At 61.3% G+C, this 57,368-nt stretch carries 50 protein-coding genes and 1 tRNA gene (1 of these 51 running past the window's edge); 19 read left to right on the top strand and 32 right to left on the bottom strand.

Translation table 11 applies throughout. From position 1 onward, the window contains the following. From topA to PH586_RS15400, 5 genes are all read right to left on the bottom strand, one after another. Window positions 1–1,497, bottom strand: partial view of a type I DNA topoisomerase gene (topA, locus tag PH586_RS15420; RefSeq protein WP_271348652.1) — the 5' portion only. It extends 1,113 nt beyond the left edge of the window; only the first 1,497 of its 2,610 coding nucleotides appear in the window; the start codon lies at window positions 1,495–1,497; the stop codon falls past the left edge of the window. Between the two features lie 255 nt (window positions 1,498–1,752). Further along, a complete protein-coding gene (locus PH586_RS15415; RefSeq protein WP_271348651.1) occupies window positions 1,753–1,989 on the bottom strand; it encodes a DUF1653 domain-containing protein in 237 nt (78 codons plus the stop codon). A gap of 77 nt (window positions 1,990–2,066) precedes the next feature. After that, window positions 2,067–3,242, bottom strand: a complete 1,176-nt coding sequence (fadA, locus tag PH586_RS15410) for an acetyl-CoA C-acyltransferase FadA (protein WP_271348650.1) — start codon at window positions 3,240–3,242, stop codon at window positions 2,067–2,069. Window positions 3,243–3,272: 30 nt separating this feature from the next. After that, window positions 3,273–5,420, bottom strand: a complete 2,148-nt coding sequence (gene fadB / locus PH586_RS15405) for a fatty acid oxidation complex subunit alpha FadB (protein ID WP_271348649.1) — start codon at window positions 5,418–5,420, stop codon at window positions 3,273–3,275. 1,292 nt (window positions 5,421–6,712) lie between these two features. Further along, window positions 6,713–7,150, bottom strand: coding sequence for a hypothetical protein (locus tag PH586_RS15400; RefSeq protein ID WP_271348648.1), 438 nt, complete (start codon window positions 7,148–7,150; stop codon window positions 6,713–6,715). 86 nt (window positions 7,151–7,236) lie between these two features. Here PH586_RS15400 and PH586_RS15395 point away from each other — a divergent pair, with 86 nt between their 5' ends. Further along, entirely contained in the window at window positions 7,237–7,677 is a 441-nt protein-coding gene (locus PH586_RS15395; RefSeq protein WP_238043867.1) for a universal stress protein, read from the top strand. A gap of 43 nt (window positions 7,678–7,720) precedes the next feature. Here the strand turns inward: PH586_RS15395 and PH586_RS15390 are convergent, their stop codons facing one another. Then, a complete protein-coding gene (locus PH586_RS15390; protein ID WP_271348647.1) occupies window positions 7,721–8,407 on the bottom strand; it encodes a DUF6901 family protein in 687 nt (228 codons plus the stop codon). Between the two features lie 64 nt (window positions 8,408–8,471). After that, the gene (locus tag PH586_RS15385; RefSeq protein WP_271348646.1) at window positions 8,472–10,385 is read right to left on the bottom strand and encodes an ATP-binding cassette domain-containing protein; all 1,914 of its coding nucleotides are present in this window, start codon (window positions 10,383–10,385) and stop codon (window positions 8,472–8,474) included. A 318-nt stretch (window positions 10,386–10,703) separates the two neighbouring features. Between PH586_RS15385 and PH586_RS15380 the strand changes: the two genes are divergently transcribed. Further along, complete coding sequence (locus tag PH586_RS15380) at window positions 10,704–12,632, top strand: transglycosylase SLT domain-containing protein (protein ID WP_271348645.1); 1,929 nt, start codon at window positions 10,704–10,706, stop codon at window positions 12,630–12,632. Window positions 12,633–12,716: 84 nt separating this feature from the next. Here PH586_RS15380 and PH586_RS15375 read toward each other — a convergent pair whose 3' ends face one another. Next, the gene (locus PH586_RS15375) at window positions 12,717–13,520 is read right to left on the bottom strand and encodes an MOSC domain-containing protein (protein ID WP_271348644.1); all 804 of its coding nucleotides are present in this window, start codon (window positions 13,518–13,520) and stop codon (window positions 12,717–12,719) included. On the opposite strand from PH586_RS15375, the gene PH586_RS15370 reads away from it, so the two are divergent. Next, window positions 13,519–14,004 (top strand): DUF1499 domain-containing protein, encoded by a 486-nt coding sequence (locus PH586_RS15370; protein WP_271348643.1) that lies wholly within the window; start codon window positions 13,519–13,521, stop codon window positions 14,002–14,004. The two genes, PH586_RS15375 and PH586_RS15370, sit on opposite strands and share 2 nt — an antisense overlap. Window positions 14,005–14,076: 72 nt before the next feature. On the opposite strand, the gene PH586_RS15365 is transcribed toward PH586_RS15370, so the two are convergent. The 8 genes from PH586_RS15365 to PH586_RS15330 all read right to left on the bottom strand — a co-directional run bounded on the left by PH586_RS15365 (window position 14,077) and on the right by PH586_RS15330 (window position 23,588). Next, window positions 14,077–15,012: a chemotaxis protein CheV gene (locus tag PH586_RS15365; RefSeq protein ID WP_271348642.1), complete on the bottom strand. Its 936-nt coding sequence runs from the start codon at window positions 15,010–15,012 to the stop codon at window positions 14,077–14,079. A 127-nt stretch (window positions 15,013–15,139) separates the two neighbouring features. After that, complete coding sequence (gene yegS, locus PH586_RS15360; protein WP_271348641.1) at window positions 15,140–16,036, bottom strand: lipid kinase YegS; 897 nt, start codon at window positions 16,034–16,036, stop codon at window positions 15,140–15,142. A 202-nt stretch (window positions 16,037–16,238) separates the two neighbouring features. Next, window positions 16,239–17,573, bottom strand: a complete 1,335-nt coding sequence (locus tag PH586_RS15355; RefSeq protein ID WP_271348640.1) for an ATP-binding protein — start codon at window positions 17,571–17,573, stop codon at window positions 16,239–16,241. A gap of 27 nt (window positions 17,574–17,600) precedes the next feature. Beyond that, window positions 17,601–18,218, bottom strand: coding sequence for a chemotaxis protein CheC (locus PH586_RS15350; RefSeq protein WP_271348639.1), 618 nt, complete (start codon window positions 18,216–18,218; stop codon window positions 17,601–17,603). Next, entirely contained in the window at window positions 18,219–18,578 is a 360-nt protein-coding gene (locus tag PH586_RS15345; protein WP_271348638.1) for a response regulator, read from the bottom strand. It lies immediately after the preceding gene. A 155-nt stretch (window positions 18,579–18,733) separates the two neighbouring features. Further along, window positions 18,734–20,293, bottom strand: a complete 1,560-nt coding sequence (locus tag PH586_RS15340) for an FGGY-family carbohydrate kinase (RefSeq protein ID WP_271348637.1) — start codon at window positions 20,291–20,293, stop codon at window positions 18,734–18,736. 107 nt (window positions 20,294–20,400) lie between these two features. Then, the gene (locus PH586_RS15335; RefSeq protein WP_271348636.1) at window positions 20,401–21,996 is read right to left on the bottom strand and encodes a glycerol-3-phosphate dehydrogenase/oxidase; all 1,596 of its coding nucleotides are present in this window, start codon (window positions 21,994–21,996) and stop codon (window positions 20,401–20,403) included. Continuing rightward, window positions 21,993–23,588 (bottom strand): FAD-binding oxidoreductase, encoded by a 1,596-nt coding sequence (locus tag PH586_RS15330; RefSeq protein ID WP_271348635.1) that lies wholly within the window; start codon window positions 23,586–23,588, stop codon window positions 21,993–21,995. The genes PH586_RS15335 and PH586_RS15330 overlap by 4 nt, the downstream gene beginning before the upstream one ends. A gap of 125 nt (window positions 23,589–23,713) precedes the next feature. Here PH586_RS15330 and gliR point away from each other — a divergent pair, with 125 nt between their 5' ends. Continuing rightward, window positions 23,714–24,745: an AraC family transcriptional regulator GliR gene (gliR, locus tag PH586_RS15325; protein WP_271348634.1), complete on the top strand. Its 1,032-nt coding sequence runs from the start codon at window positions 23,714–23,716 to the stop codon at window positions 24,743–24,745. 57 nt (window positions 24,746–24,802) lie between these two features. Here gliR and PH586_RS15320 read toward each other — a convergent pair whose 3' ends face one another. Together PH586_RS15320 and moaB are read right to left on the bottom strand one after the other, a co-directional pair. After that, window positions 24,803–26,017: a molybdopterin molybdotransferase MoeA gene (locus PH586_RS15320; RefSeq protein ID WP_271348633.1), complete on the bottom strand. Its 1,215-nt coding sequence runs from the start codon at window positions 26,015–26,017 to the stop codon at window positions 24,803–24,805. Further along, window positions 26,014–26,553 (bottom strand): molybdenum cofactor biosynthesis protein B, encoded by a 540-nt coding sequence (gene moaB / locus PH586_RS15315; RefSeq protein ID WP_271348632.1) that lies wholly within the window; start codon window positions 26,551–26,553, stop codon window positions 26,014–26,016. The genes PH586_RS15320 and moaB overlap by 4 nt, the downstream gene beginning before the upstream one ends. A gap of 68 nt (window positions 26,554–26,621) precedes the next feature. On the opposite strand from moaB, the gene mobA reads away from it, so the two are divergent. The 3 genes from mobA (at window position 26,622) to PH586_RS15300 (ending at window position 27,737) form a co-directional block, all read left to right on the top strand. Then, window positions 26,622–27,206 (top strand): molybdenum cofactor guanylyltransferase MobA, encoded by a 585-nt coding sequence (gene mobA / locus PH586_RS15310; protein ID WP_271348631.1) that lies wholly within the window; start codon window positions 26,622–26,624, stop codon window positions 27,204–27,206. 79 nt (window positions 27,207–27,285) lie between these two features. Next, window positions 27,286–27,507, top strand: coding sequence for a YgdI/YgdR family lipoprotein (locus tag PH586_RS15305; RefSeq protein WP_271348630.1), 222 nt, complete (start codon window positions 27,286–27,288; stop codon window positions 27,505–27,507). Between the two features lie 153 nt (window positions 27,508–27,660). Further along, window positions 27,661–27,737: transfer RNA gene (locus tag PH586_RS15300), tRNA-Pro, on the top strand. Between the two features lie 160 nt (window positions 27,738–27,897). Here PH586_RS15300 and PH586_RS15295 read toward each other — a convergent pair. The 3 genes from PH586_RS15295 to PH586_RS15285 all read right to left on the bottom strand — a co-directional run bounded on the left by PH586_RS15295 (window position 27,898) and on the right by PH586_RS15285 (window position 30,469). Further along, window positions 27,898–28,782 carry a chemotaxis protein CheV gene (locus tag PH586_RS15295; protein WP_271348629.1) on the bottom strand — a complete coding sequence of 295 codons (885 nt, stop codon included), beginning with the start codon at window positions 28,780–28,782 and terminating at the stop codon, window positions 27,898–27,900. A gap of 222 nt (window positions 28,783–29,004) precedes the next feature. Further along, on the bottom strand, window positions 29,005–29,241 hold the full coding sequence (locus PH586_RS15290; RefSeq protein ID WP_271348628.1) for a glutaredoxin family protein: 237 nt from the start codon (window positions 29,239–29,241) through the stop codon (window positions 29,005–29,007). Between the two features lie 88 nt (window positions 29,242–29,329). Continuing rightward, window positions 29,330–30,469: a DUF5610 domain-containing protein gene (locus tag PH586_RS15285; protein WP_271348627.1), complete on the bottom strand. Its 1,140-nt coding sequence runs from the start codon at window positions 30,467–30,469 to the stop codon at window positions 29,330–29,332. 315 nt (window positions 30,470–30,784) lie between these two features. On the opposite strand from PH586_RS15285, the gene PH586_RS15280 reads away from it, so the two are divergent. After that, window positions 30,785–32,038: an OprD family porin gene (locus PH586_RS15280; protein ID WP_271348626.1), complete on the top strand. Its 1,254-nt coding sequence runs from the start codon at window positions 30,785–30,787 to the stop codon at window positions 32,036–32,038. 63 nt (window positions 32,039–32,101) lie between these two features. On the opposite strand, the gene PH586_RS15275 is transcribed toward PH586_RS15280, so the two are convergent. Further along, complete coding sequence (locus PH586_RS15275; RefSeq protein ID WP_271348625.1) at window positions 32,102–33,310, bottom strand: ammonium transporter; 1,209 nt, start codon at window positions 33,308–33,310, stop codon at window positions 32,102–32,104. A 393-nt stretch (window positions 33,311–33,703) separates the two neighbouring features. Between PH586_RS15275 and PH586_RS15270 the strand changes: the two genes are divergently transcribed. From PH586_RS15270 to PH586_RS15260, 3 genes are read left to right on the top strand one after another with little or no spacing between them, the layout of a single operon-like run. Further along, window positions 33,704–34,021, top strand: a complete 318-nt coding sequence (locus PH586_RS15270; protein WP_271348624.1) for a DUF883 family protein — start codon at window positions 33,704–33,706, stop codon at window positions 34,019–34,021. An 11-nt stretch (window positions 34,022–34,032) separates the two neighbouring features. After that, window positions 34,033–34,416 (top strand): phage holin family protein, encoded by a 384-nt coding sequence (locus tag PH586_RS15265; RefSeq protein ID WP_271348623.1) that lies wholly within the window; start codon window positions 34,033–34,035, stop codon window positions 34,414–34,416. Continuing rightward, entirely contained in the window at window positions 34,413–34,748 is a 336-nt protein-coding gene (locus PH586_RS15260) for a hypothetical protein (RefSeq protein WP_271348622.1), read from the top strand. Before PH586_RS15265 ends, PH586_RS15260 begins: the two co-directional genes overlap by 4 nt. 210 nt (window positions 34,749–34,958) lie before the next feature. On the opposite strand, the gene PH586_RS15255 is transcribed toward PH586_RS15260, so the two are convergent. Beyond that, window positions 34,959–35,336 (bottom strand): DoxX family protein, encoded by a 378-nt coding sequence (locus PH586_RS15255; protein WP_271348621.1) that lies wholly within the window; start codon window positions 35,334–35,336, stop codon window positions 34,959–34,961. A 323-nt stretch (window positions 35,337–35,659) separates the two neighbouring features. Between PH586_RS15255 and PH586_RS15250 the strand changes: the two genes are divergently transcribed. The 3 genes from PH586_RS15250 to PH586_RS15240 all read left to right on the top strand — a co-directional run bounded on the left by PH586_RS15250 (window position 35,660) and on the right by PH586_RS15240 (window position 40,002). Beyond that, window positions 35,660–36,991 (top strand): deoxyguanosinetriphosphate triphosphohydrolase, encoded by a 1,332-nt coding sequence (locus PH586_RS15250; RefSeq protein WP_271348620.1) that lies wholly within the window; start codon window positions 35,660–35,662, stop codon window positions 36,989–36,991. Window positions 36,992–36,994: 3 nt separating this feature from the next. Continuing rightward, window positions 36,995–38,059 carry an FUSC family protein gene (locus PH586_RS15245; protein WP_271348619.1) on the top strand — a complete coding sequence of 355 codons (1,065 nt, stop codon included), beginning with the start codon at window positions 36,995–36,997 and terminating at the stop codon, window positions 38,057–38,059. A 137-nt stretch (window positions 38,060–38,196) separates the two neighbouring features. Continuing rightward, window positions 38,197–40,002: a HAMP domain-containing protein gene (locus tag PH586_RS15240; RefSeq protein WP_271348618.1), complete on the top strand. Its 1,806-nt coding sequence runs from the start codon at window positions 38,197–38,199 to the stop codon at window positions 40,000–40,002. Between the two features lie 353 nt (window positions 40,003–40,355). Here PH586_RS15240 and PH586_RS15235 read toward each other — a convergent pair whose 3' ends face one another. After that, window positions 40,356–40,700, bottom strand: coding sequence for a YggL family protein (locus PH586_RS15235; RefSeq protein ID WP_238043812.1), 345 nt, complete (start codon window positions 40,698–40,700; stop codon window positions 40,356–40,358). 237 nt (window positions 40,701–40,937) lie between these two features. On the opposite strand from PH586_RS15235, the gene dacB reads away from it, so the two are divergent. Continuing rightward, window positions 40,938–42,377, top strand: a complete 1,440-nt coding sequence (gene dacB / locus PH586_RS15230; protein WP_271348839.1) for a D-alanyl-D-alanine carboxypeptidase/D-alanyl-D-alanine endopeptidase — start codon at window positions 40,938–40,940, stop codon at window positions 42,375–42,377. 27 nt (window positions 42,378–42,404) lie between these two features. Here dacB and PH586_RS15225 read toward each other — a convergent pair whose 3' ends face one another. From PH586_RS15225 to recQ, 7 genes are all read right to left on the bottom strand, one after another. Next, the gene (locus tag PH586_RS15225) at window positions 42,405–42,833 is read right to left on the bottom strand and encodes a hypothetical protein (RefSeq protein ID WP_271348617.1); all 429 of its coding nucleotides are present in this window, start codon (window positions 42,831–42,833) and stop codon (window positions 42,405–42,407) included. Window positions 42,834–42,940: 107 nt separating this feature from the next. Beyond that, window positions 42,941–44,104 carry an MFS transporter gene (locus tag PH586_RS15220; protein WP_271348838.1) on the bottom strand — a complete coding sequence of 388 codons (1,164 nt, stop codon included), beginning with the start codon at window positions 44,102–44,104 and terminating at the stop codon, window positions 42,941–42,943. Between the two features lie 271 nt (window positions 44,105–44,375). Beyond that, window positions 44,376–44,669 carry a SelT/SelW/SelH family protein gene (locus PH586_RS15215; RefSeq protein WP_271348616.1) on the bottom strand — a complete coding sequence of 98 codons (294 nt, stop codon included), beginning with the start codon at window positions 44,667–44,669 and terminating at the stop codon, window positions 44,376–44,378. 140 nt (window positions 44,670–44,809) lie between these two features. After that, window positions 44,810–46,864: a FimV/HubP family polar landmark protein gene (locus PH586_RS15210; protein ID WP_271348615.1), complete on the bottom strand. Its 2,055-nt coding sequence runs from the start codon at window positions 46,862–46,864 to the stop codon at window positions 44,810–44,812. Window positions 46,865–47,161: 297 nt separating this feature from the next. Further along, a complete protein-coding gene (locus PH586_RS15205) occupies window positions 47,162–48,565 on the bottom strand; it encodes a DHA2 family efflux MFS transporter permease subunit (protein WP_271348614.1) in 1,404 nt (467 codons plus the stop codon). Then, window positions 48,565–49,005 carry a MarR family transcriptional regulator gene (locus PH586_RS15200; protein WP_238043798.1) on the bottom strand — a complete coding sequence of 147 codons (441 nt, stop codon included), beginning with the start codon at window positions 49,003–49,005 and terminating at the stop codon, window positions 48,565–48,567. Before PH586_RS15200 ends, PH586_RS15205 begins: the two co-directional genes overlap by 1 nt. 168 nt (window positions 49,006–49,173) lie before the next feature. Then, complete coding sequence (recQ, locus tag PH586_RS15195; RefSeq protein ID WP_271348613.1) at window positions 49,174–51,300, bottom strand: DNA helicase RecQ; 2,127 nt, start codon at window positions 51,298–51,300, stop codon at window positions 49,174–49,176. Between the two features lie 155 nt (window positions 51,301–51,455). Between recQ and PH586_RS15190 the strand changes: the two genes are divergently transcribed. From PH586_RS15190 to lapD, 4 genes are all read left to right on the top strand, one after another. Beyond that, window positions 51,456–52,043 (top strand): YecA family protein, encoded by a 588-nt coding sequence (locus PH586_RS15190; RefSeq protein WP_271348612.1) that lies wholly within the window; start codon window positions 51,456–51,458, stop codon window positions 52,041–52,043. Between the two features lie 15 nt (window positions 52,044–52,058). After that, on the top strand, window positions 52,059–52,460 hold the full coding sequence (locus PH586_RS15185) for a YbaN family protein (RefSeq protein ID WP_271348611.1): 402 nt from the start codon (window positions 52,059–52,061) through the stop codon (window positions 52,458–52,460). A gap of 177 nt (window positions 52,461–52,637) precedes the next feature. After that, window positions 52,638–53,348 carry a cysteine protease LapG gene (gene lapG, locus PH586_RS15180; protein ID WP_271348610.1) on the top strand — a complete coding sequence of 237 codons (711 nt, stop codon included), beginning with the start codon at window positions 52,638–52,640 and terminating at the stop codon, window positions 53,346–53,348. A 9-nt stretch (window positions 53,349–53,357) separates the two neighbouring features. Further along, entirely contained in the window at window positions 53,358–55,304 is a 1,947-nt protein-coding gene (gene lapD, locus PH586_RS15175) for a cyclic di-GMP receptor LapD (protein WP_271348609.1), read from the top strand. 86 nt (window positions 55,305–55,390) lie between these two features. Here the strand turns inward: lapD and PH586_RS15170 are convergent. Then, the coding region (locus tag PH586_RS15170) for a type I secretion C-terminal target domain-containing protein (RefSeq protein ID WP_271348608.1) at window positions 55,391–57,368 on the bottom strand (1,978 nt) is incomplete at its 5' end.

The raw sequence follows: 57,368 nt of genomic DNA, 5'->3' as shown, positions 1-57,368 counted from the left end.
ACGACCAATACCGCGCTTCTCCATCTCCTTGACCAGGCTGGCTTCCGAATAACGTGCCGGCGGCTTGGTGAAATGCTGACTCGGGTCGAGTTTTACCAGTTTGATCGCATCGCCCGGGGCCATGTCCGGCAAGACACCGTCGTCGCCCGGCTTGCTCATTTGCGGCAATACCCGGGTGTAACCGTCGAACTTGAGAATGCGGCCCTTGGCGCGCAACTCAAACTGCGCGGCAGTGACGGTCACGGTGGTCGACAGGTACTCGGCAGGCGGCATCTGGCACGCCACGAACTGGCGCCAGATCAGCTCATAAAGGCGCTCGGCGTCTCGCTCCATTTTGACTAGCTGGGTTGGCTTGAGGTTGACATCAGACGGACGAATCGCCTCGTGCGCCTCCTGGGCCCCTTCCTTGCTGCTGTAGGCAATCGGGTTGGCCGGCAGGTATTTCTTGCCAAACTCGCCTTCGATGAAGTCACGCACCATGCTCACGGCATCAGCCGACAGGTTGGTCGAATCGGTACGCATATAGGTGATGTAACCGGCCTCATAGAGACGCTGGGCCATCATCATGGTCTTCTTCACCCCGAAGCCCAGGCGGTTGCTCGCCGCCTGCTGCAAGGTAGACGTGATAAACGGTGCCGAAGGTTTGCTGCTGGTCGGTTTGTCTTCACGCTTGGTAATGCTGTAACTGGACGCCTCGAGCGTGGCCAGGGCAGCCATCGCTTGGGCTTCGTTCAACGGTTTGAAGGCAGCACCGTTTTCGCGGGCCACCTCGAAGCGCACATTGCCACCCTTGGCCGTGCCGAGATCGGCGTGCACTTCCCAATATTCTTCAGGAACGAAGGCGCGGATCTCTTTCTCGCGCTCGACCACCAACTTTACTGCCACCGACTGCACCCGGCCCGCCGAAAGACCACGTGCAATCTTGGCCCACAGCAATGGTGAGACCATGTAGCCCACTACACGGTCGAGGAAGCGCCGCGCTTGCTGGGCATTGACCCGATTGATGTCCAACTCGCCCGGTTTGGAAAAGGCCTCTTGGATGGCCTTTTTGGTGATCTCGTTGAATACCACGCGCTTGTAGCGGCTTTCGTCGCCACCGATGGACTCGCGCAGGTGCCAGGCAATAGCTTCCCCCTCGCGATCCAAGTCGGTTGCGAGATAGATGGTGTCGGCATCCTTGGCCAACCGGCGCAGTTCTTCGACAACCTTTTCCTTGCCCGGGAGGATTTCGTACTTGGCCTTCCAGCCATGTTCGGGATCGACCCCCATGCGCGCCACCAACTGGCGCTTGGCCTTTTCCTTGGGCGTCAACGCCGGCACTTCACCAGCCGCCGCCTTGCCCCGTTTGACGGGTTCCTTGGCAGCACTTGCCGAGCCGCTGGTAGGCAGGTCACGGATGTGGCCGATGCTCGACTTCACCACGTACTGGTCGCCCAGATACTTGTTGATGGTCTTGGCCTTGGCCGGGGATTCCACGATGACCAGCGATTTGCCCATGGATTGGAAGTTTCCTGAAATTCGATAAATGAAAGGCGAGAGGCGCCATACAGACTGTTAAAAATAGTGCGCGCCAAGACTGGCGAGGTGAATTCAACCGAAGAAGCTGAGTTTACATGCTGTAAAGAAGCATTCTGCGGCGCATTTAACGCGGCACGATCCCGCACATGGTTTTTCACTAGCCGGCCAGCGCGGCACCGCTATATATAGTGGCGTTCAGGCCAAGGTCAAGCGTAGCAATAACGCGACCTGCATTCAGGGCCGGCCGAAAAGGCTTGATTCGGCCTCAATCAGAGCAAAACGTGGAACCCGTTCGCCGTCCACTTCGACGCTTTCGCAAAACATCTCCAGCGGGCGCACCCACAAGCCGTAATCGCCGTATAGCGCCTGATAGACCACTAGTTGCTGCTCGGTCTCGGAATGCCGGGCTAAGCCAAATACGCGGTACTCGGGTCCCTTGTAGTGGCGATAAAGGCCGGGCTGTATTTGCATCGCTAAATTCCTTGTATTTTTTTCCGCCGACAAACAAAAACCGGGGCACTAGGCCCCGGTTTTACGTCCACGTGCGCTTAAAGGCGTTCGAAGACGGTCGTGATGCCCTGACCCAGGCCGATGCACATGGTCGACACACCAAAAGTGCCACCGTTCTGCTTCATCACGTTCAACAGGGTACCGGAGATACGCGCACCGGAACAACCGAATGGGTGACCAAGCGCAATCGCACCACCGTGCAGGTTGACCTTCTCTTCCATCTTGTCGAGCACTTTCAAATCCTTCAGCACAGGCAGCGCCTGGGCCGCGAAGGCTTCGTTGAGTTCGAAGAAGTCGATGTCATTGATGGTCAGACCAGCCCGCTTGAGGGCCTTCTGGGTAGCCGGCACCGGACCGTAACCCATGATCGCCGGATCGACACCCGCGACCGCCATGGCACGTATCACGGCCATCGGCTGAATGCCGAGGTCCTGAGCGCGCTGGGCAGACATGACGATCATGCAGGAAGCGCCGTCGGTGATTTGCGAGGAAGTACCCGCAGTCACGGTGCCGCCTTTCGGATTGAACGCCGGCTTCAGGGCAGCCAGGCTTTCCAGGGTGGTCTCCGGACGAATGGTTTCGTCGTAGTCGAAGACTTTCAGGAAGCCGTTCTCGTCGTAGCCTTGCATCGGGATGATTTCATCCTTGAACTTGCCTTCGACGGTGGCCTTTTGCGCCAGGCGGTGCGAACGCTCACCGAAAGCGTCCTGCTGCTGACGACTGATGCCGTGCATCTTGCCAAGCATTTCCGCGGTCAGCCCCATCATGCCCGACGCCTTGGCGGCATACAGCGACAGGTGCGGGTTCGGATCGACGCCATGCATCATGCCGACGTGGCCCATGTGCTCGACACCACCGATGACGAACACGTCGCCGTTGCCGGTCTGGATCGCCTGCACGGCCGTGTGCAGGGCGCTCATGGAGGAACCACACAGACGGCTGACCGTCTGCGCAGCGCTGGTGTGCGGGATCTGGGTCATCAGCGAGGCCATGCGCGCGATGTTCCAGCCCTGCTCCAGGGTCTGGTTGACGCAGCCCCAGATCACGTCTTCCACTTCGGCCGGATCGACCTTGGTGTTGCGTGTCAGCAAGCCGCTGATCAGGTTGGCCGACAGGGTTTCAGCACGGGTGTTGCGATGCATACCGCCCTTGGAACGCCCCATCGGGGTACGACCAAAGTCGACGATCACTGCATCTCTAGGATTCAGGCTCATAAATTCACTCTCGCTCTAGTCTGTCCGCGATTAACCGAAAAACTTCTGGCCGTTGGCGGCCATTTCGCGAAGCTTGGCGGTCGGGGTGTACAGCGCGCCCAGATCGGCGTACTTGTCGGCCAGGGTCACGAATTCGGCGACACCGACACTGTCGATGTAACGCAATGCGCCACCACGGAACGGCGGGAAGCCAATGCCGTAGACCAGACCCATATCGGCCTCGGCAGCAGTCTCGACGATACCGTCTTCCAGGCAACGAACAGTTTCCAGGCACAGCGGGATCATCATGAAGTTGACGATGTCTTCATCGGACACTTCACGCTGCTCGGTGACGATGGACTTGAGCAACTCGTAAGCCACAGGGTCGATGACCTTCTTCGGCTTGCCGCGCTTGTCCATTTCGTACGAGTAGAATCCTTTGCCGTTCTTCTGGCCCAGGCGGTCCGCTTCATACATCACGTCGACCGCGGTACGCCCTTCGACTGCCATGCGATCCGGGAAGCCTTCGGCCATCACGTCACGACCGTGGTGACCGGTATCGATACCGACCACATCGGAGAGATAGGCCGGGCCCATGGGCCAGCCGAACTTCTCCATCACCTTGTCGATGCGCACGAAATCGACACCGAGCTCGAGCAGCTTGGAGAAGCCACCGAAGTACGGGAACAGCACACGGTTGACCAGGAAGCCCGGGCAATCGTTGACCACAACCGGGGTCTTGCCCATCTTCTTGGCGTAAGCCACGGTAGTGGCAACAGCCACCTCGCTGGACTTCTCGCCACGGATGACCTCAACCAGCGGCATCATGTGCACCGGATTGAAGAAGTGCATGCCGACGAAGTTTTCCGGACGCTTGAGGGCCTTGGCCAGCAGGCTGATGGAAATGGTCGAGGTGTTGGAGGCGAGAATCGCACCCTCCTTAACCACGCCTTCCACTTCGGCCAGGACCGCTTGCTTGACCTTGGGATTCTCGACCACGGCTTCGACGACGATGTCGACGTTAGCGAAATCGCCGTAGGACAGGGTCGGACGGATGGCGTTGAGGGCTTCGGCCATCTTCGCTGGGGTCAGGCGACCCTTGGCCACGCGATTGCCGAGTAACTTGGAGGCTTCGTTCAGACCCATCTGGATACCGTCTTCACGGATATCCTTCATCAGGATAGGCGTGCCCTTGACCGCCGACTGGTAGGCGATACCACCACCCATGATGCCGGCACCAAGAACGGCGGCCAGTTTGACGTCTTTGGCGATTTCGTCGTATTGCTTGGCTTTCTTCTTCAGTTCCTGATCATTCAGAAACAGTCCGATCAGACTCTCGGCGACCGAGGTCTTGGCCAGCTTGACGAAACCAGCCGCTTCGACCTCCAGCGCCTTGTCACGGCCGAAATTTGCGGCTTTCTGAATGGTCTTGATTGCTTCGACCGGGGCCGGATAGTTCGGACCGGCCTGGCCTGCGACGAAGCCCTTGGCAGTTTCGAAGCACATCATCTGTTCGATGGCATTCAGCTTGAGCTTATCGAGCTTCGGCTGACGCTTGGCCTTGTAGTCCAGTTCGCCGGAGATAGCGCGCTTGACCAGGTCCAGCGCAGCGGCCTGCAGCTTGTCGGCGACTACTACGGCATCGACCGCCCCCACTTTCAGGGCATCGTCTGCACGGTTCTCTTTGCCCGAGGCAATCCACTCGACCGCATTGTCGGTACCGATCAAGCGCGGCAGACGCACAGTGCCGCCGAAACCCGGGTACAGGCCCAGCTTGACTTCCGGCAGGCCCACTTTGGCGCTGTCGACCATGACCCGGTAATCTGCGGCCAGGCACATTTCAAAACCACCGCCCAAGGCGATGCCATTGATTGCGACCACAGTCGGCACGCTGAGGTCTTCAAAATCACTGAAGATCTTGTTGGCTTCGAGGTTGCCAGCCACCAGATCTGCATCCGGCAACTTGAAGTTGTCGACGAACTCGGTGATGTCGGCGCCGACGATAAATACGTCTTTGCCACTGGTGACAATCACGCCTTTGATCGAACCATCAGCCTTGATTGCATCAACCGACTGACGCAATTCGTTGAGGGTTTGACGGTTGAACTTGTTGACGGATTCACCCTTGAGGTCGAATTTCAATTCGACGATGCCGCTCTCAAGAGCCTTAACCGTGATGGCTTTACCTTCGTAAATCATCAACTGATCTCCACGGTATGGAAGCTAAACAGTACACATCGGAGCCAACCAGCTTGCTACCCCACGGCTCAGCCGTTTCAGAGTAACCCTATGAGCCTGGCACACCCGCCGATGCGATAGTCGGACTGAATTGGTGCTGCATTTTTAAGCAAACACTCAATTCATACGCCCGTTTGATTCGGGTGCGCCCACCTTCAAGGAAAAGCTGCAAATTGTCAATTGGTCGCTTGCGGCTGCAGCCATCCGCGACAGCCAGAATGAGAACCATCCTCGACAAACCGGAACACATTGCAGCTATAAGCTAGTGATTGGCGCCTAAAATCAGGTAACTTTAGATTATCAAGCGACATTCATGATCCGATACATCCCCGCCAAACTAGCTCCGTAGCCGAAACACTCGCCGCAATACGGACGATCAGAGCGCATGCACTAACACGCATAAATCGAAGCCCGCCGGGGCATCCTGCCCCCTATTCAGCTCCAGCCTGCCGATCACGTTACTTATCGCCCTGCTCGTCTTCATCCACCCAATGCAAGCCTCCACACCCGCGCCACCGAGTCCTGCAGCAGCCGGCCGAGACAGCATCAGCGATGCCGAGCCGCACGAAAAAACCTGCAACGACATGGAAGACGATGAACGCGCTACACGCATGGCCATGCCGCCCGAGACGCCTGGCGTCTCGGCACAACAAATGCGGAGCGGCCTTGGACGGGTTATCCCGCAGAGCGGGGCACCGCACACAGCATTACGCCGGGTGTCGGCCCGAGCAGACTCTGGACTGGCTCGAGACCCTGGAAAAATGGCTCAGCAGATCAGGCAACAGGCCACCGCGCAAAGCCAGTCAGCATTGGAGGCGCTCACCCAAACAGACCGGACAAAGACAGAAAGCATTGCGCTCTCAGCGTGAATAGCAACTGCAACGGCAACCCGGGCACTGCAAACCCAGGGGTTAACTGGCCTGCTGCAGGCAACCGACAATCAGTGGCCCCGCGCCAGTCGCCAGATGGCTAGATCGAGAAACAGAGACGCGTCAGCAGCAGATGACGCTATATTGATAAATCGCTGCGCACTTACAAAGAAATCAGCGCCGACCAGCACTTATTCCGACAGCATCGGGAGAAGGCTTTGAAGAGGCTCTACCCAATACGCGGACATGCAGTTCAGGGCCAGGGCGCACTCGGCGCATGCCCCATTCGACTTTCCGGCCTGCCTGGCCACATTTATAGCCCGATGCCTGCATCGGGTTTTCTTTGCTCACTGCCTGACAACCAGACGGCTCGGTGAGTGACGCTCAAGCACGCGCCAGCAAGAAACTGGCAATCTTCTGCAGCGCGCCAGGCGCCTCCCGCTCCCCCCAAGACAGCGCAATCATCTGTGCGGTTGCCTCGACCTTGTACACATCGACCGGAAGGCTGGCCAATTGTTCGGCCAACGGCGCATCCACACAAGGCTCGCGCCATCGATTCAGCCACTGACCGGGCTCGGCCTGCCAGTAGCACCAGCAATCCTCATGCCCACGAAGCCGCGCCCGGTGGTATTGCGGACACTGGCCTGGCGGCTCAACGGCCAACCAGTGCGGCCATTGCTCGCGCGACAACTGCATCGCCAACCCCAGGCGTCGTGCTTGCAAACGCACATCCATCCGCCCACGCTGTCGCCGCGACGGCATCAGCATGGCCAGTGGGCTAAGCACAAAAGCCAGAAGCAACAATATGATCCAAGTGGGCATAAATTTATCTCGCTGGTATAACCCTGTTACAAGCGCTCAATGCGGCCATACTTATCACCATCGGTCACCCTTAGAAGGAACCACCCATGCCTTACCAGCATATTCTGGTCGCTGTCGACCTAACCGAAGAATGCGACCCAGTCATGAAGCGCGCACAGAAGCTGGCCTCGAGCACGCACGCAAAATTATCCGTGGTCCATATTGTCGAACCCATGGCCATGGCGTTTGGCGGTGATGTGCCCATGGATTTGTCGATGCTGCAACAGCAGCAATTCGAGCAGGCCCGCGAACGCCTGGACAGTTTTGCCGGTAAATATCCCGATCTGGGCGCAGATCAACGTCATCTGGCCTACGGCCAGCCCCGCCAGGAAATACACCGCCTGGCCGAGGAGCAAGGCTGCGACCTGATCATAGTCGGCAGCCATGGCCGCCATGGCCTGGCTTTACTGCTCGGCTCCACTGCCAATGACGTGCTGCACGGCGCGCCCTGCGACGTGCTGGCTGTACGCCTGAAGAAACCCGAGTAGCGCGCACTGGGCGAATGAGGCGACATGCCTCATTCGCCCTGGATCATTCGAAATGGTCGCCCGCACTCATGACCAACGGACGGATTTTCTGCAACTGGGTTTCCAGTGAGTAGGTCATGCTCGAGGACATGGAAAAGAAGGTCAGAAAGGCCTTGAGGTTCGAGTCGCCGTCACAGGTGTCGTGAATCCGCTGCCAGAACGCCTGATTGACCAACTGCAACTGCTGGAACATGCGCACCAACCCTTTGAGTTCCCAGTCTGCAAGACGCCCTTCACGGAAATTGAAGTACTGCCGCGCCAGGTACAGCGAAACCGCGCGCAGGATGAACTCCTGATTATTGGCAAACGGCAAGTGATTCTGTGCCATCGGCTTGAGCTTACCCAGCACCGGGCAAGCGCTGGTCGCCATAATCACTCCGAGCAGCGCACGCAACCCCTCTTCCAGACCCACCTGCTTGGTGTACTCACGCTCCGGCGTGCGCACCCAGACCATGGCTTTCTTGAAGGCCGGCAGACCTTGAAAATCCTCGATCACCCGATGCAGATCGACCGCTGCCGGACAGTGACTGAAGTCGTTCCTGCTCAGCGGACAATTGCTGCACTGCTGGGAGTCCAGTCGCGTCCAGCTGGGTGCGGCCTGCGCCTGAGTGGCGTCATACACACGGTCCAATTCGATCCTGTAACTGAATTCGTGGTTATCGTCGAGAGTAATCCTGTACTCGATGGCCATGCGTGTCTCCGCCAGACGTTCTGAGGTTTAGCTTGGGAATAATCAGCTACTGCGGCAGTCGGGCTCAGCCTTCCAGCTCGGCCCAACGCTCCAGCAGTTTATCCAGTTCATGCTGCTGGCTTTGCAAACGAGCCAACACCTCGGCACTTTTTTCCGCAGATTGCTGGTAAAAAGCCGGGGCACTGATCTGCGCCTCCAATGCAGCTATCTGCACTTCCAGCGCATCGATCTGCCCGGGAAGCAACTCCAGCTCACGCTGCACCTTGTAACTGAGCTTCTTCTTGGCAACCGGAGCCGCCTCGGGTGCAGGGGCAGGCGATGCCTCGACTACTGCTGACGCCAATTCGGCCTTGCCGCCCTTGGTTTCGCCAACCCCGAGCAAGCGCGGCGAACCGCCCTGACGCAGCCAGTCCTGATAACCACCAACGTACTCGCGAACCTTGCCTTCGCCTTCGAAGACCAGGGTGCTGGTCACCACATTGTCGAGGAATGCCCGGTCGTGGCTGACCATCAGTACTGTGCCCTTGAACGTCAACAACACCTCTTCAAGCAACTCGAGGGTTTCCACGTCGAGGTCATTGGTCGGCTCGTCGAGTACCAGCAGGTTGGCTGGCTTACTGAACAGCTTGGCCAGTAACAGGCGTGCACGCTCGCCGCCCGACAACGCCTTGACTGGCGTGCGAGCACGCTGCGGACTGAACAGGAAGTCGCCCAGGTAGCTCAGCACGTGCCGGCTTTGCCCATCGATATCGATGAAGTCACGGCCTTCGGCGACGTTATCGATCACGGTTTTTTCCAGGTCAAGCTGATGACGCAGTTGGTCGAAGTAAGCCACGTCGATGCGCGTGCCCTCCTTGACACTGCCACTGCTCGGCTGCAAGCCGCCGAGCATCAACTTCAGCAACGTGGTTTTACCGGTACCGTTGGCGCCGAGCAGGCCGATACGGTCCTCACGCTGTAGCACCATGGAGAAATCGTTGATCAGGAACGGGCCACCTGGATGAGCAAAACTCACGTTCTCCAGCACCATTACCTGCTTGCCGGATTTATCGGCAGTATCGAGCTGGATATTGGCCTTGCCGGTACGCTCACGACGCTCGCTGCGCTCAACGCGCAAGGCCTTCAAAGCCCGTACGCGCCCTTCGTTACGGGTGCGACGCGCCTTGATGCCCTGACGAATCCACACCTCTTCCTGGGCCAGGCGCTTGTCGAAGAGCGCGTTGGCCGTTTCTTCGGCAGCCAGAGTGGCCTCTTTGTGCACCAGGAAACTGGCGTAGTCGCCGTCCCAGTCGATCAAGCCACCGCGATCCAGTTCGAGGATGCGCGTGGCCAGGTTCTGCAGGAAGGCCCGGTCATGGGTAATGAACAACACGGCGCCGTTGAAGCCCATCAACGCCTCTTCCAGCCAGGCGATGGCACCGATGTCCAAATGGTTGGTTGGCTCGTCAAGCAACAGCAGGTCCGGCTCGGAGACCAGCGCCTGGGCCAACAGCACCCGCCGACGCCAGCCACCGGAGAGCTCGGCCAGGGTCTTGTCGGCCGGTAACTGCAAACGACTCAAGGTGCTATCGACCAGTTGCTGCAGTCGCCATCCGTCACGGGCTTCGAGGTCATGCTGGACATGCATCAGCTTGTCCAGATCGGCATCGGTGACGATGTTCTGGCTCAGGTGGTGATATTGCGCAAGCAGTTCCCCAACACCGTCCAGGCCCTGGGCCACCACATCGAAGACTGTCCGTCCGTCGGCGACTGGCAACTCCTGCGGCAATTCGCCTATCTTCAGACCGGGCGCGCGCCAGACCGAGCCGTCGTCGGGCTTCTGGTCACCCTTGACCAGCTTCAACATGCTGGATTTACCGGTGCCATTGCGGCCGATGATGCACGCCCGCTCGCCGCGGGCAATTTGCCAAGACACCTTGTCCAGCAGCGGCATGGCGCCGTAGGCCAGGGAAACATCGGTGAACTTAAGCAGGGTCATGGTACGCCTCGACGATACAGCGACTGGCAAACAAGCAGGTAACAGCGTCGAAAGTGCAATAAACGAATGGTGATCTTCGCGTTGCAGCCCGACGCTGTGAATGTTTATCAGCGCAAAAACTTATTTGTCGGCGCCATCAGGCTGCCGACAAAAACTGGGCGCGTATTCTAACCGAGAAGCGCATCGAGGTTGCGGGCAATTTTCATTGCGACACCAGTCGGCAGCGCGCCTTTCGCCCGCCCCCGGCAAAAGGCTAAGCTAGCTGAATCAGACGTCGGTGTGACCGGCGCTCCTCTTATTTGCTTACCCGGATGTGTCATGCGCGGTCGCCTGTTTCGCCTGTTTTCCTGTTTAATCATCACCGCCGCGACAACCGCAATGGCTCAGGCCGCCAGCCTGGCCCAGCAGCGACAGTTCTATGACGAGGCCAAAGCCGCCTTGGCCAAAGGCGACAAAGCCCCTTATCAACGCTATGCCCAGGCCCTGCGTAATTATCCGCTGGAGCCTTACCTGGCTTATGACGAGCTGACCGCACGACTCAAATGGGCGAGCAACGACGAGATCGAGAAATTCCTGGCCGAACATGGCGACCTGCCACAGGCCAGCTGGATGAAATTGCGTTGGCTGCGCTGGCTGGCCGAGCGCGGCGAGTGGAAAACCTTCATCAACCACTATGATCCCGCGCTGAACTTCACCGAACTGGATTGCTTGTACGGCCAATACCAGCTGGGCCACGGCATGCTTGCAGAGGGTTTTGCCACTGCCGAAAAACTCTGGCTGGTCGGCAAGTCGCAACCCAATGCCTGCGACAGCCTGTTCGATCAATGGGCCGCCAAGGGCCAACTCACCGAAGAAAAACGCTGGAAACGCGCCAAGTTGGCTGCCGAAAGCCGTAACTACGGCTTGGCTACTTACCTGATCAAGGGGCTGCCAACCCTGGGCAACCACGGCAGCCTACTGCTTGAAGTGGCGCAGAAACCAAAAATCCTCAGCCAAACCGCTCGCTTCAGCCCCAACGATGCAGCTATGGCCGATGTGGTCGGCCTCGGCCTGCGCCGCCTGGCCCGGCAAGACCCGGAACAAGCCCTGACATTGCTGGAAGGCTATGCCCGGCGCATGAAGTTTTCCAGCGACGAACAAGTCGCCATCGCTCGTGAAATTGGCCTGACCCTGGCAAAACGCTTCGACCCGCGCGCGCTCAAGGTCATGGCGCAGTATGACCCGCAACTGCATGACAATACCGTCAGCGAATGGCGCGCGCGCTTACTGCTGCGCCTCGGCCGCTGGGATGAGGCACACCAGTTGACCCGGAAAATGCCCGAGGAACTGGGGCAGACCAACCGCTGGCGTTACTGGCGGGCGCGCAGCCTGCAACTGGCCCAGCCAAACAGCCCGGAGCCGAAAGCGCTCTACCAAAGCCTGGCCAAGGAGCGCGATTTCTATGGCTTCATGGCCGCCGACCAGGTCAAAGCGCCCTACCAGCTCAGCAACAAGCCGTTGCTGCTTTCAGCCAAGACCATACAAAAAGTGCGCAACGCCGCGGGTATTCGCCGCGCGATGGAGTTCCACGAACGTGGCCAGATCGTCGATGGCCGCCGCGAGTGGTATCACGTCAGTCGCCTGTTCAGCCGCGATGAGCTGGTTGCCCAAGCGCGCCTGGCCTACGACATGGAGTGGTACTTCCCAGCGATTCGCACCATCAGCCAGGCGCAGTACTGGGACGATCTGGAGGTGCGCTTCCCCATGGCCCACCGCACACCGCTGACCATTGAGTCGAAGAAACGTGGCCTGCATTCCAGCTGGGTATTTGCCATTACCCGCCAGGAAAGCGGCTTCATGGCCGACGCCAAGTCCCAGGTAGGCGCCATGGGCCTGATGCAGTTGATGCCGGCGACCGCCAAGGAGACCGCTCGCAAATTCGGCATACCCTTGAGCAATCCGAACAATGTGCTGCTGCCCGAGATGAACATCCAACTCGGCGCCGCCTACCTGAGCCAGGTCTATGGTCAATTCAACGGCAACCGCGTGCTTGCCTCTGCCGCCTACAACGCCGGCCCCGGCCGTGTACGCCAGTGGCTGCGCGGCACCAACCACCTGGCGTATGACGTCTGGATCGAGAACATCCCGTTCGACGAAACCCGTCAGTACGTGCAAAACGTGCTGTCTTATTCCGTGATCTACGGACAGAAGCTCAACGCCCCGCAACCACTGATTGCCTGGCACGAGCGATATTTCGACGATCAGTAGGCGGAGGCAGCAGGTGAATCCGGACGAGGTGCTCAGGCACCCCTTCACGTCTGGATTGGCAACTGCAGGCTTGAAGCGTGCGGCTTACTCCAACACCTCAACCGACATACCGAGTTGCAGTTCACCGACACCTTGATTGATCAGATTCTGACCGAAGTACACCTCGCCATCCCGGGCGCGATAGGTCTTCAGCGTGGTGAGCGGTTCCCGGTCGGCACTGCGCTCGCCGGTCAGCGGATCCAGGGTCGTGAGGATGCAGCGCGAGCAACCCTTGGCCACGCGAAACTCGATGCCAGCAATGCGGATCCGCCGCCAACTGTCCTCGGCATAGGCCGCGCCGCCCTCGACCACCAGATTCGGCCGAAAACGCAGGATCTCCAACGGTCGTCCGACCCGCGCCGACAGATCATCCAGTGAAGCCTGACCGATCAACAGCAATGGGAAGCCATCGGCGAAACCGACCTTCTCTTGCGTGCTGAGATTGCCCGCGATGAACCGGGCGCGCTCGGCAGGCACATGGACCAGCCGGCAGGGCTTGCCGATGAATCGACTCAACCACTCAGCCGCCTCATCGCCCGCATCTGGTACATACAGGCTGTCGCTCCAGATAAACACGCCACGCAGTGCGGCATCAGCACCTAGCAAAGGCACTTCCAGCACAGGAAAACCGGACGCGCTCAGGGTCAGACCTCCCGCGGCATTGTGCCGTGCCAGCAATTGACTCATCTGCGGCAATGCCCGCTGGGTAAGAAAGCGCCCGTTCTGTGCATCGACTACCATCCAGCGACGGTCACCGACCACGCCCAGGGCATCCAGCTGAATTTCAGTCAGTGGTTCGGCGATGGCGGACTTCAGTGGATAACGGTACAACCCGGAGAGACGTAACATGAGCCAGCTTCCCGTTCGGCAAAAAGTCCTTATACGAGTAACCCGGCCCACTCACAAGCCTGCGCTGGCTTTTGCCCTGCTGGTTATGCTGAGTGCCTGCAGTGGCAGCCCGCCCGACAATCTCGGGGTGCACGATGGGCGCCTGACGCCCTGCCCGGAGTCGCCCAACTGCGTCAGCAGCCAGGCCAGCGACGAAGAGCACCGGGTCGAGCCGTTGCCGCTCAAGGGCAGCCCGAGCCAGACCCAGGCACTGATGGTCAAGCTATTGGCCGACGAACCTCGCGCGCGCCTGATCGAGCAGGACGCGAATTACTTGCGTGCCGAATTCAGCAGCCAGGTACTGCGCTTCGTCGATGATGTGGAGTTCCTGATCGGCGAGCAGGCCGTCGATGTACGCTCGGCCTCACGCCTGGGCTACTCGGACCTGGGCGTCAACCGCAAGCGCATCGAGCGCCTGCGCCAACGTCTCGATGAGCAGCCGTAGGGGTTGCTGGCCGCTATCGGCGCAACGTAAAAAATGTCGCTTCGCTTCGAGCGGATCACCGCCCGAACCGTCCTACGCGCTTGGTTCGTCCAGCATCAGGCGTTCGCGGATCACGTCGACCAGTTTGTCCGGCTGGAACTTGGAAAGGAAGTTGTCGCAACCGACCTTCTTCACCATGGCCTCGTTGAAACTACCCGACAGCGAGGTATGCAGCACCACATAGAGATCCTTCAGGCGAGGATCCTGACGGATTTCGGTGGTCAGACGATAGCCGTCCATCTCGGGCATTTCCGCATCGGTGAAGATCATCAGCAGTTTGTCGGTCATCCGCTCACCGGCATCGGCCCATTTTTTCAGCATGTTCAAGCCTTTCAGGCCATCGGTGGCCACATGCATCTTCAAACCTAACTGCGATAGGGTCTCGCGCAACTGCGCCAGGGCCACGCTGGAGTCGTCTACCAGCAGCACCTCGCGCCCGCGCGCGCGCGCCAGCACAGGGTCGGCCAGGCGGTCGCCGGAAATCTTGGCGTTGTAGGGCACGATCTCGGCCAAGACCTTTTCCACGTCAATGATTTCCACCAACTGTTCTTCGACCTTGGTGATCGCCGTCAGGTAATGCTGACGCCCCGCACTACCCGGTGGGGGCATGATGGATTCCCAGTTGAGGTTGAGAATGCGGTCGACGCCGCCGACCAGAAAGGCCTGCACGGAACGGTTGTATTCGGTCACGATGATGGTGCTGTGCTCATCCGGCACAATCGGGCGCATGCCGATGGCTTGTGACAGGTCGATGACCGGCAGGGTCTGGCCACGCAGGTTGACCACGCCACAGACGAAACGATGGCGGTGAGGCATCAGCGTCAGCTTGGGCATCTGCAGGACTTCCTGCACCTTGAACACGTTGATCGCGAACAACTGCCGCCCGGCCAGGCGAAACATCAGGATTTCCAGGCGGTTCTCGCCCACCAGTTGGGTGCGTTGATCCACCGAGTCGAGAATGCCAGCCATTGCGCGCTCCAAAGTGTTTATCGAATCCAGTTACAACAGGGTATCGGCCAGGAGCGACAGTGCTGAAGCCGACCGGACGCCATCTTGCACGAGCCGGCGCAACGGTGCCAGCCAAGGGCCATCGACATCACGCACGCAGTAGCGGCGAATCCACCGGCAAATGCACCCGTAACGCATTACGCCGCGCGGAAAAACGCAGGTGCCGGCTTTCCAGCGGCTCGCCATCCAGATTCACATCAAGGCCTTCCGGCGCCTCGATCTCCACCCAGGGCAAGCGCGCGCCAAGCGCGATGCTTTGCAAGCCGTTGATCCCGCCGGAAAACAGGGTGCCCAAGGTGCCAACCATGTCCTCTGCGGCCGGGACGATGCAGAGGTCCAGCAAACCATCATTCACTCGCGCATCCGGGCAAAGCACATGCCCGCCGCCGGCCTGTTGCCCATTGCCTATGCCCATGGCGATGAACTCGCCCTCCCAGAGGAAATCCGGACCGGTGAAGCGACCAAAGGCCGAACGCACCTCGGCAAAGCGGGTCAAGCCGGTGAGAAAGTAGGCAGTGCCGCCGAGCAGGCGCTTGAGGTCTTCGGAGGTGTTGGCGGTGACATTTGAGCCAAAACCACCCGTAGCCATATTGAGGAAAAGCTGACCATCGACCTCGCCCAGGTCGATCGGCTGCGCTGGCGTATCCAGCAATGCCAGCGCCTCGAGAGGACTCAACGGCAGCCCGGCGGCATTGGCGAAGTCGTTGGCGGTTCCCAGCGGCAGCAGCACCAGGCTGGCCTCAGTGTGCGCCAGCGCCATCGCCTCGGCCACTTCGCGCAACATGCCGTCACCACCCCCGACGATCAAGTTCGGATAGCCGGCTTGCAGGGCCTCGTTGACCAATCGACGGGCGTCACCCGCCTCCCAGGTGACCCGCACGTCGAGCTGCCAGCCATCCTCTCGACGCGCTGCCACCGCGGCGCGCACCTCTTGGTTGCCGGCTTGCTTGCCATGCAGGATCAATAATGCTCTACGTTCACTCATAACCAGCGCCTTGGGGACTAATCAGATCGAGACTGAGAGCTGGGGCAAAACTCTCGCCGAATGCAGCCGCCTGCAAATGATCGCGGCGGCGCTCGATATGTTCACAACCTCTGAGTGGACAATGAAAAGCCTGCACAGGTGCGGCAGCACTCACTCGCATGAAGAGGCCCTGCGGTCTTTTGTCCAGCCAGAGCAGTATGCATCACTCACCCGCTTGCAGTTCGTCCGCGCTATCGCCCTGCAGCGGCTGGCAGCGTGGCAACCAGACGGTAAACACCGCGCCCTTGCCAGGCTCGCTCTCGACTTCCAGACGGCCATGGTGATTGGCCACGATACTGTAAGACACCGACAGCCCAAGGCCGGTACCTTGCCCGACCGGCTTGGTGGTAAAGAACGGGTCGAACAAGCGGGTCAGATGCTCCGGGGCAATACCACTGCCACTGTCGCGCACCCGCACGAACACCCAATCATCCAGAGTTCCGGTTTCCAGCCAGATAGTGCCCTGTCCTTCGATGGCATGGGCGGCATTGATGATCAGGTTCATGAATACCTGGTTGAGCTGCGAGCCGAGACACTGCACCGGCTGTAGTTCGCCATAGTTCTTGACCACCTCGGCCTTGAACTTGATCTCGTTCCAGATCACGTTGAGCGTACTGTCGAGGCCCTTGTGCAAATCGGCTTCCTGCCAGTCGCCCGAGTCGATATGGGAGAAATCGCGCAGATCTTGGACGATCTGCTTCACCCGCTCCAGGCCCTGGCGTGACTCACGCACCAGGTCGGCCATGTCACTGCGCAGAAAATCGAAATCCAGCGCCTGATTGGCCTGCTCCAGTTGTGCGCCCAAGGCCGCATCCTGGTGTTCAACAGCCGCCGCCTGATAGCTCTCGATCAGGCGGAACAGATCACTGACATAACGCTCCAGGCTGCTGAAGTTGGAATAGACGTAACCCACCGGGTTATTGATTTCGTGGGCAACGCCTGCGGCCAACTGGCCGATCGCCGCCATTTTTTCCGACTGCAGCAGTTGCGCCTGGGTGTCTTCGAGCTTGTGAATCAGTCGCGCCTGCTCGATTTGTTCCGCGCGCAGCAGTTGATTGAGCTGTTCCAGCTGCAGATGCTGAGCCGCGGTTTCAGTGGCATCGGAGATGGTCAGGCAGACATACTTGACGGTGCCCGGGGCCTCCACCATCGGCGAGAAGGTGCAGTTCTGGTACATCATTTCGGTCGAGCCGGTAATGGGCCGGCTGCCGGAGAAACTGAACAGGTGCGGGCGTTGCTGCCAGGAAGTGAATGCCAGGTTGTGCAAGGCGAACACCCCGTCGACCTTCTTCTGCACCCATAGCCGCGGCAACTCCGGAAACAGATCGAACAGCGACTGCCCCCGGGCCTCATCGCAGCCCTTGCCGCTGTGGATCGCCATGAAATCGTTCCAGAACGCTACCCGATACTGGCTATCGAGTAACACTACGCCGAGGTTGATGCTCTGCAGCACTTCCACCAACTCCGCGGGCAATACTTCTCCTGGAGCAGACGTCATCTCGCATCCTTATTCCGATGATCAGCCCTAGATATCACTCAACAACTGATCGATGACTTTGATAACGGTGGCCACCGTGTCTTCGGTGATGCACACCAGCAGATCACAATAGAAGCGGTGGGTCGCCACTTCGAAATGGATCTCCAGCACCAGCGCCTGATGGCCACGCAGCTCCTCGGCACCGAGCACCTCCTGCAGCGAACGTCCGCGCGACAGCAAGGAGGGCGGTCCGTAACTCACCTTGATATCGACCTGCTGCGCCAGACCATTGATACAGGCGCCGGTAAGGATATTGGTGACGTCCAGCATCAGCTCATCCTGAATGCTGTGTTTTTCCACCCCTTCATAGCCCATCAAGTCGGCCAGCTGATCGGCACCATTCTCACCAAAGCAGACCATCACCTCGCCGCGCAGGCGACCGAGAAAAGACTGACGGGTGATGATGGCCGGCTGACTGGCGATCGTCAGCTGACTGAGCAGACTGGTATTGGTCACGTCGACGGCATGGATGCTGGGGACTGACAGGGTGACGAAGGTTTCGGTCAAGCGGGCCAGGCGGTCAGCGCCCTGGCCCATGGCCACGTTCATCAGTTCCTGCAGGGCATCACGCTGGTCTTCACTCAGGTTCGCTAGCTGGCTGCTCATCTAGATCAGCCCTACTTCATACAGCGCCGCCTGCATGGCCTCGGGGGTAATGGGTTTCTTGACGAATGCCGCCGCGCCCAGGTCGCGCACGCGCTGCTGGGCTTGAGGCTGAATATCGGCGCTGATGACAATGACGATGGCGTTGGCATCCTCGCGCTTGAGTTGCTCCAGGGTACGAAAACCGTCCATCACCGGCATGGTCAGATCGAGAAAGATCACCTCGGCATGGCCCGCATGGAATGCCGCCAAGGCCTCCTCACCGTTAGCGGCCTGGGTCACGACAGCCTGTAAATCCGCCGGCAGGGCTTTGAGCACCAGTTTTCGTGACATGGCCGAATCATCGACTATCAGTATTTTCAAACGGCTGACCCTCTGCTTCTTATGATTTTTATGGCGTCGCGTAGCGCGCGTGACAGCGTGCGGCATGGCCACCCTATCACGCATGCTATTTGCACCTTAGTCGAGCCCCTGCCTTTTGCCATGCAGGCTCTCAAGCGTGCCAACTGGCCCGCGACTTATGCTGGATAGCCGGTGATCGCGCGAATGCGCCGATACAGCGGCTTGAGCTGCTTGTACATACGCAAGTAGACCCCGCGATACAGTTGCTGGTAGATGCGCTGCGCCGCCGGGTTGGGCTGGAATACCTGGCCGACCCGGGTCATGGCCGCGATAGCACTGGGGAAATCCGGGTGCAGGCCAAGGCCGACGGCGCAGTCGATGGCCGCACCGAGGCCGGAGGTTTCGTAGATATGTGGGCGCTCGGCCGGCAGGCCGAAGATATCGGCGGTCAACTGCATGGCCGCATCGCTCTGCGAGCCACCACCGGACACTCGCAGCCGGGTGATCCTGGTGCCCGAGCGCTTCTCGATCTTCTCCTTGCCCTGGCGCAGGGCATAGGCCAGGCCTTCGAGAATGGCCCGATAGAGATGCGCGCGGGTATGCACATCGCCAAACCCGATGATCGAACCCTTGGCCTCCAGCCCCGGTTCACGAATACCCGGCGACCAGTAGGGTTGCAGCATCAGGCCCATGCAGCCCGCCGGCACGGCGTTGACCAGCTCGTCGAACAGCGCTTCGGGCTCGACGCCCAGCGCCTTGGCGCGCTGCATTTCGCGCTGGCCGAACTGCTGTTTGAACCAGCTGACCATCCAGAAGCCGCGGTAGATCATCACCTCGGTGTTGAAATGATCGGGCAGCGCCGCCGGGTAAGGCGGGATCAGTGCAATGGTTTCCAGGTAGGTGCGCCGGGTGGTATTGATGGTTGCGGTGGTGCCATACGACAGGCAGGCGATATGCGGTTCCAGCACACCCGCGCCGAGCACTTCGCAGGCCTTGTCGGCACCGGCGGCGATCAACGGCAAGCCCTCGGGAATACCGGTGTGGCGGCTGGCGGCGGCGCTGATGCTGCCGAGCCGCTCGCCTGGCTTGCGCAGTTGCGGCAACTGCTCGCGGCGCACTGGCATGGCCTGCCACTTCCAGTCACGCGGCGCGGCCCATCGCAGACGCTTGTAGTCGAACGGCAGGTAGCCCACGCAGCAGGCCAGCGAATCGACGAAGCGACCGCACAGACGATGGCTGAGAAACCCGGAAAGCAGCAGGACCTTATCGGTTTGCGCCCAGATCTCCGGCTGGTTCTGCGCGACCCAGTTAACCTCGGCCTGGGCGCGAAAATGATCGACCGTCGGTTGCGCGCCGATCACTTTGAACAGCCAGCCCCAGGGCCCCTTGATCCTGCCGCGGACTTCGGCCTGACGCTGATCGAGCCAGAGGATCGCCGGGCGCAGCGGCTGGCCCCGCGCATCGACATGGATCAGCGTGCCACGCTGGGTGGTCAGCGCCACGCCCTTGATCAGACGGCGGTCGATATCCACCTGCGCCCACAGCCGCTGGCAGGCTTCGCCCAGACTGGCCCAGAAATACTCCGGATCCTGCTCGGCCCAACCGGGCTGGCTGGAGTAGTAGGCATCGAGTTCCACCTTGCCCTTGCCGAGCAGGTTGCCATGCAGGTCGAACAACAGCGCACGCACGCTCTGGGTGCCATTATCGATGGCCAGCAGGTAGCTTTTTTCGCTCAAGATAGAGTCCTTTTATGATGTGGGCCGGGCACTGGACATCTAGCTGGCCGACCAACCCTAGGGTGGGCCGGGCGGTGTTCCGCTTCAGCCCATCGAGGCATGCACCCCTAACCTCGATCTAAATCCTGCGGCAGGCTGTAACAACGCCGCCAGAGCGCCAGATAGTCACTCTGCTCCTGCGCCCAGCGCTCATCGTCCCAGCCCAGCCGCGCTTGACACAGCGCCCGGATGCGCGGCAACTCAGCCCGCGCACCACCCGCCAGCAGCAGGCCGATACGGGTACGCCGCAGCAGCAGATCGTCCAGGTGCAGCACCAGCTCGCCCTGCGCCGCCCAGGCCAGTTCCACCCAGAGCGTGTCGCTGCCGGCCACCCGCTCGCTGCCTACCTCATCGAGCAACGCCAATACCTCAGGCAACTCGCGACCATGGCGGCCGGCCAGACGCCGTCGCTGACTGGGGCTGAGTGCGGACATCGCGGGCAGCACGTCGGGACGAAACGTCTCACTACCCTGGTCATCCAGCGGCCGACCGAGCATCTCGGCGCAGGCCCGCAGCACTTCCAGGGCCAGCAGGCGGAAGGTGGTCAGCTTACCGCCGGCCAGGGTCACGCAACCCGGCTCGCTCCACAGTGCGTGTTCACGGGTCTCGTCCGAGGGTTTACGCCCGGCGGCGCCGTCGCTCACCACCGGCCGCACCCCGGCCCAGGTCGACAGCACATCGCTGGCAGTGATTGCCGCAGCGGGAAACTGCTGGGCGCAGGCGGCGAGCAGGTAATCCAGCTCATCGCTGCTGATCCGCGCTTCCTGATCCAGCGGTTCGGGGTGATCGAGATCGGTGGTGCCGACCACAGTCGCGCCTTCCCAGGGGAAAACGAACACCGGACGCCGATCCGCGCCATGCATGAAGCTGAAGGCATGCGCCACCGGCAGACGCCAGGCCGGCAGCAACAGGTGGCTGCCACGCAGCGGCCGCACCTGCTCGCCGGGTGTCGCCCGCAAGCGATCCGTCCAGGCGCCGGTGGCCTGGGCCACGACCCGGCTGCGAAACGTGAAATGCCGACCGCTTTCCCGATCCTCGCCGAGCAGGCCGACCACTCGACCGTTGTCGCGCAGCAACTCGACTACCTTGACCCCGTTGAGCGCCTCGCCACCGTCGCCGCGGGCCTCGCCCAGCACGCGCATGACCAGGCGAGCGTCATCGGTCAGCGCATCGAAGAAGCGCGTGCCGCCAAGCAGACCGTCCTGCTTGAGGCCCGGCGCCAGATAGCGCAACGCCTGCAGCGGGTAGTACTGATGGTTGCGCTTGCCAGCCAGGGCGTCGTACAGCGCCAGCAGCCCGCCGAACACTTTCGGCCCGGGAAACTGCCCCTGGTAATGCGCCATCATGAAACTCAGCGGCTCGACCAGGCCGGGAGCTTCCTGCAACAGGCGCTGGCGTTCGCGCACCGAGTCGCGGGTCAATTTGAGCTGGCCCTTGGCGATATAGCGCAGGCCGCCATGGACCATCTTCGACGAGCGACTGGAGGTGCCCCAGGCGAAATCGCGCTGTTCCAGCAGCAGGCACCTCCAGCCGCGTCGCGCCGCCTCGCGCAGAATGCCAGCGCCGCTGATGCCACCACCGATGACGATCAGGTCCCAGTCGCGCGCGGCCAGCTCGGGCAGTGCACGCTCGCGCCAGGCGGCGTTCCAGGCTGGCGTACTCATGGCTCGAGCAACACGCCGGGGGCCAGGCGCTGCTGCGGATCGAAGTGCGCGGACAGCGCCCTTAGCGCCGCCAGGCCCAGCTCGCCCTTCTCCACAGCTAGATAGGGTGCGTGGTCGCGACCGACGCCATGCTGATGACTGATGGTGCCGCCGTTGTCGACGATGGTCTGGCTGGCGGCGTGCTTGAGCCTTTGCCAGCGTGCCATGGCCTGCTCGTAGCTGTTACCGGGGCGAAATACGTAGGTGGTGTAGATGCTCGATCCCTCGCCATAGACGTGGGACAGATGGGTGAACACATGCACCTGCTCGCCCTCATCACTCAAGCCATGGCGCAGGCTGGCCTCGACCTTGTTCAGCAGGCTGTCGACATTGCTCCAGTCGGTGGCGGTCTCCAGGGTGTCCACCGCGTAGCCGGCACTCCACAGACCATGGCGCAGGTAGGGGAAGCGAAAGCGGTTCTCCGCCCATTTCTTGCCCAGCAGGGTGCCGCTGAACACGCCACCGAAGCGCTTGAGCAATTTCTTCGCCTGGCGCAACGAGGCGGCGTTCTGCACCCGGCTGCCAGTAACGCCGAAGGTCAGCATGCACTTGCCGTCGCGGGCGCCGCGCAGGGCCAGGTATTTTTCCAGCCAGGCGATCTGTTGCGGATGACCGGCCAAGGCCAGTTGAGTGCGGGTTTCGCTGGCATTGGACAGGCGCAGCATGGACAGCGGCACCCGCGCCTGGGCCAGGTTGCGGATACCGGCCAATGCCTGCTGCCAGTTGGGCATGAACACCGCGTAAAAGTGCTCCTGCTCGGCCAGGCGGCTAATGCGCACTTTGACCTCGGAAATGATGCCGAAGCGCCCTTCCGAGCCCATCAGTATTTCCCGCAGGTCGGGGCCGGCGGCGGAAGCCGGGAAGCTTGGAAGCTCCAGGGTACCGGCGAAGGTCTCGACCTTGCCGCCGGCGAACAACTGCTCGATCCGTCCGTAACGCAGCGACTGCTGGCCACTGGAACGGCTGGCCACCCAGCCGCCGAGGGTCGACAGCTCCCAGGACTGGGGGAAGTGGCCGAGGGTGTAGCCACGGGCGCGCAGCTGGCTTTCCACCTGCGGCCCGTTGGCACCGGGACCGAAGGTGGCGATCAGGCTGTCCTCGTCGATCTCGACCAGCTGGCCCATGCGCTCCAGCGACAGGGTCAGCACCGGCTTATCACTGACTTGCGGGTTGATATGCCCGGCCACCGAAGTGCCGCCGCCGTAGGCAATCACGATCAGATCGTGCTGGTCGGCCCAGGCCAGCAACTGGCGAATCTGCGCGGCGCTTTCCGGGCAGGCGACGCCATCGGGAAATACCCCGAACTCGCCGGAGCGCATCGCCAGCCAGTCCGCCAGGCTCTGGCCACGGGCGTGGCGCAGCCGGGTCTCGGCGTCCTGGCTGATCAGCGGGTGGGCCCGCAAACGCGAGGCCGGCACCTTGGCCAGGACCTGCTCCAGGCTGGCATCCGCCAGCACCTGGCCCGGGCCGATCAGGTCGGCAAGAAAGGCCTCGCCATGGCTCGGCAATTCCACCACTGTTGCCTCATCGCCCCAGCCGTTCCAACGTCGCATCTGCCTCTCCCTCTGGATATTTCGGTCGCCGTCATTGACTGCCTATACTAGCCAGCCGCCGCCCGGCGTCACTGTCGGATCGGGACAGGCGCTGTCGCCAATCAAGCCATTGCGAATAGAAGTCTATGCACAATCTCGGCTACACCTCGGTTGCCGCCCTGCTCAAATACCTGCGCCACGCCGAACAGCTGGGCCTGGATATCGCCCAGGCGCTGGCGGCGGCGGGCATAGCGGCCGACGATCTCGCGGACAACGGCAAGCGCATTGCCGGTGCAGTCCACCAACGCCTGCTCCAGCACCTGATCGAGGTCTCCGGCGACCCGCTGTTCGGCCTGCATTGTGCGCGTTTCGTACAGCCCGGTTCCTGGAGCGTGCTCGGCTACATCGCCATGAATTGCGCCACCCTGGGCGAGGCCATGAACCGCATCGTGCCCTATGAAAAACTGGTGGGCGACATGGGCGTCAGCCGGATCGAGGCGAGCGCCGATCAGGTCAAGTTGATCTGGAGCTGTCGCCACGAGAGTGCGCCGATCCGCCGGCATATGGTCGAGGAAGTACTGGCGTCCTGGCTGCTCTATGCGCGCTGGATCGCCGACATGCAGCGCTCGCCGCAGGAGGTCTGGTTCGAGCATGCCTTGCCCGAGGGCGTGGACAGCGCCGAGTACAGCGCGGTATTCGGCTGCCCGGTGCGCTTCGAGCAACCCTGCAGCGCCCTGCTCGTGCCGCTGGACTACCTCGGCATGCCGCTACGCCAGGCCGACGCCAACCTGTTGCGCACCCTGGAAGAACATGCCCTGACCGTGATGGCCGGCCTGGATAATGACGAAGCGCTGCCGCAGCGGGTCAAGAACGCCCTGCGCCTGCAGCTCAAGGACGGCCTGCCGCGCAAGGAACGGGTGGCGGAACAATTCAACATGACGCTGCGCACCCTGCAGCGTCACCTGCAGCAGGCCGGCACCAGCTATCAGCAGATCCTCGACCAACTGCGCCAGGAGCTGGCCGCGCACTACCTGCTGCGCAGCGAGCTGGCGATCCAGGACATCGCCAGCTACCTGGGCTTCACCGAGTCGCGCTCCTTCCACCGCAGTTTCAAGGGCTGGACCGGCCAGACCCCGGGGCAGTTTCGCGAAAGCCAGGGCAAGGAGCAGAGTCCGTAGGGCGGTTGCAACCCGCCGAATCGGATTCACCTGGCCACGCCGCGGGTGGCACCCGCCCTACCCCAGAATCTCGCTCAGCGGGATAAAGCGCAGGCTGTCGCCTTCGGCCAGGGTCGCGCCCTCCAGCACCTCGGCCAGCCCCTCGGCCCAGGCAGCGCTGCGCAGGACCCCGGAACTCTGGTTGGGGTGCAGCACCACGCGACCACCGTCCAGGCGCGCGCGCAGGTACTCGCGACGCTTGCCCGGCTTGCTCCAGGTGAAACCGGCCGGCATGGCAAAACCGAGCGGCTCGACCTGCTGCACGCCCATACGGCGCAGCAGATAGGGCCTGGCCAGCAGACCGAACGTGACCAGGGTCGAGGCCGGGTTGCCCGGCAGGCCGATTACCGGCACGCCACGAAACTGCCCGCAGGTCAGCGGCTTGCCCGGCTTGATCGCCAGCTTCCAGAGGGCCAGCTCGCCCTCTTCACGCAGCGCCACACCGAGGAAATCCGCCTCGCCCACCGACACTCCGCCGGTGGACAGGATCAGGTCGACATCGCTCAATGACGCCAAGGCCGCGCGGGTCAGCTCCAGGTCGTCGGCGAGGATACCGCCATCCACCACCGTACAGCCGAGGCGCTGCAGCCAGGTCATCAGCAGACGACGATTGCTGTTGTAGATCTGCCCCGGCCCCAGCGCCAGGCCCGGCTCGACCAGTTCGTCGCCGGTGGACAGCACCGCTACCCGCAGACGTCGGCGCACGCTCAGCGCGGCGATCCCCAGCGAGGCCGCCAGGCCCAGTTCGATCGGGCCCAGACGCGTCCCTGCCGGCAACAGATGGTCGCCGACCCGGGTTTCCTGGCCTTGCGCCCGAACGTTCTGAGCGAGTCGCAGCGGTTCGCTGAAGCGCACCCGGCCATCCGCCTCGACGACGACGTTTTCCTGCATTTCCACCGTATCGGCCCCCGCCGGCAGCGGCGCGCCGGTGAAGATCCGCGCACAACTGCCGGGCTGCAGCGGCGGCGGCGCGCTGCCGGCCTGGATGCGCTGGCTGACGGCCAGCGGCTCGCCCGTCCAGTCGGCCAGGCACAGGGCGTAACCGTCCATCGCGCTGTTGGCCCAGGGCGGCAAGTCCAGCCCGGCAATCAGCGGTTCGGCCAGCACCCGGCCGTCGGCATCGGCCAGGGTGACCTGCTCGTTATCACTGATCGGCATTGTCTCGGCCAGTGCCAGCAGACGCTGCAGCGCCGCCTCTACCGGCAGCAGACCGGACTGCTCGGCGCCGCTCATCCGCGGCTCTCGCAGGCCGCCGCCTGCTTCAGGTGGGGCACGAAATTACAGGGGCCATGACGAGCGTCGAGCTGCTCGGCGAGGATGCCATCCCAGGCGGTGCGACAGGCGTTGGTCGAACCCGGCAGGCAGCACACCAGGGTGCCGTTGGCCAGGCCGGCCAGGGCGCGCGACTGGATGGTCGAGGTGCCGATATCGGCCACGGAGATCTGCCGGAACAGCTCGCCGAAACCGTCCACCTGCTTGTCCAGCAGGCAGGCCACCGCTTCCGGGGTACTGTCGCGGCCGGTGAAGCCGGTGCCGCCGGTGATCAGCACCACCTGCACCTGATCCTCGGCGATCCAGGTCGCGACCTGGGCGCGGATCTTGTACAAATCGTCCTTGAGCAACACCCGCGCCGCCAGGCTATGCCCAGCCGCCTGCAGGCGGTCGACGAACAGCTGACCGGAGGTGTCGGTTGCCTGAGTACGGGTGTCGCTGACGGTCAGCACGGCAATATTCAAGGGCACGAATTGCGCCTCGGCCTTGTGGTTCATGGCAGGCTTCCAGTTGTCTGAGAGAATGCGCGATGTTATATCACAGGCCCACCTTTGGAGGCTCTGCCATGCCCGCTACATCTGTTCTGCCGAGCTGTTCCGTGCTGCTGTTGTGCGGCGGGCGCGGACAACGCATGGGCGGCCAAGACAAGGGCCTGATCGAGTGGCAGGGCCGTCCGCTGGTCGCCTGGCTGCATGATCTGGCGCGACCGCTCAGCGATGACCTGATCATCTCCTGCAACCGCAACAGCGAGCGCTACAGGGCCTTTGCCGACCGCCTGATCAGCGACGACGACGAGCAATTCCAGGGCCCGCTGGCCGGCATCCGCGCCGGCCTGCAAGCGGCCCGCCACGACTATCTGCTGGTGCTGCCGTGCGACACCCCCCTGCTCGACCGCGCCTTGCTCGATGAGCTACTGGGGCATGCCGGCAGCCACCCAGTGATGGTGCGTCAAGGCGACTTCTGGGAGCCCTTGTTCAGCCTGATCCCGAAATCCCTGGGCAGCACGCTCGAAGCGGCCTGGCAGGCCGGTGAACGCAGCCCGCAACGCTGGCTATGCCGCCATGACCCGATTGCCATCGTTTGCCCGCCCAACGATCCCCGCCTGGCCAACCTGAACACCCCGCAACTGCTCGCGCAGAACAGCAAGTGAATGCCCATCACTGAACTTGGCCAGCGATTATCCGTCAGAAGCTGTATACACAGCCTCTCTAAACACAAGGAAACATGTCATGACTCAGCGGATCCTTCCCGCCTGCTTGCTCGCTCTTGGCCTGGCCGCACTGGCCGGCTGCGCATCGCCATCGGTCATCACCCTCAACGATGGCCGTGAAATCCAGACCCTCAACACACCCGACTTCGATGATGACTCGGGCTTCTACGAATTCGAACAGCTCGACGGCAACCGGGCCAAGGTCAACAAGGATCAAGTGCGCACCATCCAGGAGCTGTAAGAACAGCCTGCACCCAGGCGGCCACCGCAGTCGAGGGGTGACCCCTGCGTACAGCCTAAGAACCAAACGTACTCAAAAAGCGCCCTGCTACTGGAAAAAATATCGGCCTAACCCCTTGTGCAACAAAACTTTTTCAGTAAAATGCGGCCTATTCGGAGTGTAGCGCAGCTCGGTAGCGCGTCTCGTTCGGGACGAGAAGGTCGCAGGTTCGAATCCTGTCTCTCCGACCAAATCCCAGTTTCAACTTGCCCCATGCAAGTGGCGAAACTATCAAAACAAAGCCCGCCTCGTGCGGGCTTTTTTTTGTCCATTGAAAACGCCCCTGCTCATATAAAAACGCACCCTGGACAGATCCAGCGTGCGTTTTTACCTGCTCAGATGCAGCACGCCTCAGGCGAGACTTTGAAACGCGTGCAGTAGCGCCTTGCTCAAGTCGACAGTGGAAAACTTGGTAAGTACATCGTTGGCGCCCACCGAGCGGGCTTTTTCGGTGTTCATGGTGCTGTCCAGCGAGGTGTGCAGGAGCACATAGGTCTGGCCAATGTCGCTGCGCTGACGAATTTCCCGGACCAGGCTGTAACCATCCATCTCCGGCATTTCGATATCCGAGACCAGGACTTCAATCGGTAGGCCGGCCAGATGCTGGGTGTGCAATACGTCCAGCGCACTGGCGGCACTTCTCACCGCCTGGCAATCCAGGTCGAGCTTGCGCAACGTGGCCAGCGTTTGCTGCAAGGCCACGTGGGAGTCGTCCACTACCAGGACACGACGACCGCGGAGCAGTTGGCGCTCGGCCTCTGTGAGCAGCTGCTCATCGACCTCCTCTGGGAGTGCGGGAGTGATCTCGTGCAGGACTTTCTCGATGTCGAGAATCTGCACGATGGCGCCATCGATCTGCGTGACCCCGGTGATAAAGGCACGCGCGCCGGTGCCGGCCGGTGGCGGACGTACGTCGCTGGTGGAACATTGGACGATGCGCTCGACACTTTGCACCTGCAGGCCCTGACGCGAACGGCTCAGCTCGGTGACGATCAGGCAACCGTCCCGGCTGTCGGTCTCACCGGAGGAGCCAATAGCCCGCGCCAGGTCGACTACGATCAAGGATTCACCGCGCAGGGTCGCCACGCCACGCACATGGGGATGACGATTGGGCAGCTTGGTCAGTGCCGGACAAGGAATGATTTCCTTGACCTTGAGCAGGTTAATGCCTAACAACCGGCCACTGTGCAATCGGAACAACAGCAGCGATAACGCATCTCCCAGCACCACACTCATCAACCATCCTCCGCAATTTATTCAGGCTTTAACATGCTCAAAGCTTAACAGTTGAGCCCTGCTCGCCACGTCGACCCTAGCCGCAGCCTCCTCGCAACAGGCCAGAGCAGCGCTCACCCCTGCTGCCGAAGGCGAGGGACGCAACCCGATCGGGCCACTGAAGTGCGTGGGCCATCGGGACCGGCTGGATCGTTATCGACCGCCGGCACCGGAACTAAACCCTCAGCGCAAGAGCTCTACAACCTGCTCGGCCTCGAATGGCCAGTTGAGCTCGGCCCCGGTATCACAGCGACGCAATACGGGGATGCGCAGGGCATAGCGCTCGACCCAGTCTTCGCGCTCGACGATGTCGATCAGTTCGACCTGCAAACCATGTTCGACGAAAGGCATCAGCATTGCCTCGGCAACATCACATAAATGACAGCCAAGGGTACCGAACAGTTGGCATTCTGGGAGCATCCACAGGCCTCCTCAATAGGGACTTGCAGTCTAGCACTGCGCCCTGTCGACGCGAGGCCGCGGCACACCTGATCCTTGGGAGCGGGCGTCAGCCTGCGGTCGATAGCGCTGCAGGGTCGAGCAATCCTTGCAAACCATCAAGCAAGCGACTGTTGAGTCGTTCGGCCTTTTCCAGGTGTGCCAGGTCGTGACGCGGGTCCAGGGAAAAACCGCCCTTGAGCAGTTCCTGCAAGCCATTGCGTCCACCCTCAAGCAGGTTATCGACGTTACGCAACGCCTCTAATAGGCCCTTGGCATAATCAATCAGCGAGGTATTGACCGCACTGGCCGCCTGACCGCCCTGCTCGGCCACGGCGCTGTAGGTGTCAGTGGCCTGGCGCACACTGCTCTGGGTCAGGCGCAGGGACATCGAGGCCAGCTGTTCGCCATCCATGTCCAACGCTATGGCGCGATCGAAAGCCCCCGCCAGATCGCCAGCATAGAATTTATCGGAGAGGTCCTGCACCTGGCCGAACAGCTTGCCCAGGGCCGCGCGCTCCTGCTCGTCCAGCTCACCTTCGACGCTGACCTGCCAGGCACCGATCTGCACGCTGCCGGACTGATGGCTGGCAACCAATGCAGCAGCATTGCCATCGCTGGTGGCGGCAACCCTGGTTTGCGACCAGCTAGCCGAAGCCTGAGCGATGGAGATGCGCAGGCGATCGCCATCGCGGGTGGTCACGGCCATTTCGAAGGTTTGCGCGACGGCGGCAGTTCGTTCGCTGGAGGCAGTGACCCGGGTACTGCCGGCAGCCTCTAGCGCGGCCGGGTCAAAGCGTTTTCCGAGGTCGCCCAGGCCATCCTGAATGCGCTGATAGGTGTCGTCGATATCGGCCGCCACCTTGCCTTGCAACACGCCCAGACCATCGAGAATCTTGCGCGCCTCGGCAAAGCCTTTTTCCACGCCATCGCGGGCCTGGGTCATTAGCGCTTGCAGCTTGGCAGGGTCGGCGCCAGCGGCCTCTTCCCTCTCCAGGCGCTGCCCGATAAATCCGAGAACCACCGAGGCGACCTTTTCCGGGCTGAAGGCATCGCGCTTGCCACTTAACGCATCCGGCTCCAGACCGAGCCGCTCGGCCAGACGATTGGCCAGGGTCTGCTGCGCGAAGGCTTCATTGCGCATGGCTGTCGGGGTGTTCAGCAGCGACGAACGTGAAGCTGAAGAAGCAAGCGGACCAAGAGGGTTCATGACGAAGTACCAGAGCAGAATGTCTACTCGGTTGACGGCCGCTCACCGGCAAACTTGAGCGGCGGCGGACGCTGACCGACCAGCGGCGGCCAGGGCCAGGGGGAGAGCGTCCCCTGACTCACCACCCGTGGCCCCAGCACTCACGAACGCTGGGACCATCACCCAAGCTGACTCGCCAGTCACACCCAAGCTCCTGATTGATCGAGCCTGCCGACTAATGTCTAAAGGATGGCCCGACCCGCTCGTGGTTTATTCCGCAATGCCGTAACAGGTCGGTCACGAGCCGGTCCGCACACCACCCTGGAGACAATAATAATGAGTAAGACGCGCCTCGCCCAAGCAGTGGCCCTCGCCACCCTGGGCGCCAGCCTCACCCTGCCGTCCCTGGCTCACGCCGAGTTCATCAAGGACAGCACCGCCAGCCTGCAGCTGCGCAACTTCTACCTGAATCGCGACCTGCGCAATAGCACCGCAGCGCAGCAATCCAAACGTGAGGAGTGGGCGCAGGGCTTTATCTTCAAAGCCGAGTCCGGCTTTACCGAGGGCACCGTCGGCTTCGGCCTGGATGCCTATGCCGGCCTGGGCCTGAAACTCGACTCGTCGGACGAGCGCGCCGGCACCAACCTGCTGCCCAATGGCTTTGGCGACGAAGGCCCGGACGAATACTCCGAGGCCACCGCGGCGCTCAAAGTGAAAATGTCGAAGACCGTGGCCAAGGTCGGTGGCCTGATGCCAAAACTGCCAATCGTCTCCTCCGGCGATTCTCGCTTGCTGCCCCAGGTATTCAACGGCGGCATGATCACTTCCCAGGAAATCGATGGCCTGAGCCTCAATGGTGGCCAGCTGCGCGAGGTGAATTTCCGCAATTCCACCGACAGTCAGGACATCAGGGCCAGCAACGTCAGCGGCGAAAGCGACCGTTACAACTTCGCCGGCGGCGATTACAAGTTCAACGGTGGCAATACCACGGTCGGCCTGTGGTACGGCGAGCTGCAAGACATCTACGACCAGAAGCTTTACAACCTGGTCCACATCCAGCCGCTCGGCGACTGGAAGCTCGGCGCCAACCTGGCGTACTTCGACTCCCAGGACAATGGCAAGAAACTCGGTGGCAAGCTGGATAACGACCTGACCTCGGTCAACCTCTGGGCCGGCTTGGGTGCACACACCTTCCGCCTGGGCTATCAGGACGTCGGTGGAGACAACGCTTTCCCCTTCCTCAATGAGACCGACCCCTACATCGTCAACTACCTGCAGATCCTCGACTTCACCCGCAAGGACGAGAAGTCCTGGCAGGCGCGCTACGACATCAATTTCGCCGCCTATGGCGTACCCGGCCTGGCAGCCTTTGTTCGTTATGTAACCGGTGAGGACTTTACCGGGGCAGGCGGGCGCGACGGCAAGGAATGGGAGCGCGACCTGGACATCAGCTACACCGTGCAGGAAGGCCCGCTGAAAAACCTCGGTGTGCGCTGGCGTAATGCCATGGTGCGCAGCAATGCGGCCGCCACCGGCGGCGACCTCGACGAGAACCGCCTGATCGTTAGCTACAGCATCCCGCTGCTTTAAGCCTGGCTGGAAACAAAAAGCCCGCTCATCGAGCGGGCTTTTTGCGTATTGGAGCGTCTTCGATCAGTCTTCGCTGACCGAGCCGATCTTGTGGATCGACAAGTCGGCGCCATTGAACTCTTCTTCCTGACCCAAACGGATGCCGACCAGCGCCTTGAGCGCGCCATACACCAGCAAGCCACCAAGCAACGCCACCACCACACCGAGCGCGGTGCCGACCAACTGACTGCTCAGGCTGACACCACCCAGGCCGCCCAAGGCCTGCTGACCGAAGATCCCGCAGGCGATGCCGCCCCACACGCCGCACAAACCGTGCAACGGCCAGACGCCGAGTACGTCGTCGATCTTCCATTTGACCTGGGTCGCGGTGAACGCCCAGACGAACAGGGCCCCGGCGATGGCGCCGGTAGCCAGCGCGCCGACCGGGTGCATCAGGTCAGAGCCGGCACATACCGCCACCAGTCCGGCCAACGGACCGTTGTGCAGAAAGCCCGGGTCATTGCGCCCGACCAGCAAGGCCGCCACGGTACCGCCGACCATCGCCATCAGCGTATTGACCGCCACCAGGCCGCTGACGCTGCCCAGGGTCTGCGCACTCATCACGTTGAAGCCGAACCAGCCGATGATCAGGATCCATGAGCCCAGGGCGAGAAAGGGAATATTCGACGGTGCGAACGCCACCAATTTGCCATCGCGATAACGCCCGTTACGTCGCCCCAGCAACAACACCGCCCCCAGGGCCAGCCACCCGCCCATCGCATGCACCACCACCGAGCCGGCGAAGTCATGGAAAGGCGCACCGAACTGCGCCGCAATCCAATCCTGAATGCCGTAGTTGCCGTTCCAGATCACGCCCTCGAAGAACGGGTAGACAAAGGCCACGATTAGCATAGTGGCGCACAGTTGCGGACCAAACCTGGCGCGCTCAGCTATTCCACCGGAGATGATCGCCGGAATCGCGGCGGCGAAAGTCATCAGAAAGAAGAACTTGACCAAGGCATAACCGTTGCCTTCGGTCAGCACGCTCGCCGGTTCGAGGAAAGTCACGCCATAGGCAACCCAATAGCCTATAAAGAAATAGGCCAGGGCTGAAACGGCGAAGTCGGAGATTATCTTCGACAAGGCGTTGACCTGGTTCTTCTGGCGCACCGTTCCCACCTCGAGAAAGGCGAAGCCGGCGTGCATGGCCAGCACCATGACCGCACCAAGGAGGATAAACAGGGTATTGGAGCCGTGAATCAGGGTTTCCACAGCACTATTGATGTTGTCCATCAGCGAAGAAAACTCCGTGGTTAGGGAAGACGCACCAAAGGGGGTCGCCAGCTAACTCATGCGCACCATCTGGTGGCATAACAAACGACCCACTCCATGCAGCACAGTCATACAGGGCAGTAAAACAGCCCCACTCAAAACCGCACAAAAGGTATTTAATCTATAGTTATTAGAGACTTACAAATGCACAAAGCCATCCAGGCCGCCCCCTGGGGAGCCCCATAAAGGAGCGTCAGGCGAAAAGTGCGCACCAGCACAATGCAAGCGCTGTACCAGTACTCGATCGATCCACAGGCGAAACCGCCCTGCCATATAAAAAAGGAACCCAATCTGCACACCACACTCGAAGCTCTTACACTGAACACTGAACAACACCGTTCAAGGAGAAACTCGATGCCTCGTAATAACGCCAACGCCACAAGCCAGGATGAACTGCTCAACGAATTTCAGGCACTGGTTAGCGACACCGAGAAATTGCTGCAACATTCGGCCAGCCTGGTTGGCGAGCAAGCCGAAGAGCTGCGCGAACAGATTCGCACCAGCCTCGGCCGTGCCCGCTCCACCTTGCACAATGCAGAAGACTCGCTACGCGAGCGTGGCAAGGCTGCAGTCCAGGCAACCGAGGGTTATGTGCAGAGCCATCCCTGGCAGACTCTGGGCGTGGCTGCCGCCATCGGCTTGCTGCTGGGCATGCTGATCACCCGGCGCTGATGAGAGAAGACATGGAAGCCACACCACCTGCCACACCAAGCCGCGGCGGCTCGCCGCGGCGTTTTGCCGGCGCCCTGCTCGGCTTATTGCATGGCCATATCGCGCTGTTTGGCGAAGAGTTGAAAGAACAGCAAAGCCATACACTTCGCCTGCTGGTACTGGCGAGTCTGAGCCTGGTATTTGGCTTGCTGCTGATGGTTGGCCTGTCCGCTGCGCTGCTGATCAGTTTCTGGGATAGCCATCGACTGACCGTAATCATCCTGCTGTGCGCGGCTTATACCCTGGGTCTGCTGATTTGCCTGCTGCGCCTGCTGGCACAGCTGCGCAATGCCCCTCCACCGTTCAGCGCCAGCCTCGAAGAACTGGCCCGCGACCGCGAGCAACTGCTGCCATGAGCCTACCTGAACTACCTGCCAAGGCCTCGCGCAGCGAGTTGCGCAAAGCCATGCTGCGCCTGCGCCTGGAGATGCATCGCCAGGAACTGCGCCATGAAACACTGGTAATGCTACAGCCGCTGCGCCAGGCGCAGTATTTCACCAGCCATTGGCGTGAAGAGCTGGGCAACAGCAACGCACCACTTTGGGTCGCCGGTGGCGCCCTGCTTCTGGCAACGCTGGGTATCCGCCGCGGCAACTGGCGGCGCTGGCTGCGCATTGCCCTGATCGCCTTCCCACTGCTCAGGCGCAACCCGCCCCGAGGCACTGGCAACGAGGCAAAAAACCCATAGGCATGCAGCTTGGCCACCTTCTGGCCTGACTGAACCCTACGCCGCACTTTACGGCGTTTTACTGTCTGTCCATAAGCCGAGGAGGTGTCCCGGGCTCGCACACCCCACGCGAAGAAGCGCGTGGTCGTCTGCTGCATCACGGCAGCCTACTGGCCGAGCGGGTCAGCCCACGCTCACGTGAGCCGCGCGCCCCATGCAGCAGGTCACAAACTACTTACCGCGCTGAGCATCGACACTGAAGGCGCCCGCACCTTGCACATAAAGCAGAAGAAATCCGCCAGCCATGGCGAGGTTCTTCATGAACATGATCATTTGCGTCTGTTCGGCAAAGTTACGATGGAAAATCACCGCGGCCGCTATACAAAAGCCTGCCATTGCCAGCGCCGCCCAGCGGGTGAGAAAACCGAAGATCAGTGCAAGGCTGCCGCCGATTTCCAAAGCGATCACCAGCGGCAGCAGCGCGCCGGGGATCCCCACACTCTCCATATAGCCCTGGGTACCGGCATAACCGGTGATTTTGCTGAATCCGGCTAACAGAAAAATATGGGCCAAAAGCAGCCGAGCGACCAAGACGATTGCATTATTCATACATCCTCCATTATTGAGAAAAGCCGCGTTAGCGAACGCTTACGGCCTGCTTCAGTGGATCACCCGATATTCGCTGTTGCGGGAGGTGCAGATGTGCTGGATACGCTTTCACGCAACAAGCCCCAGCTGGCAGGATGCCTGCATTCGCACCTTGATCTGATCTTAGCAACGCCCCCCTCTTTCGCCACTCGAAGGCATGTTGAGTGGCGTCACGCTAATGCCCGCATGCCATCCCTGCGACACCTGCAAAGCCTGGATACTTGCAGGAAAGCCCGGCAACCCCGAAGCTAGGGCCATCTGCCACTTAATGGCGAGGACTGGCCTTGGACTGGCAAACACTGCTCAACCGCGAACGACTCGGCAAACCGACGCACAGCGCCGATGAATTGGGCCGCACGCCCTTCCACAAGGATCATGACCGGATCATCTTCTCCGGCGCCTTTCGCCGCCTGGGACGCAAGACCCAGGTACACCCGGTGTCGAGCAACGACCATATCCACACGCGCCTGACCCACTCGCTGGAAGTCAGCTGCGTCGGCCGCTCGCTGGGCATGCGCGTCGGCGAAATGATTCGCAGCGAGCTGCCCGCCTGGTGCGAGCCGAGCGATCTGGGCATGGTCGTGCAGTCGGCGTGCCTGGCCCATGACATCGGCAACCCGCCATTCGGTCATTCCGGCGAGGATGCCATTCGCCACTGGTTTCAGCAGGCCGCAGGGCGCGGCTGGCTGGATGCGATGAGCGCAGCCGAGCGCGGCGACTTTCTCAGCTTCGAAGGCAACGCTCAGGGCTTTCGTGTACTCACCCAACTGGAATACCACCAGTTCGACGGCGGTACGCGACTGACCTATGCGACCCTCGGCACCTACCTGAAGTACCCCTGGACTGCGCGTCATGCCGAAGCGCTCGGCTACAAGAAGCACAAATTCGGCTGTTACCAGAGCGAACTGCCACTGCTCGAACAGATCGCCCAGAAGCTCGGCCTGCCGCAACTGGAAGAACAGCGCTGGGCGCGCCACCCGCTGGTCTATCTGATGGAGGCGGCGGACGACATCTGCTATGGCCTGATCGATCTGGAAGATGGCCTGGAGATGGAGCTGCTCGACTACAGCGAAGTCGAGGCACTGTTGCTCGATCTGGTCGGTGACGACCTGCCGGAAACCTACCGCCAGCTTGGCCCGCAGGATTCCAAGCGGCGCAAGTTGGCGATCCTGCGCGGCAAGGCCATCGAACACCTGACCAATGCTGCTGCCCATGCCTTCGTCGAGCAACAGGACGCCCTGCTTGCCGGTACGTTGCAGGGCGATCTGGTTGAGCACATGCACGGCACTGCCAAGCGCTGCGTGCAGAGTGCCAAGGACATGGCGCGGGAAAAGATTTTCCAGGACAAGCGCAAGACCCTGCACGAGATCGGCGCCTACACCACCCTGGAAATCCTCCTCAATGCCTTTTGTGGCGCCGCTCTGGAGCAGCATGGCGGGCGCACACCCTCGTTCAAACACCGGCGCATCCTCGACTTGCTCGGCAACAATGCGCCGGATCCGCACGGTTCGCTGTATAACTCGTTTCTGCGCATGATCGACTTCATCGCCGGCATGACCGACAGCTACGCTACTGAAATGGCCCGTGAAATGACGGGACGCTCGAGTCCGGTGTAACCCATGAAAAGCGTTCTACGCAAAACCTTCAGCTGGCATGCCGGTCCGCCGGCCTGGGGGCCGGCGATGGTCGCCGGCTTCGGCTGCGCCCTGCCCCTGTTACTGGGTTTGTTCAGTGGCCATCCGGGCTTTCTCTGGGCATCGGTTGGCGCCTTTCAGGCCGCCCAGGCCAACCCTCTGCACCGCCTCGGCATGCTGCGCATGTTGATGCTTATCGGGCTCGGCGCCTGCAGTGCCGGCCTGGGTTTCTGGGCGGCCAACGATCCGCTGACCAGTATGGGCCTGTTCGCTGCCTTCGGCTTCTTGCTCGCCTGGCTGCAACGCTTTGGCAGCGAGGCCGGCAAGCTCGGCATAGGCCTGGCTGTCTGCCTGTGCCTGGGCCAAGGCCAGCATGGCCTGGGCCACCTGGATAAACCGCTCGCCATTGCCATGCTGTTCATCCTCGGCGGGCTCTGGGTGATGCTCCTGGCGTTCGGCCTGCGCGGCATGCATGGCCTGCGCATGTGGCCGTACATGCCGCGCTTCGTCAGCCTCCTCAAAGTGCTCAAACGCCACGCCAAGCGCTTGCCGCAGCAGCAGTGGCGCCTGCATGCGCTGGCCTGCACCCTGGCCTTCTCGCTCGCCGGCCTGATCGTCAACCTGGCCGGCCTGGAACGCGGCTACTGGCTGACCTTGACCGTGGTTACCACACTGCAACTGGAATTCCAGGGCAGCCTGGTACGCGCCCTGCAATCGAGCTTGGCCAGCCTGGCTGCTGCGGGGTTGTTGATTTTACTCGGGCATAGCCTGCAGGATCCGCCGCTGATGGTCGCCACCCTGCTGCCGCTGATCGCCCTCAGCCGTGCCGTTCAGGCCAACCACTACGGCTTATTCGTGCTGCAAACCACCGTATGCTTCGTCTTGCTCGCCGAAAGCCTCGCGCGGGATTGGCATCTTGCCGAGGTGCGTTTGCTCAACGTCCTGTTTGGCCTGGTTCTGGCGTTGTTCGTCGCCCTGCTCATGCACGGCCTGAGTCAGTTGCTGGATAAACGCACGAAGCGCGTTGCCGCGCTGCGGCGAACGCCTTGAGACTGTCGTCGAGCCTGTTAGTCGAATCGCAGCGCTAAGCCGAGATATTCTTATAATTAATCGCTTTTAGCAGGCAACACGACAGCTCCTTCACTATGCTCCCTGGGTTCCTAGCGCACTTCACGGAGAGACGCGCGATGCCCAGGGTTCCCAGCCGCCACGACCGCCGCCTCCCGCTGCACCTGCATATCAGCGTGTTGTTCACCTTGCTGTTAGTGCTGATAGGCATAGTGCTGGGGCTGTTCAACTACCAGCAGAACTCGCAGATTATCTTCTCCAGCAGCGCCAAGCTGTTCGAGCGCATCCAGCAGGATGTGCAGAAGGACCTGCACCACACCTACCAACCGATCAACCACCTGCTCAGCATGCTGGTGCTCAATCGCGCGACCCAGGCGAGCGACCTTCAGGGCCGCCTGGCGCTGCTTGAACCTATGGCCCAGGCCCTGCGTGACAACCCCAAACTGGCCTCGCTGTACCTCGGCTACGCGGACGGCGACTTTTTCATGCTGCGACCGCTACGCAGCGAGACGTTGAAGCAGCTCCTGGCGGCCCCCGAGCAGGCAACCTATCAGGTCTGGTCGATCGAGCGCAGCGAAACCGGGGACGAGGCCCATGACCTGTTCTTCGACGATGCACTGAACCTCATCAGCCAGCAGCAACGCCCCCTGGAAACCTTCGATCCACGCAGCCGCAATTGGTATCTGAGCGCCAGCAGCCAAACTGAACAGATCACCACCGCGCCTTATGTGTTCTTTTCCACCCAGCAAGTCGGCACCACCTTGGCCAGACGTGCCGGGCCGACCAGCGTTCTGGCCGCGGACCTGACGCTATCCGACCTCTCCACGACCCTGGCCGAACACCAGGTGACGGCCAACAGCCAAATCATCCTGTTCGACGCCGAAGGCAATACCGTGGCCTATCCAGACAGCACGCGCCTGCTGAGGATACATGACGGTGAAGCGTACCTGACCCCGGCGCGCGATCTCAGCCCAGAACTCGCGACCCTCCTGGCCGATGGCCCGGACGCCCCACACCAGGGCATTCTGGAGCTGAGCGAACGACGCTGGGTCGTTTCGCACCGCCATATCCGGGAAGGCGGACCACAAGGTCTGCACCTGGCGCTACTGGTTCCGGAAGACGAACTGCTGGCCGACGCCTACCGCGTCCGCTGGCAAGGCGCACTCATCACCCTGACCACTTTGCTGCTGTGCCTACCCTTGGGCTGGCTGGCTTCGCGCCTTATGGCCAACCCCTTGCGCGCCTTGGTCCTAGAGGCCGAGGCCATCCGCCGTTTCGACTTCGATCATCCAGCCAGCGGTCACTCGCCGGTGCTGGAAGTGGATCAGCTGGCTGAGTCCATGCGGCGCATGAAGCAGACCATTGCCAGCTTCCTCGACATCTCCACCAGCCTCTGCGGCGAAACCCGCTTCGATACCCTGCTTGAGCGAATCCTGCAGGAAACCGTGGCCATCAGCGCGGCCCACGGCGGCCTGATTTACTTGCTCGATGTCGACAGCAGGCGTCTGCAACCTCATGGCCTATTTCTCCATGGCGCGCAGCACAGCCTCGACAAGCACGGCATTCGTGGCTACGACCAGGCCGCCAGCTCATTGCCCAGCTGGCTGCAGCAACCAGCCAACGGCGCCAAGAGCTGTATCGTCTCGCTGGGTTTCGACCAGGCCGGCGACTACCGAAGCCTGCTGCAAACCCTCGACTGCCCACGCGTCCACCTGATAGCCAGCGGTCTGCATAACCATAAGGGAGACCGCCTGGGCGTTCTGGTACTGCTGCACTGCGACCATGGCGAGCCAGCCGACCAGGCCATGCAAAGCCGCGAAAACGTGGCGTTTGTCGAGGCGGTGTCTGGAGTCGCGACGCAGTGTATTGAACGCCAGCGGCTGCTGGATCGGCGCGAACAGCTGCTCGACTCCTTAGCCAACTGATCGCCTACGCTATCGATACCAAGCGCCCTGCATCGGCGAGCACTGCTAGCGCCTAGCGGAAATCACCCGGACACCTCTCACGCACGTTGCCCCGAGACTGCCTGACTGGTTCGCGCGCACGAATACCTGTCGGCGCTACGCCAAACGCTTCAGGCGGGCACAACAGATCGAAGAGGTGGGTGAACGCACAGTACTGAGCAAGGCCGGGGCGGCAGACATGACGGCCGCTGGACTCGATTGGCTCTTGCCGAATCAGATCGACATACAGGAAGGGAGGGGGCGGAAGGAAAAAGCCTGCATGGCCTGGACGGTGAAGCAACGGCTGGGCATATTGCATGCCCAGCCGGCGAACATCAGGCCGGAGTATTGATAGTGCTTTCCGGATACCAGACATCCATCAGCGGGCTGACAGTAATGTCGACCAGCTCATCACGCCCCTTCAACCAAGCTTCGACCTGGGCACGCTGCTCTTCGCTGACCGAGCCACGCTTGGCCAGGCATACCAGACCATAGTCATCGCCGCCGACATAGCCAAGACCGTTGGCGGTCATGGCGTCACGCAGAAACTGATCGAGGAATGCATCAATGGCCTCTTCGGCCAGATCGTCTTTGAAGTTCAGGTTCAGCTCAAAACCCAGCTCCTGGAATTCATCCACGCAGAGTTTTTTGCGCAGACGGCGGGAACGGTTAGTAGCCATGGAACAATCCTCAAAAGTGATAACGCGCGGCACTTTAGCAGCTTGCCGTGCGAATTGCCCGCCTCTCTGCCAGCCAGGCGACAGGCGCTACACCGAGCAAAGCATTTACGCCGGTCATAGAGCAGCGCAAGCATCTCGGCCCTCGGGCATAATGTGCGGCGATTCACAAAACCTCGACGAAACTTTCCGCACATGTCACTCGTGACCACCATCCCTCAACTGGAGGGTATCTACCCCATGATCAACACCTTGCGTACGCTGGTTATCGCCGGTCTGCTCCTGCCGCTCGCCCTGCCCATGCAGGCCACCGCCAGCAGCGGTCTGTCACATAAGGTTCAGCAATCGCTCAAAGCCAGCAAGATCAGCACCCAATCGCTGTCGGTGGTCACCCTGCCGCTTACCGGCCCTGGCGACAGCACCTTCTTCAACGCCGACGTGTCTATCAACCCGGCCTCGACCATGAAACTGGTGACCACCTTTGCCGCGCTGGAGCTGCTCGGCCCGACACACCAGTGGAAAACCGAGTTCTACACCGACGGTCCGCTGCAAGACGGCGTACTGCACGGCAACCTGTTCCTCAAAGGCGGCGGCGACCCCAAGCTGAACATGGAGCGACTCTGGCTGCTGCTGCGCGACCTGCGCGCCAACGGCGTACAGCAGATAAGCGGCGATCTGGTACTTGACCGCAGCCACTTCAACCAGCCCGCGCTGCCGACCTTCAACGATGACGGCGGCGACACCAACAAGCCATATCTGGTCACCCCGGACGCCTTGCTGGTCAACCTCAAGGCGGTGCGCTTCATCGCGCGTAATGACGGTGGCAAGGTGCACATCGCGGTCGAGCCACCGATTGCCGAGATCAGTATCGACAATCAGGTCAAGGCCCTGCCGGCGGGCAAGTGCCCAGGCTGGCCGGATGTGCGCTACAACCCGGTGAAACAGTTCGACGGTACTACCGTGATCGTCACCGGCAAGCTGGCAGAGGGCTGCAGCGCCCAGACCTATCTGTCCCTGCTCGACCACCCCGGTTATGCCGCTGGCACCGTGCGGGCCATCTGGCAGGAACTGGGCGGCAAGATCCTCGGCAAGGATCGCCTCGCCGATGTACCGAAAGATGCACGCCTGCTGGCCCGCGCCTTCTCCCCGGACCTGGTGGAGATCATCCGCGACATCAACAAATACAGTAACAACACCATGGCCCGTCAGCTGTTTCTGAGCCTCGGCGCGCAGTTTCGCAATGAGGCCGACGGCGACGACGCCAAGGCCGCCCAGCGGGTGATCCGCAGTTGGCTGGCGCGCAAGGGCCTCACTGCGCCACACCTGGTAATCGAGAATGGCTCTGGGCTGTCGCGTGACGAGCGCGTCAGCGCACGTGAAATGGCGCAACTGCTCCAGGCTGCCTGGAAAAGTCCCTATGCCGCCGAATTTATCAGCTCCCTTCCGCTGGTGGCCATGGACGGCACCATGCGCAAACGCCTGCACCGCACTGCCCTGGCCGGCGAGGCGCATATCAAGACCGGCACCCTGAACAATGTCCGCGCCATCGCCGGCTATAGCCGCGACAGCAATGGCAACAGCTGGGCGGTGGTGGCGATTCTCAATGATCCGCGGCCCTGGGGCGCGTCATCGATTCTCGACCAGGTACTGCTCGACCTCTATCGTCAACCCAAACCCTGAACACGGAGAGAGGCGGCTACCCGGCATTCAGCCGCGCAAGCCGCCTTCGCGTTCCCAGGCGCAACGCACCCGCAACTCGCCTTCCTGAGGACTGTGACCCGCGTTGTCCGACTCCCAGCGGAAGGTATGGGTGCCGTTCAGTTCGGTTTCCAGATGCACCACGGCGCTGGCCCAGTACAGGCGCTTGAGCAGCGTTTCGAACTGCTCGACCCACAGGCTCCACTCGTACTCGACCGCCCGGTAACTGGCACCGAAATGAATCACCTGGGTCTGGTACAGACCTTCCCCGGGCTGCTGGCAACAGGCAAACATCTCGCGCCCCAGAAATGGCCAGGCCTCGCCAGCCGGCAACTGACCCAGTACCTGGTGGTTGATCTCACGACGCCGGCAACTCTGCGCCGGGCTATCGGATGGCCAGTCGCGAATGCAGCCATAAACGATGGATTCGGACTCCACGCGGGTACTCCAGAAAATCAAGGCTGCCTTCTATCACAGCACCGATTGCCGAGAAAGGAACTGCTGGAAAACTTTGTCATTTTGCCGGCCGACTCACACTCGTTAGGTCAGGAATGGCGAGGGCCGTGGCGCATGACCCAGGCCAGCACTGTCATCAGTAACGCCAGACTGGTCAGCACCATGAACGGCAATTGATAGTGACCGGCAAGGTCGCGCGCCAGACCAGTCAGAACCGGGGTCAGACACGCCATGCTGTAGCCCATGCAGAGCATCATCGCAGTCCAGCGACTGACCGCCAGCGGCGAGCCCGCCTCGTACAACGGCAGCACCAGGGACAAGGCAAATGAGCCGCCAAGACCGAAGCCGATGCTGACCGCCCAGAATTCCGGTGCAAAGGTCGGCACAAAGGTGATCATCGCCAGGCTGAGGGACGACACCAGGCCACAGGCGACCAACAAGACATAGCGATTGCCGAAACGCTGGGCTAACCAGGGCAACAGGAACGCGCTGGGCATGCCCATCAGCATCGAAATACTGAACAGCGCATTGCTGTGCAACAGGGTCAGGCCTGCCTCGTGATAACGCGCCACCGCCCAGGTTGCCAGGGCATAGAACAGACCGGCCTGAATCGCGAAAAAGCAGCTGATCAGCCAAGCACGTGGTTGATTCCAGGGCAAACCGCTAGCGGCTTCTGCTGCGTCCGCAGACTCCGCGCGGTTGGGCAGCCACAGCCACAGCAGCAACCCCACTAGCGCGGGCAAGGCCCAGACCGCCAGCCCCCGGGGCCAACTGTCGGCGAACAGGTGCGTGGCTGGCGCCGTCAGCACGGCGCCAGCCGCGCCGCCTACAGCCATGCTCAGGGAATACCAGCCGACCACGGTGCCCATCTGGCCAACGAAGTGGCGCTTGATGAACCCTGACAGCAACGGTCCGGCAATCGCAATGGCAGCCCCGAGCAGCACCGCACTGGCAATCAGCACCGCACTGGACTGGCCAGCCAGGCGCATCAGCAAGGCGGCCGAAATCACCCCCATGCACAAGGCGATAGTGCGCTCCAGCCCCAGGCGCAAAGCCAGGCGCGGCGCAACAGGTGCCAGCAATCCCATGCACAGTACCGGCAATGCCGTGGTCAGACTGATCAGGCTCCGGCTCAACGCCAACTCATCGGCAATCCGTTCGATCAGCGGCGCCAGCGAGGTGATCCCAGGACGCAGATTGATCGCTGCCACCACCAGCGCCAACAGCAACAGGGCTTTAGAGGGCGCCTTCAATTTGCCGCAATCCAGGCAGGTCGCAAAGACAATGGGCAACAGGTTTCATGCGTGCTTTTCACTAGCATCAAACATCCTTTCAGCTGGCCTACAGAGCTGGCAACCCTAGCGCCGAGACAGTTTGAGAACAAGTCCAAGAACCCAAAAGTTGACCGACCGATCAGCCAAACCGACCTCGCGGAGTTGCCTCGCCACAGGGTGGCTGACCTTAGTGAGTTGCCAGGATGGCCAGCATGCTCATCCAGCCAGCAAAGCGCTGCCGCGCAAGCGATCAGGTATCGTTCGAGCGATCAGTGTGGCCAAGATCCCGGGTCGGATCGATCAAATCGCGCAAGCGCTGCTTGAGCACCTTGGCTTCGGGAAAACCACCGTCGGCTTTGCGTTCCCATATCTGCACACCCTCACAGGTGACACGAAACACCCCGCCGGTGCCGGGCTGCAGGCTGACCTTGTCCAGATCATCGGCAAAGGTAGACAGCAGCTCCTGGGCCAGCCAGGCTGCGCGCAACAGCCATTGGCACTGACTGCAATAGGTGATGGTCACTTCGACTTTGCCGCGGGACATAAGCCACTCTGCCTTGGTAAAAAATCATGATAACCCCCGCCCGACACTCACGCCTGCAACGAAAAAGGCCCGTTTACCTTACGCGGGTAAGCGAGCCTTTTAGCTGAAGCTTAAATCAGCGGATGGCTTGAACCGTGCCTTCAGGCAATTTTCGCCAGCAACTCGCGAGCTTCCTGTTTCTCCTCGTCATCCCCATCGTTGATGACTTCATTGAGGATGTCACACGCACTTTCCAGACTGCCTTGATCGATGTAAGCCAGTGCCAGGTTGAGTTTAGCCAGATTATCGTGGTTGCCGGCCAACTGATCGAGGTCGTGCAACAGGTTGCCGTCAGCGGCAGGGGGTTGATCGAGGAAACCTTCGCTCAGATCTTCCTGCAACCAGTCATCCGCCGATGCCTCTTCGACCAGCATGTTCTGGGCAAATGGACTGCGTGCATCGCGATGGCCAGCCGACTCAAAGGCCTCCGACACGTCGTCACGCTCGGAAAACTCCGGCACCGAGGCTGCATCCTTCTTGCGCATGCTGGTTGGAAACGGGCTCACCAGATCCCAATCCGCATCCAGCGACAGGTCATCCAGATTGAGCTGAAAATCATCGTCCAGTCCCCCCTCCTCTTGCACCGGCGCTTGCAACTGCGGCTCGTCCAGCACAAGGGTGGCATCGTCCAGCATCTCGCCACTCACCAAGGCATCGCGCAACCCGGGGTGACGCGCCTTGAGCTGATCGATACGCGCCGCAGTGAAGCCGGCAGCGCGCAATTTCGCTTCCTCTTCGGCGAAGGCCTGGGCATTACCTTGCTGGGCCAAAACCTCCAGCAGACGGAAGCGAATATCACTGCGCTCCGGCTGCACATCCAGCGCCTTGCCGAGGATCACCGCCGCCTCACCGTAGCGGCCATAGGCGATGTAGATATTCGCACCTTCCAATGCATCAGGGGGAGTAACGGCGGCAACCGTTGCCTGGCTGACCCGGGCTGCTGGAGGCACGCTTTTCAGCAGCGGCGCAACAGGTTCAGGCGCCTTTGTCGCAGGCTCGGGTATTGGCTGAACCTGTTGAGTCAAGGGTGACGATGGCCGCCGGTTACGCCAGAACAGCCCGAGCAGGCCCGCCAGCAACAAGACCAGCGCAGCCACGGCGGCGCTGAACCAGTTGCGGCTCGGCGGCACGGCCGACTCGCTCAGCTCAACCCGCGAAGACTCCGCCACGGCAGACACCGGAGACGCTGGTGCCAGCGCAGGACGCGCCACTAACTGGGCTTGCAACTCAGCCAGCTGCCGGTCCTTGTCGCCCACCTGTTCCTGCAGCTGCTGCAACTGCGCCTGCAGATCAGTGATGCCCTGTTGCAGCCTGAGGTTTTCCTCCGCCTGGCTGAGCAACTCCTGATCCAGGCGGCGTTGCATTTGTGCCACCTGTTCAACCTGCGGGTCGACTGGCGGGTCGACTGGCGCCAAGGCTTCTGCGCTGGCAATAGGTGCACTGCCTGCCTGGGCGGTATCCGGCAGCAGCAAGTCGGCCCCAGCCCGCAGGCGGTTGATGTCACCACGACTGAATGCCTGCGGGTTAAGCGCATGGATATCGCGCATCAGCGCCTGCTGCGAGGCCTGGCTACCGGCAGCGCGCAAGCCGGCGGCGATCTTCCACAGGCTGTCGCCACTGGCCACCTGATAACGCGCACCCGCGTCGGCTGCCGGCATGACGCGAGGCGCCGCGGCAACAGCGGACGGGGCCGAAACCACCTGACGCTCGGATGCTGCCCGCACCTTTGGCACGGCGGCAACGGTGCGGTAGGCCGATGAACCGGGCGGATCGAGCAACAGGGTGTATTCGCGTAGCAGCGCGCCATTGGGCCGCGCCACTTCGACTATGAAGTTCAGATAGGGCTCACGCACCGGCTGACTCGACACCACACGAATCACGCTGTTGCTGCCGCGCAGCAAAGGGGTGAAGCGCAGATCATTGAGAAAGAACAGGCGATCGACACCCGAGCGACTGAATACCTCGGCAGACGCCAGCCGCACCAGCAGATCACCGCTGGACAGATCGGCAACTTGCAACAATTCGATTTCAGCCTCTAGCGGCTGATTAAGTGCCGAATGCAGGGTGATTTCGCCCAGCCCCAAGGCGGGCACTACCCCGGAATAGAATGCTGAGCTTGAAGCAAGGCCGAACAGCAATTGCCGGACTCGAGACATATGAACTCTCCCGCTGACTCCGCTCCCGAGTCGTCACACCACTCCACGCCTTGGCGTGCGTATCCGTCAGTGGTGAAAACAGTGGGTGCAGCAAATTCGTACGTCGGGGAGACACTCCATGTCGAACCCGGCTAATGAGTGAGTATGGCCATGAATTTCCAGCGTGCACGCTTGAACAGGTTTTCTGTTAGTGCACGCCGAGCAATAAGGCAGGTAGCCATCATACGCAAATGCACTGCAGAGCAGTCAATAAAATGACCCCGATAGCCACCCAGCCTGCTGAGCGCGTACCGGCGGTCAGTGCCTCGTCGAGCGCACGCGCCAAGCTGCCAGCACGGTCAGAGCGAAGACCGCCGCCATCAGCCAGAAACTCTGCTGGAATGCTAAGGCTTCGGCAACCAGGTCACCCCCTTCGCGGCGATGGCGCCACTCGAGAAAAAATGTCAACAAGTTGACGCCAAACGCACCACCAAGTTGCCGAACGAAGGTAATCGCACCGGCGCCCAAAGCCAGCTCCTGCGCACTGAGGATGTCCAGCGACCCCGTGCTCAACGCTGGCAACAGCAATCCGAGCCCAACCCGTCCAACACAGGCCCAGAAGCACAGCACGGCAAACGAGGCGCCTTGCTCAAGCCAACCGAAACCTGCAGCAGACAAGGCGAAAATCAGCAAACCGCTGACCAGCAGCAAGGCCGCCGACTGCCGATCGCTCAGCCAGCCACCGACAAAGGAAGCGGCGCCCATCAGCACTCCCGTAGGCAACAGCAGCAATCCGGCGCGTCCGGCGCTGTAGCCTTCGACTGTTTGCAGGTACAGCGGAATCAGGTAGGTCGAGCCATACAGGCCCATACCCAAGGTCAGGGCCACCCAGCTGGCATTACGAAAGCCCGCGTTACGCCACAAGCGCAACGGCAATAGCGGCTTGGTGCTACGCCAGCTCCGGGTGAAAAAAGCGATGAACGCCAACGTACCCAGCAGGCCAGGCAGCCAGACGCGCGGCGCCAGCCAGGCAAAGCGCTGAGCCTCGGCCAGGGCTTCGAGCAAGGCGAACAGGCCCACACACAATAAAATGAACGCCCATATATCCAGAAAAGGCGTGGTTTTATCCCGCTGACTGGGCAACAGCCACTGCCCACCCAGCATTGCCAGGGCGCACATGGGCAGTGGCAACCAGAACACGGCACCCCAGCCAAAATGATCGACCAGATAGCCGCCAATGGTCGGCCCCACCGTGGGCGCGACCATCACCCCCAGGCCGTAGAGCCCCAAGGCCATGCCTCGACCGCCGCCAACGAATACGCGAAAGATCAACACCATGGCCAATGGCTGGACGATCCCGGCACACAGCCCCTGGACGATGCGCAGGGCAATCAGTTGCCAGGCCTCGTGGGCGACCAGTGCCAGCAATGAACTGAGCACGAACAGCAGCAGACCGAACTGCGCAGTGCGCCTGGCGCCAAATCGCGAGTGCGCCCAGGCGGCCAATAACAAACCGGCCGTCATGGCTGCGAGAAAACCGGTGGATAGCCACTGCGCCTGCGGCCGGCCGATCGAAAAATCCAGCATGATCGCGGGCAGGGCCACATTGATACTGGTCGAGGCCAGCACCATGGCCATGCTGCCGATCATCAATATGCCCAGCAACCAGCGCGGGTAGCGGGGACCGAAACGCGCCTGCAAGTCCGCCAGGTCTTGCCCCATCAGCGTTTTTCCAGGTTACCCAGAATCCGTGCGTGCACTTGCTGGCATCGGCGCAGCTCTTCTTCGTCTATACCGGCGAAGAGCTCTTTGCGTAGCTGGGTGGAAATGGCCTCGATCTTTTCGATCAACGGCTGTGCTGGTGGGCTCAGAGCGATTTTCTTGGCGCGGCGATCTTCCGGTACCGCCTGCCGGGTAACCAGCCCCTGGGCTTCCAGGCTATCGAGCAGCCGGGCCAGGGTTGGCCCCTCGACCCCCACGCTTTGCGCCAGCTCACGCTGGGTCGGCAGCTCCTCAAAACGCGACAGGTGCAAGAGCACCAGCCAGCGCGCCTGTGACAGTCCCAGCCCGACCAGGCGCCGATCGAGTTCGGCGCGCCAGGAGCGGGATAATTGGGCTAATTGCATGGCGAAACGGTGTGGATCCAACTGCGTATGCGGCATGGTTAAACGGCTCTTTTAAATATCAAAAACTAATTATTAGTGAGCTAACCATAACCGCACACCCAGAGCAAGCCCCCTTGGGATCTCTCGGCTGTATCAGCATTTCACACACTGAGGCGCAAGGGAGTTCCGCAAACCAGCCATTGGCACTCGCCCCGAGCGGTGCACTCAGGTACCGAATTCGGCCTGCAATGCGGCACGCACGCAGTACAACACACCGTCATCGGCCCGCCCGACGAACAACCGGCTGACTTCAGCCACTGGCGGCAGCTCGCCTTCGCCATCGAGAAAGGCGTCCTGGATCTCGCCGAGCAGTTCTTCCGGCAGATCCAGCGCTTGCTCCAGGGATAGCTGCTGGCGGCCGATGGCCTCGGCCAGCAGGCTGTAAACGTTCTTTTCGCTGCACTTGAGTTGACTGGCGATCTGCAACGGGGTCATGCCGGCACGGGCCAGGCTGACCAGTTCATGACGCAGGTCGAGCACCACTCGCGGCGCTTCGGCATTCCCGCCCAGCACTTCGAGGAAGGCTTCGCCGTAGCGTTCCAGCTTGCGCGCACCGACCCCGCTGACCTGCGCCATTTCGGCCAGGCTGCCAGGCTTGCTGCGCAGCATTTCCAGCAGGGTGGCATCGGGGAAGATCACATAGGGCGGCACTGCATGTTCCTCGGCCAACTTGCGGCGTAACGCGCGCAGGGCTTCCCATTGTTCGCGCTCGTCGCCACGCACCAGTTGGCTGGCAGCACTGCTGGAGGTTTTCGCCGTGAGCTGCGGTTTCAGGTCGCGGCGCAATTGCAGCGCCACTTCACCGCGCAGCAAGGGCCGGCAGCTATCGGAGAGACGCAGGCCGCCGTAGCCTTCGAGGTCGACATCGGCCAGGCCGCGCGCCACCAATTGGCGGAACAAGGAGCGCCACTCACCCTCGCCGAACGCCTTGCCGACGCCGAACACCGACAGGTGCTGATGACCAAGGCCGCGCACCTTCTCGTTGTCACGCCCGAGCAGCAGATCGACCAGATGACCGACGCCGTAGCGCTGACCGCTGCGGTAGATCGCCGAGAGTGCCTGGCGCGCCGGCTCGGTGGCATCCCAGGTCTGCACGCCATCAATGCAGTTGTCGCAATGGCCGCAGGGGTTGGGCATGTCCTCATCGAAATAAGCCAGCAGCGTCTGTCGCCGGCAGCGAGTTTCCTCGCAGAGTGCGAGCATGGCATCGAGTTTGTGCTGCTCGACACGCTTGTGCCGTTCGTCGCCTTCGGAGTTGTTGAGCATCTGCTTGAGAAAGATCACGTCCTGCAGCCCATAGGCCATCCAGGCGTCCGCCGGCAGGCCATCGCGGCCGGCACGACCGGTTTCCTGGTAATAGGCTTCCAGCGACTTGGGCAGGTCCAGGTGGGCAACGAAGCGCACGTTGGGCTTGTCGATGCCCATGCCGAAGGCGATGGTCGCCACCATGATCAGGCCTTCCTCGTTGAGAAAGCGCTTCTGGTGGTAGGCGCGCAACTCGCTGGCCAAGCCGGCGTGGTAAGGCAATGCCGGAAAGCCCTGTTCGGAGAGGAAAGCCGCCATATCGTCGACCTTCTTGCGCGACATGCAATAGACGATGCCGGCATCGCCCTTGCGCTCGGCGAGGAAAGCCAGCAACTGCTTGCGCGGCTGCTCCTTGGGCACGATGCGGTAGAAGATATTGGGCCGATCAAAGCTGGAGAGAAAGCGCTCGGCATCCTGCAAATGCAGGCGCTGAACGATTTCTTCACGGGTGCGCATATCCGCCGTGGCGGTCAGGGCGATGCGCGGCACATTGGGAAACAGCTCGGCAAGCTGGCCCAGCTGCAGGTATTCGGGGCGAAAGTCATGACCCCACTGCGACACGCAATGCGCTTCGTCGATAGCAAACAAGGCGATGTCCAGACGCTGCAGGAATGCCAGCATGCGCGGTTGTACCAGGCGTTCCGGGGCCAGGTAGAGCATTTTGATCTCGCCGCGGTTGATCCGCTCGGCGATCTCGCGCTGCTGCTCGGCATTCAGGGTGGAATTCAGGGCCACTGCCGCCACCCCCAACTCGTCGAGGGTGGCGACCTGGTCGTCCATCAAGGCGATCAGCGGCGACACTACCACCGCCAAACCCTCGCGCAGCAAGGCCGGCACCTGAAAACACAGCGATTTTCCACCGCCGGTCGGCATCAGCACCAGGGCGTCACCGCCGCCCGCCACGCGCTCGATAATCGCACCCTGGCGGCCACGGAAGCTGTCATAACCGAAAACGTCTTTGAGGATGCGCAGTGCGTGGTCGAGCATGAAAGGTCTCCGAAACGAGCCGCGCATTATACGCACCTGCTTGCCGGACTGAGTTTTGATCTGTTTTTTCGCTGCGCATTCTTCTAGAACTATGGCTGCTGCTGCAGGTCTGGACTAGAATCCATCCTCGTTTACTTCTTCAAGGTAGCCCCACGATGTCCTTCGCCGAGCAACTGTCCCGCCTGCAAGCCTTTCTCGACGCCGATGAGCTGCATGAAGAGGCTCTGGACTACGTGGCCGCTCACGGCTACCTAACCGCCTTGTCGATCTGTCCAGACCCGGTACCAGCGCGTGAGTGGATCGACGCCCTGTTCTCCGAGCCCCCGCATTACCGCAGCGACGCGGAGCGCGACGATATCGAAGCCACCCTGGTGCAACTGCAGACTCATATCGCCCGCCAACTGGCCAGCGACGACGACCCGGAAGTACCTTGCGAACTCGATCTCGGCGACGACCCGGACGACTCGGACCTGCGCGGCTGGTGCATCGGCTTCATGGAAGGCGTGTTCCTGCGTGAAGCAGCCTGGTTTGACGATGCCGAAGACGAGGTCAGCGAACTGCTATTGCCGATCATGGTCGCCTCCGGCTTGTTCGAGGAGCAGGCAGAGTTCGCCGAAATCGCCAGCGACCGTGACCTGGTAGACAGCATGGTCGAGCAAATTCCCGAACTGCTGACCGCACTGTTTCTGCTGTGCCATGCCCCGGAAGAAAAGCCAGCCCTGCTCAAACCCCGTCACCATTGAGCCTGCGCCACTGCCATGGCGCGTGACGTAAAGGAAAACCATAATCCGCTGATTCGCTACGCTCTGCTGACCCTGGGTTGGCTGTGCGTAGCACTCGGGGTGATCGGAATCTTCCTGCCGGTCCTGCCGACCACGCCGTTCCTGTTGCTGGCCGCAGCCTGCTTTGTCCGCAGCTCGAAGCGCTTCTACCTGTGGCTGGTACTGCACCCCAGGCTTGGCCCCTGGGTTCGCGATTACCTCGAAGGCCAGGGCATCCCGCTCAAGGCCAAGGTCTACAGCATCAGCCTGATGTGGCTCAGCATCGCCCTCTCCTGCTACCTGGTCCCCCTGTTCTGGGCACGGGCCTTCATGTTGACCAGCGCAGTGTTGGTCAGCCTTTATATCCTCAGGCAGAAAACCTTGCCCAACCCGCGTTGACTGCGCGCGCTATCCAGCTATTGAGCAGGCACACTGTGATCCGTAGGGCGCTCGCCGCAGGCACCTGAATGGCCTCGCTGCGGAGCTCGACTTTTCCACAACCGCTGACTTGACCACGTACGGCAAAACCGCGGGATGCCGCCTAAACTCCAGCCATCATTGGCGGAGAAGCAACAGATGTGGCCATGGCAGCGCATTCCAGGATGGCAACAGCGCGGGCATTGGCCGGCGCTTGCGCTGGTCTTGTTACTTGGCGCCCTGCTCGGGCTGAGCCAGGCCCTGGCCGCCTGGGCCGACTGGGACTTCAGACGGCTCATCGATACCGCCGAAAAACGCTACGGCAACCTGGGCAACGCCAGAATCCGGATCTTGGCCTGGGAAACCTTGTTCAAGGACAGCGCCCACCTCGCGGAACAGGACAAGCTGGACAACGTCAATCGGTTCTTCAACCGGCAGATTCGCTTCGCCGACGATAGCCACGTCTGGCAGCAGGTCGACTACTGGGCCACGCCCATCGAATCCCTGATCAAGGGCGCCGGCGACTGCGAGGACTACGCCATTGCCAAGTATTTCAGCCTGCGCCGCCTCGGCATCGCCAGTGAGAAGCTGCGTATCACCTACGTCAAGGCCCTCAGGCTGAACCAGGCGCACATGGTACTGACCTACTACCCCAGCCCGGCCGCCGAGCCCCTGGTGCTGGACAACCTGATCAATCAAATCCGTCCCGCCTCACAGCGCCAGGATCTGCTGCCAGTGTATGCCTTCAATGCCGAAGGCCTGTATTTACCAGGCGCGCGCAGCAAGAAGAGCGACAGCAAGAAACTCTCGCGCTGGCAGGATCTATTGAAAAAAATGCACACAGAGGGCTTCGCCATCGGCGAAGGTTAGGAGAACGCCATGTCGCTGCTCAAGCAACTGTTTCTCGCCATCTGCCTGTTCCTGGTGGTGGCCTTTACCGGCAGTTTCATTGCCGGTGTAGAAAACTCCCGCGAGCAGTTGATCAGCCAACTGAGCTCTCACGCCCAGGACGCAGCCACCGCCCTCGGCCTATCGTTAACGCCCCATGTGGACGATCCGGCGATGATCGAGTTGATGGTCAGTTCGATTTTCGACAGCGGCTACTTCACCAGCATCCGCGTGCTCAGCATCCCTGACGAACGGGTCATGGTGGAGCGGCACAGCAATATCGCAAGTGGGCAGGTGCCCCGCTGGTTCGTCCGCCTGGTCGACCTGCAACCCCAGGCCGGCGAGGCCTTGATCATGCGCGGCTGGGAGCAGGCGGCCCGGGTCGAAGTGCTCAGCCACCCGCAGTTCGCCATCGCCAAGCTATGGGACAGCGCCATTGGTAGCCTGCTCTGGCTGCTGCTCTGCGGCCTGATCAGCGCGATTCTCGGCGGCTGGTTGCTGCGCAGCCAGTTGCGTCCGCTCGACAGCATGGTGCAGCAGGCCCAGGCCATCACCCGCCGCGAATTTCTGACTCTGCCCAAAGTACCGCGCACTCCCGAACTGAAGCGTGTGGTACTGGCCATGAACCAGATGGTGGACAAGCTCAAGGCGCTGTTCGCCGAAGAAGCCGCCCGCAGCGAGAAACTGCGCGAAGAAGCCTACCAAGACAGCCTTACCGGCTTGGCCAATCGACGCCTGTTCGACATCCGCCTGGCCAACCTGCTGACAGTCACGGAGCAGAGTGCCGAAGGCTACCTGATCGTACTGCGGGTCAATGACCTCGCCGGTCTCAACCAGCGCTGGGGCGGCCAGCGTACCGATGCACTGATAGTCGCCATCACCGAACTGCTCAAGAGCCTGCTCAACCCGCCCACCCGCGCTCATTGGCTGGCCGCGCGCAGTCGCGGCGGTGAGTTCACCGTACTCGCACCCGGCCACAGCCGCTTGGAGGCCGAGCAACTGGCGCGCGAACTCCACGAAGACCTGGAAAATCTGCGCCAAACCGATGCCAGCGACTGTGCACCCGTGGCGCACATTGGCATGACCGTATTCAGACCGGGCGAGGCCATCGGCCAGGTACTGGCCCGCGCCGACCAGGCCCTGGCCCAGGCGCAGAGCGACCCGAGCCTGCCCTGGGGGCGCCTGATCGAGTTCGCCAGCCAGCCCGGCCAAGGGCTGCATGAGTGGCGCCAGTTGATCGATGACGCCTTGCTCAACGGCAAATTGCAGCTGTATTTCCAGCCAGTGGTGAAATGCACTGATCGCAGCCAGGTGCTGCATCAGAAGGTCCTAGCACGCTTAATCGACCCGCGGGGAGAAACCATAGTCGCCGGACGTTTCCTGCCCTGGATCGAACGCCTGGGCTGGTCCGCACGCTTTGACCTGGCCATGCTCGAACACAGCCTGGCGCACCTCGCCCGGCACCCCCAGCCCCTGGCTTTGAGCCTGTCCAGCAAGACCCTGCACGAACCGGAAAGCCTGTCGCGCCTGCTCGCCATACTCAAACAGCATCCTCAGCAGGCAGCACTACTGGCCCTCGAAGTGGACGAACATCATCTTCCCAGACCTGCCGAGGTCGAAAGCCTGAGTCAGCGCATCCGCGACACCCGTTTCCAGCTCGGCCTGCAGCATTTCGGTGGACGCTTCAACCTGATTGGCAACCTCACCCACCTGGGCCTGGCCCACCTGAAAATCGACGGCAGCTATATTCGCGCCATCGACCTAGAAAGCGATAAACGCCTGTTCATCGAGGCAATCTTCCGCACCACCAACAGTATTGATTTGCCGCTGATCGCGGAGATGGTGGAAACCGAGGGAGAACTTGCAGTGCTGTGCGAACTGGGCATCCACGGCGCCATGGGCCGCCTGATCGGCGCACCGGCACCATGGAAGGGCTGAAGCGGCAGTCGACGGAAACGACCCACCACGATAGATCTCATTAGCCCGCCACCCATGCAGGTGGCGGGTTGGCCTCCGAATACTGTTTAAACGGTATCGACCTTGAGCGCGTTGTCGCCGAGCATGCCATCGATCACCGTCGCAGCATCGCTACTGCCGTAGTATGCCCCGCTAGACAGATCCACGCCCTCCAGCACGATCTGTTGTACCACCGGACCACCGGCTGTCGCACTCACATCAATGGTGGTGCTGGTCGCTGCAAAGTTGAAGTTCAGGTAAGCGTCCAGTACGTTGCCGCTATCTGTCTCACCGACCAGTAGCTGCGAAAGATCCAGCACGTCGGAGTTCACCCCGCTGGTATCCACCGTGAAGTCGGTGATGTGGTCGATCCCGGTATCGCCGGAATTCCACACGAAGGTGTCCTTGCCCGCACCACCCGACATCAGGTCGTTGCCCAAACCGCCGATCAGGGTGTCCTCGCCATCACCGCCCGACAGCACATCATTGCCCAACAGGCCACTGAGGGTGTCATCCCCGCCATAACCGAATAGGTGATCCACACCACTTGTTCCATTAATGACGTTGGCGCTGTCATCTCCCTCGACGCTGCTCGCCAAAGGATATAGGGTCGAATTGATTGCACTGGTAACGCTATCGCCATCGCCGTCGGTAGCCGTGATGTCGAAATTCAGGTCAATTGGCTCACCCGCCGCAGTTTGCGTATAGGTGAAGAAGCCCAAAGAAAACTCATCGGTGTCAGCAGCCCCTTCGACATAAACGGCGCTGAAACCAGTGTCGGAACTGATCTGGTAGGTCCAACTGTCCTGCATGCCCTGGATGGTGATCGAATTGCCGTTATCGACCAGAGTCACCGATCCGGTTACATCGACACCGCTGCCATTGAACACCTTGATATCGGTGGTCGACAGGTTGACCTGCGTTTCCCCTCCATCAGCGTTACCGAAGACGTAGTCATTGTTGGCGATAATAGCCGTCACGATCAGGTTGGCCGTATTGGTCTTGCCGCCCTGGACGTACAGCTTCTGGCGGAAACCAAACACCGTATTGTGATCGGTATAAACGAACCCCGTACCATTGGCGCCGCCGGTAGCCAGGTTATTAATGAAATCGAAGCGCACATTTTCGGCGGTGCTGATCCATTGGCTGCCAATGCCAATGTCATCAATATCGCTGTTGATGCTGCCGCTGGTCGACGAAATCAAGGCATCCTGGACAGTCCCGCCAATGTCGATCAACCCCTTGAAGTTGACATTACCCGCGCCGACACCACTCAGGTTGGTGGTGGTGACCTCAATAGCGCCATTGGAGATTACGCCGTAAGAGGTCAGCGTATAGGTATCGCTCGACGGGTCGATATCGATGACCAATCCCACCTGGTCATCCAGGGTCTTGAGCACCAACTCAGTTTCGTCGGCGCCGTAGTAAAGGTGCAATTCCACACCATTGAGGAAGAGCGTTTGACCATAGGCATCGGTGGCGATATCGCCCTCGGTGAAGTTGCTGAATACCACGGTGCCCACACCATCAGCACCAGCGGCATTGGCGAAATTCAGGTTGGTCGTGACCATGTGCGACGTCGGCACCTGATCGACCAGTAGCGCCGTAGCCGGAGCAAACGGCTGTGGCACGTCGTCGACGATCTCGATGACGATGCTCGCCGGCAGCGAACTGGCTGTGCCGTCCGAGGTGGTCAGGCTGAAGGTGTCGCTCTCCACCACCCCGTCCACGTCGATGGTCGGGCTGGTCAGCTCGTAGCTGTAGCTACCCACCCCGGTCAGGCTGTTGTAGGCGGTGATGGTCAGGGTGCCGTTGCTGCCGGCGAAACTGGCGCCGACCAGGCTGCCGATGACCACGGTAGTGCCGTTGATGGTCACGCTCTGCAGGTCATCGAGCCCATCGGCGTCGCTGAGGCTGAAGCTGCCGCTGGCAAACTCGCTGTTGCTGGCCGCATCCGAACCATTGGCCAGGCCGGCTTCGTAGACCAAATCATTGGTCCCGCCATTGCCGGGATCGACATTGATCTCTGGGATATCGTTGCTGCCA

The organism is Pseudomonas aestuarii (assembly GCF_027988105.1).
GTDB lineage: Bacteria > Pseudomonadota > Gammaproteobacteria > Pseudomonadales > Pseudomonadaceae > Aquipseudomonas > Aquipseudomonas aestuarii.
Note: the sequence above shows the minus strand (reverse complement) of the source record. Positions and strands in the feature narration are given on the sequence as shown.

What these genes read in the sequence shown, in the direction of transcription:
- fadA (WP_271348650.1), bottom strand. Translation starts at nt 3,242, where the DNA reads ATGAGCCTGAATCCTAGAGATGCAGTGATCGTCGACTTTGGTCGTACC.
- yegS (WP_271348641.1), bottom strand. Translation starts at nt 16,036, where the DNA reads ATGAGTGAACGTAGAGCATTATTGATCCTGCATGGCAAGCAAGCCGGC.
- PH586_RS15210 (WP_271348615.1), bottom strand. Translation starts at nt 46,864, where the DNA reads ATGTCTCGAGTCCGGCAATTGCTGTTCGGCCTTGCTTCAAGCTCAGCA.
- moaB (WP_271348632.1), bottom strand. Translation starts at nt 26,553, where the DNA reads ATGAACCACAAGGCCGAGGCGCAATTCGTGCCCTTGAATATTGCCGTG.
- PH586_RS15285 (WP_271348627.1), bottom strand. Translation starts at nt 30,469, where the DNA reads ATGAACCCTCTTGGTCCGCTTGCTTCTTCAGCTTCACGTTCGTCGCTG.
- lapD (WP_271348609.1), top strand. Translation starts at nt 53,358, where the DNA reads ATGTCGCTGCTCAAGCAACTGTTTCTCGCCATCTGCCTGTTCCTGGTG.
- PH586_RS15190 (WP_271348612.1), top strand. Translation starts at nt 51,456, where the DNA reads ATGTCCTTCGCCGAGCAACTGTCCCGCCTGCAAGCCTTTCTCGACGCC.
- lapG (WP_271348610.1), top strand. Translation starts at nt 52,638, where the DNA reads ATGTGGCCATGGCAGCGCATTCCAGGATGGCAACAGCGCGGGCATTGG.
- gliR (WP_271348634.1), top strand. Translation starts at nt 23,714, where the DNA reads ATGCACAATCTCGGCTACACCTCGGTTGCCGCCCTGCTCAAATACCTG.
- mobA (WP_271348631.1), top strand. Translation starts at nt 26,622, where the DNA reads ATGCCCGCTACATCTGTTCTGCCGAGCTGTTCCGTGCTGCTGTTGTGC.
- recQ (WP_271348613.1), bottom strand. Translation starts at nt 51,300, where the DNA reads ATGCTCGACCACGCACTGCGCATCCTCAAAGACGTTTTCGGTTATGAC.
- PH586_RS15265 (WP_271348623.1), top strand. Translation starts at nt 34,033, where the DNA reads ATGGAAGCCACACCACCTGCCACACCAAGCCGCGGCGGCTCGCCGCGG.
- PH586_RS15260 (WP_271348622.1), top strand. Translation starts at nt 34,413, where the DNA reads ATGAGCCTACCTGAACTACCTGCCAAGGCCTCGCGCAGCGAGTTGCGC.
- PH586_RS15330 (WP_271348635.1), bottom strand. Translation starts at nt 23,588, where the DNA reads ATGCGACGTTGGAACGGCTGGGGCGATGAGGCAACAGTGGTGGAATTG.
- PH586_RS15380 (WP_271348645.1), top strand. Translation starts at nt 10,704, where the DNA reads ATGCGCGGTCGCCTGTTTCGCCTGTTTTCCTGTTTAATCATCACCGCC.
- PH586_RS15205 (WP_271348614.1), bottom strand. Translation starts at nt 48,565, where the DNA reads ATGGGGCAAGACCTGGCGGACTTGCAGGCGCGTTTCGGTCCCCGCTAC.
- PH586_RS15295 (WP_271348629.1), bottom strand. Translation starts at nt 28,782, where the DNA reads ATGAGTGTGGTGCTGGGAGATGCGTTATCGCTGCTGTTGTTCCGATTG.
- PH586_RS15270 (WP_271348624.1), top strand. Translation starts at nt 33,704, where the DNA reads ATGCCTCGTAATAACGCCAACGCCACAAGCCAGGATGAACTGCTCAAC.
- PH586_RS15305 (WP_271348630.1), top strand. Translation starts at nt 27,286, where the DNA reads ATGACTCAGCGGATCCTTCCCGCCTGCTTGCTCGCTCTTGGCCTGGCC.
- PH586_RS15365 (WP_271348642.1), bottom strand. Translation starts at nt 15,012, where the DNA reads ATGGCTGGCATTCTCGACTCGGTGGATCAACGCACCCAACTGGTGGGC.
- fadB (WP_271348649.1), bottom strand. Translation starts at nt 5,420, where the DNA reads ATGATTTACGAAGGTAAAGCCATCACGGTTAAGGCTCTTGAGAGCGGC.
- PH586_RS15275 (WP_271348625.1), bottom strand. Translation starts at nt 33,310, where the DNA reads ATGGACAACATCAATAGTGCTGTGGAAACCCTGATTCACGGCTCCAAT.
- PH586_RS15240 (WP_271348618.1), top strand. Translation starts at nt 38,197, where the DNA reads ATGCCCAGGGTTCCCAGCCGCCACGACCGCCGCCTCCCGCTGCACCTG.
- PH586_RS15185 (WP_271348611.1), top strand. Translation starts at nt 52,059, where the DNA reads ATGGCGCGTGACGTAAAGGAAAACCATAATCCGCTGATTCGCTACGCT.
- PH586_RS15390 (WP_271348647.1), bottom strand. Translation starts at nt 8,407, where the DNA reads ATGGCCATCGAGTACAGGATTACTCTCGACGATAACCACGAATTCAGT.
- dacB (WP_271348839.1), top strand. Translation starts at nt 40,938, where the DNA reads ATGATCAACACCTTGCGTACGCTGGTTATCGCCGGTCTGCTCCTGCCG.
- PH586_RS15235 (WP_238043812.1), bottom strand. Translation starts at nt 40,700, where the DNA reads ATGGCTACTAACCGTTCCCGCCGTCTGCGCAAAAAACTCTGCGTGGAT.
- PH586_RS15280 (WP_271348626.1), top strand. Translation starts at nt 30,785, where the DNA reads ATGAGTAAGACGCGCCTCGCCCAAGCAGTGGCCCTCGCCACCCTGGGC.
- PH586_RS15255 (WP_271348621.1), bottom strand. Translation starts at nt 35,336, where the DNA reads ATGAATAATGCAATCGTCTTGGTCGCTCGGCTGCTTTTGGCCCATATT.
- PH586_RS15350 (WP_271348639.1), bottom strand. Translation starts at nt 18,218, where the DNA reads ATGAGCAGCCAGCTAGCGAACCTGAGTGAAGACCAGCGTGATGCCCTG.
- PH586_RS15395 (WP_238043867.1), top strand. Translation starts at nt 7,237, where the DNA reads ATGCCTTACCAGCATATTCTGGTCGCTGTCGACCTAACCGAAGAATGC.
- PH586_RS15200 (WP_238043798.1), bottom strand. Translation starts at nt 49,005, where the DNA reads ATGCCGCATACGCAGTTGGATCCACACCGTTTCGCCATGCAATTAGCC.
- PH586_RS15290 (WP_271348628.1), bottom strand. Translation starts at nt 29,241, where the DNA reads ATGCTCCCAGAATGCCAACTGTTCGGTACCCTTGGCTGTCATTTATGT.
- PH586_RS15355 (WP_271348640.1), bottom strand. Translation starts at nt 17,573, where the DNA reads ATGACGTCTGCTCCAGGAGAAGTATTGCCCGCGGAGTTGGTGGAAGTG.
- PH586_RS15400 (WP_271348648.1), bottom strand. Translation starts at nt 7,150, where the DNA reads ATGCCCACTTGGATCATATTGTTGCTTCTGGCTTTTGTGCTTAGCCCA.
- PH586_RS15415 (WP_271348651.1), bottom strand. Translation starts at nt 1,989, where the DNA reads ATGCAAATACAGCCCGGCCTTTATCGCCACTACAAGGGACCCGAGTAC.
- PH586_RS15370 (WP_271348643.1), top strand. Translation starts at nt 13,519, where the DNA reads ATGAGCCAGCTTCCCGTTCGGCAAAAAGTCCTTATACGAGTAACCCGG.
- PH586_RS15320 (WP_271348633.1), bottom strand. Translation starts at nt 26,017, where the DNA reads ATGAGCGGCGCCGAGCAGTCCGGTCTGCTGCCGGTAGAGGCGGCGCTG.
- PH586_RS15245 (WP_271348619.1), top strand. Translation starts at nt 36,995, where the DNA reads ATGAAAAGCGTTCTACGCAAAACCTTCAGCTGGCATGCCGGTCCGCCG.
- PH586_RS15215 (WP_271348616.1), bottom strand. Translation starts at nt 44,669, where the DNA reads ATGTCCCGCGGCAAAGTCGAAGTGACCATCACCTATTGCAGTCAGTGC.
- PH586_RS15335 (WP_271348636.1), bottom strand. Translation starts at nt 21,996, where the DNA reads ATGAGTACGCCAGCCTGGAACGCCGCCTGGCGCGAGCGTGCACTGCCC.
- PH586_RS15385 (WP_271348646.1), bottom strand. Translation starts at nt 10,385, where the DNA reads ATGACCCTGCTTAAGTTCACCGATGTTTCCCTGGCCTACGGCGCCATG.
- PH586_RS15375 (WP_271348644.1), bottom strand. Translation starts at nt 13,520, where the DNA reads ATGTTACGTCTCTCCGGGTTGTACCGTTATCCACTGAAGTCCGCCATC.